The following is a 57,545-nucleotide window of genomic DNA, read 5'->3' as shown; positions in this document are numbered from 1 at the left end:
GGTCGGAGTATCGCCTCGCGTACTCCTCGGGCCAGGGCACAGCGCCTTTGCTGCTCGGCCTGGGCATGGTCGTTCTCCTTAGCGGTCCTGTGCGGGTGCAGCGGTGGGGACGATCACGGCGTCCAGTGCGATCAGTCCGTCGGCGGTGAGACGCAGCGGGTTGATCTCGACCTCGGCGGTGTCCGGGCTCGCCGCCAGGGCGGCGGCGAGTGCGGCGGCGACCCGTCCGAACTCGGCGCGGTCCAGTACCGGCCCGCCGCGCCAGCCGTCGAGCAGGGCGCGGGCGGCCAGGTCGTCGGGCATCCCGGCGGCCTCGGCGACGGACAGCGGGGCGAGCCGTATCGCCACGTCGGCGAGCGCCTCGGCGGCCGTGCCGCCCAGTCCCACGAGGACGACCGGCCCGAACACGGGGTCCCGCCGCACACCGAGCACCAGGTCGACGCCGGCCGGGGCCATGGCCTCCACCAGGTAGCGGCGGTCGGGGCCGATGGCGTCCAGTGCCGCGTCGAGTTCGTCGGGGGTGCGCACGCCGAGGTGGACTCCGCCGATCTCCGTCTTGTGCAGGATCGCGGCGTCGAGCACCTTGACCGCGACGGGCCCGCCCAGCAGGCGCAGGGCGTAGTGGGCGTCGGCTCGGGAGTCGCAGGCGACGCGGTCCGGGGTGCGGATGCCCAGCCCGCCGAGGAAGGTCTTGGCGGCGTCCTCGTCCAGCGGGCCGGACGGCACGGAGGCCGCCGTCGCCCGCACCGGCGCGTCGGCCCGCACGGCCCGCTGGCGCGCATGCGTCACCAGCGCCCGTACGGCACCGGCGGCCGAGGCCGGTCCGGTCAGCGCCGGAATCCCCGCCTTGTGCAGCCGCGCCCGCTGCTCGGCGACGTCCTCGGGCAGACCCCCGACGACCACGACGGCCGGGGAGTCCGCCCCGAGTCCGGCGGCCTGGGCGGCCGAGGCGAGGTCGACGCTGTCCGGCTCGGTCAGGGCGTAGACGGCGAGCAGGTCCACCGCCTCGTCCGCGGCCGTGGCGGCGAGGACGCGGGCGAAGGTCTCGGCGGGCCGGCCGGTGTCGACCGGATTGCGCTGGTAGGTGAGTGGCGGCAGGAGCTCGCTCAGCGTGCCCTGGGTGGTCGCGGTCAGCTCCGGCATCCGGATGCCGTCGGCCCCCGCGCGGTCCGCGAGCAGCAGTCCCGGCCCGGCCTGGGCGGTCACGATGCCGAGGCCCGGGTCCCGGTGGGGGCGCAGCTGGATGCGGGAGAGCGCGGTGAGCGCGTCCACCATCTCCCGTTCGTCGTCCACGACCACCGCTCCGGCCTGCCGCAGCACGGCCCGCGTCGTGCGCCAGGAGGTGGCGAGCGCCCCGGTGTGCGAGCGGGCGAAGTCACCGACGTCGCTGCGTCCGACGACCAGTGCGACGACCGGCTTGACGGCGGCCAGCAGGCGTACGGCGTTCACCAGCCGCGGCCCGTCCGGAACCGTCTCCACATGCAGCGCCACGGCCGTCGTACGACCGTCCCCCACGAGGTGTTCCAGGACGTCCGCGGCGGTGACGTCGAGGCCTGCCCCGATGCCGACGCCGAGGCTGATTCCGTTCCCGGCCGCGACCAGGTCGAAGGCGAGCGCGTGGTTGACGCCGCCGCTGGCCGCGACCACCGCGATGTCCCCGGCCGGAATCTGTCCCGCCGCGGGCACGAAGCTGGCCGTGAGTTCCAGGTGGGGGGCGAAGAAGCCGGAGGTGTTGGGGCCGAGAATCCGGATGCCCGTCTCCCGGGCGACGCGGCGAACCGCGTCCGCGTGCTCCTCGCCCGCAGGGCCCGCCTCGCCGAAACCGCCGGCGCAGACCAGCGCGGCTCGGCAGCCGGCGGCGGCCGCTTCGGCGAGCGCGTCCGCGCTGCCGGCCGCGGGCACGCACAGGACGGCCAGATCGAGCCGTCCGGCGGTATGGGCGACCGCTTCGGCGACCGAGGCGTACACGCCCTGGTCGGGCTCGGGGCGGCGCGCGTTGACCAGGGCACGGGCGCCGGGGAAGGCGGCCAGGGACCGGGCCATGGCGGCGCCCAGCTTTCCGCTCTGCCTCGAGGCGCCGATGACGACCACGCCCTCGGGCGCGAACATCGGCGTCAGGTTCGTGGTCGTGACTGCTTCCGCCTTGATGCTCATGCCTGCTCCCGTCCCACCAGATCGGCGCGCCCGGACAGCAGCAGCGTCTCGGCCCGGTCGTCGTCCATCCCGTCCTCCACGATCAGCACGGGAACGCCGTGCACCAGCCGGGCCTGCTCCGCGAGCAGCGACCGGGTGAACGGGCTTCCGCCCTGTACGGCGACCAGGTCCGGAGGTGCGTCACCGTTCAAGGCGTCGGCCAACTCCTCGTAGATGGGCGGTAGTTGAGCCTCACCCTCCGGTGCGGTGAGCCACAGGCACCCCGCGGAGCGCAACGCCGCGAGGTCGGCCGCGGTCAGCCGCCGTCCGGCGAACTCCCTGAACGGCGTGTCCAGGGGATCGAGACCCTCGTGTGCCGCCCGCCAGTCCCGTACGACCGCGTCGACGAACTCCGGGTCGCGGCGTGCGATGCGTTCCTTGCCGATGCTCCGGGAGATGAAGTGGAAGGCGAACTGCGTCGGCTCGAACGCGTCGTGATAGCGCCCGAAGTGCTCCCACCAGGACAGGCTCGGCCGGGCGGAGCCCTGGATCTTCTCCACCGAGGGCCGCCGCGCCGCCTCGTACGCCTCCAGGGCGCTCGGCACGTCGTCACGGTGGGCGAGGACGCTGTCGGCGAGTGCGACGGCGTCCTCCATGGCCATCTTGGTACCGGAGCCGACGGAGAAGTGCGCGGTGTGTGCCGCGTCGCCGAGGAGGACCACGTTGCCGCTGTGCCAGCGGTGGGTGCGCAGGGTGCGGAAGTTGCCCCAGCGCGAGTTGTTGACCAGCAGTTCGTGGCCGTCGATCTGTTCGGCGAAGAGCTTCTCCAGGTACTGCTTGCTCTTGTCGTCGCTCGGGCCGGGCGGCTGCGCGGTGTCGAACTCGTCGAGCCCGGCCCGGCGCCAGGTCTCCTCGTCCGTCTCCACGATGAAGGTGCTGACGCCGTCGCCGATCGGGTAGCCGTGCACGGCGAAGGTGCCGTGCGGGCCGTGCTCGTGGACGAAGGTCAGGCCGTCGAAGAGGTAGTCGGTGCCGAACCAGATGAACTTGGCGGTCGCGACCTCCACCTCCGGCACGAGCACGTCGGCGAGACGGTCACGGAAGCGGGAGTTCGCCCCGTCGGCGGCCACGATCAGGTCGTAGTCGGCCAGTTGCGCCGGATCCGCGGGGACCTCGTGGCTGAAGCGGAGCTCGACGCCGACCTCCTCGGCCCGCCGGCGCAGCAGTTGGAGGAGCGTCTTGCGGGTGATGGCGGCCATGCCGTTGCCGCCGCACCGGATCCGCTGTCCCTTCAGCCGCACCTCGATGTCGTCCCAGTGCCGGCCGTCCTCGGCGAGAGCCGTGCGCAGCACCGGATCCGCCGCGTGGATGGCGGCCAGGGTCGCGTCCGAGAACACCACGCCGAAGCCGAAGGTGTCCTCCGCGCGGTTCCGCTCGAAGACCGTCACTTGGACCGACGGATCGGCCTGCTTGATGAGCGCCGCGAAGAACAGCCCGCCGGGGCCGCCTCCCACGCAAGCGATCCGAGAAACCATGGTCCCTGCCTCCACGTCGAGTACAGGCCCAGCCTCAGCCCCGCGAACGTCCTGTGTCAATGGATACACGGGCGTCAATAATTTGTTGCGCATTGGCGAGGCCGTTTCTCGTGTGGACACACGGGTTCTCCCAGCTGCATGACCCATCTTCTCGACGGCCGTCCGTGTGACATAGTCGGTTTCGTGAAGCCTCGATCGATCGTCTTCGACCTGTTCGGCGACTACGTCCGCTACCGCGGCGGCACCGCCCGGCTGCGCACCCTCAGCACACTGATGGGCTGCTTCGGTGTCGGCGAGAGCACGGTGCGGGTGGTCCTCGCGCGCCTGCGCAAGGAGGGCTGGTTCGACGTGCGACGCGAGGGCAGGGAGACGCTCTACGCGCTCAACAAGCGCAGCTTCCAGCTCCTCGACGAGGGCCGCTCACGCATCTTCGACCGGGCCCCGTCCGACTGGGACCGGCACTGGTACATGGTCATCTACTCGGTCCCCGAAACCGAGCGCGGCATCCGCGACCGCATCCGCAAGGACCTGGCCTGGCTGGGCTTCGGCCCGCTGGCCCCGTCCACCTACGTCTCCCCGCACGACCGCCTCCAGCAGGTCCGGGAGAAGTTCGCGGACGAGCCGGCCGTACGCCTGGACACCCTGCGCTGCCAGTCCGGCGGGCTGCCCGTCGACCGCGAGATGGCGGCGCGCAGCTGGGACCTGGCCGCCCTCAACGAGGACTACCGCGAGCTGCTGCGCACCTACCGCAGCCGGATGCCGTCCTACCGGAACGGGCATCTGAGCCCCGAGGAGGCGCTGGTCGAGCGCATGCGGCTGACGTACGACTACCGCAAGTTCCCCTTCCGCGACCCGGACCTGCCGACCGAACTCCTCCCGGCGGGCTGGGTGGGCCACGAGGCGCACGAGATGTTCCTGGAGGCCCACGAGATCCTCGGCCCTTCGGCCGAGTCCTACTACGACGAGGTGGCCGGTCCGCGTCCCGTCGAGTAGGGCACCTACGACAGGTACCCCAGCTCGTGCGAGGCGGCGGCCACGGTGTCGTGCAGTTCGCCGGTCACCTCGGCGAGGTGCTCCGCGGTGGCGAGGCTTTCGGGCAGGACGACGGAGACGGCGAGCGGCAGGGGGTCGTTCGCCGCGAAGACGGGCGCGGCGACCGAGACGATGCCCGGGATGACGCCGCTGTGCGTCACGACGTGCCCCTCTTCGCGGACCTGTGCCCGGGTGGCCGCGAGGCGCTCGCTCGTCCACTCCGCTTCCTTGCCGCGGAGCTCTCCGCCCAGCACCTCGTCGGTGAGACTCTCGGGCAGGTGGGCCAGAAAGACCTGACCCACGGACGACGTGAGCAGGGGAAGGGTGGCGCCGACACGCACCGTCAGGGGCAGCGGGCGTGTGCCGTACGCCCAGCTCACCACGATCGGGCCGCGGTCCCCCCACACGGCCAGGTTCACCGAGTGGCCCGTGCGGTCGCGCAGCTGCATCGCGTGGCCGCTCGCCACCGCGACCTCGTTGGTGCGACGCAGCGACTCGGCGCCCATGCGGCGCATCGCGGCCCCGAAGTCGTAAAGCCCCGAGGCGGGATCCTGCGAGGTCAGCCCGATGCGGCCGAGGCTGACGAGGTAGCGGTGCACCTTGCTGGGCTGCATCCCGCTCGCCTGCGCGATCGCCGACAGGCTCAGCGCGCCGCCGCCGGTCTCCAGCGCCAGCAGGACCCGCATCGCCATCTCGACGGACTGGATGCCCTGACGCTCCCCGTTCTCCCTGGAGTCGGTCTCGGTCACAGCGCAGCCTTCTCCCCTGCCGGTGGATGAACGCGGTCAGCCTATCGAGGCGACCGTTGAAACAGATCTTACATTCACTATTGCGGAACGCGTTACGTTCTGGTGAACTGCGTCAGCGGTGGCAGTCGCTCCCCTCCCGGACGGCCACCGCCACACCGGCGGCCCGCCTCGCAGCCGCCCGGAGCCGCTCGACCCTTCGGCGCACACACCCGCGCATCTCATCCGCCCCGGCCACTCACACCGAGCCGGGCGCCGCCGCACCCCGACCGCGTACGCGACCTCGACCGCACACGAGGTCCGCGGTACGAGCTCACGTCGTCGATCACCCCAGGAGAACTCCGCAATGAAGCTGATAGGCCTCGAAGAGCACTTCGTGACCCCTGACCTGGTGGGCCATGGCACCTCGACCGCGTCCATCGCCCAGCCCGGCGCCTGGGCCGAAGCCTCCCGCCGGCTCCTCGACCTCACCGAGGAACGCCTCGACGGCATGGACGCCGCCGGTCTGGACATGCAGGTGCTGTCGCTCAACTCCCCAGGTCTTCAGGCGGAGAAGGACCCGGCCGCCGCCGTACGCCAGGCGATCACTGTCAACGACTTCCTCACCGGCGTCATCGCCGAGCACCCCGACCGTTTCTCCGGCTTCGCCGCGCTGCCCCTGCAGGATCCCCGGGCCGCGGCCGACGAGCTGGAGCGCGCGGTCACGCAGCTCGGAATGCGCGGCGCCCTGGTCAACGCGCACACCCACGGCAGGTACCTGGACGACCCCGCCCTGCGCGTCGTCTGGGAACGCGCCGAACACCTCGACGTGCCGCTCTACCTGCACCCCGCCAACGGCGTCGACACCGCGCACGTGCTCTCCGGCCACCCCGAACTCGTCGGACCGATGTGGAGCTGGGGAATCGACACCGCCACCCACGCCCTTCGACTCATCTTCGGCGGCGTCTTCGACGACTTCCCGAACGCCAAGCTGCTGCTCGGCCACATGGGAGAGGGCCTGCCGTACGTGATGTGGCGCATGGACTCCCGCTGGGAGTTCCACGCGCACCACGGCATCGAGCTCAAGCGCGAACGTCCCTCGGAGTACATCCGGCACAACCTCTACATCACGACCAGCGGCGTCTGCTCCCCCGCCCCGCTGCTCACCGCCCTGCTCTCGATGGGCGCCGACCACATCCTCTTCGGCACCGACTACCCCTTCGAGGACATGGAGACGGCCACCAAGTTCCTGCGGGACGCCCCGATCAGCGACGCCGACCGCCGCAAGATCGGCCACCAGAACGCCGAGAAACTGCTCGGCCTCACCACCGCACCCGCGTTCGCGGGCGTCTGAGCGGAAGGGAACGCACGTGTACGACGTCGCCGTCATCGGGTACGGCCCCGTGGGCATGGTCACCGCGGCGCTGCTCGGGCAGGCAGGCCATGACGTGGTCGTCCTTGAGCGCTACCCGACCCTCTACAACCTTCCGCGCGCCGCCATCTTCGACGACGAGACGATGCGCACCTTCGACCGCCTCGGCATCTCCCGCGATCTGCTGCCCACGCTGCACGTCCAACGCAACTACGAGTGGCGCAACGGCGCCGGCGAGCTGCTCATCGAGCACGACTTCGCCGCCGTCGGGGGCCAGGGCTGGGCGGAGTGGTACATGATGTACCAGCCCTACCTGGAGGACAGGCTCGACGGCCTGGTCCGCGGTCTGGGCAACGTCGAGATCCGGATGGACTCCCCGGTCACCGGCCTGCAGAGCACGCACGACGGCGTGGACATCCAGGTCGGGGGCAGCGAATCGGCCGTCTCGGCCCGGTACGTCGTGGCCTGCGACGGTGGCAACAGCTTCACCCGCGGCCGGCTCGGCGTCGGGCAGGACGACTACGGGTTCTCCGAGCCGTGGATGGTCTGCGACTTCCGCCTGACCGGTGCCGCGGACATCCCAAAGGCCCGTCAGGTCTGCGACCCCGCGCAGCCGATCTCGATCATCTCGCTGGGCCCTGAGCACCACCGGTTCAGCTTCATGCTCGACTCGGCCGACTCCTTCCCCGTCGAGCGGGAGCCCGACCGGGTGTGGGCCAGGGTCGCCGCCTACCTCGACCGCTCGCGGGCCGACCTCGTCCGCGTCGCCACGTACACGTTCCGCTCGCTCGTCGCGGAGCGCTGGCGCAGCGGCCGGATCCTGCTCGCCGGAGACGCGGCCCACCAGATGCCGCCCTTCCTCGGTCAGGGCATGTGCTCGGGCATCCGCGACGCCCAGAACCTCGCCTTCAAGCTCGACGCCGTACTGCGGGGCGCCGACGACGCGCTCCTCGACACTTACCAGAGCGAACGCGAGCCGCATGTGCGGGCCATCATCGCCAAGGGCATCGAGCTCGGCCGTGTCCAGACCATGCGCGACCCGGTGGCAGCCGCCGAGCGCGACGCCCGCCTGATCGCGCAGCGCGAGGCTGACGGGCGCCCCGAGAAGATGCGCTTCCCAGGGCTCGGCCCGGGCCTGCGCGACGCGTCCCCGCAGGCCGGACACCTGATGCCGCACGGCCGGGTGGAAGCGCACGGCACCGAGGGGCTCTTCGACGAGCTCCTCGGCCGCGGATTCGTCCTTCTCGTCGACGGCCGCGAGGGTGCGTCGCTCGACGCCTCGGCCGGCGAGCCGGCCGACAGGCTCGGCGTAGCCGTCCACCACCTCACCGACCGCCGCCTCACCACCGAGGGGATCACCGATGTCGGCGGCGTCTACGGACGCTGGTTCGACGAGACCGGCTCCGCCGCCGTTCTGTGGCGGCCCGACTTCTACATCCTCGGCACCGTGGGCGTCCTCTCCGACGTCCCGGCACTCCTCACCACACTTGCCTCGGCAGTCGAGCCGGTACAGGCTCCTGCCACAGCTGGAGAAGGGATCCGGCCATGACCGCACCGTCCGTCACCCGCCCGCAGGTCCGCAGAGTGTCCGCGAGCACGTTCATGCTGATCGCGGCCTGGGTCGTCGCGTCCCTGGAGGGCTACGACCTCGCCGTGTACGGCGTCAGCGTGCCCGCGATCCTGGGCGACCCCTCGCTCGGCATCGACAAGGCCGAGGCAGGCACCATCGGCTCGCTCGTCGGCATCGGCATGCTGATCGGCGCGGCCCTCGCCGGGGCCCTCGTCCACCGCACCGGCCCGCGCCGGCTCCTGCTCGTCGGCACCACCGTGTTCTCGCTCGGCATGGCGGTCTGCACGTTCGCCGGTGGCGTCCCGTCCTTCGGGGCCGGACGTCTGGTCGTCGGCCTCGGACTGGGCGTCGTACTGCCGACGATCAACGCGTACGTCGCCGACCTCAGCGAGCCCGGCCGCCGCAGCCGCAACGTCGCCCTGATCATGAGCGGGTACGCGGCAGGTGCCCTGTGCTCCCCTCTGCTCGGCACGGCTCTGCTGCCCGACGTCTCGTACCGCTGGCTGTACGTGATCGGCGTGGTCCCGGTGTTCCTGGCCATACCTCTGGTGATGCGGCTTCCGGAGAGCCCGTTCCACCTCAGCCGCACGGGCCGGGCGGCCGAGGCTAGGGCGGTGGAGGAGCAGCTCGGTCTCGCCCCGTCGGACTCCTCCCCGACGTCGGACCCGGGTCGCTGGCTCGGTATCGGACCGCTGCTGACGGGCGGGCTCGCGGTCTCGACCGTGCTGTTCTGGGCCATGTCCTTCTGCGGACTGCTGCTGGTCTTCGGCATCAGCACCTGGCTGCCCAGCATCATGCAGGCCGCGGGCTTCTCCCTCGGCTCGGCACTGCTGCAGACGGCGGCCATGTGGCTGGGGGTCGGCGTCGGTGCCATCGTGGGCGGCCGGGTCGCGGACGCGCTGGGCGCCAAGCGTGTGGTCGTCGTCGCCTTCCTGGTCGGCACGCTGAGCCTGCTCGCGATGAGCACCCGCCCGCCGACACCGGTCATGTTCGTGCTCATGTTCATCAGCGGGTTCGGGTTCATCGGTTCGCAGATCCTCGGCAACGCGTTCATCGTCACGCGCTACCCGGACGCCCTGCGCGGCAACGGCCTCGCCTGGGCCCTGTCGATCGGCCGCTTCGGCGCGATCGCCGGCCCGTCCCTGGGCGCGTTCGTCCTCAGCTCGGGCGCCGACGTCGAGTGGGCCTTCTACGCCTTCGCCGTACCGGCGCTGATCGGCGCGTTCGCGGCGGGCGCGGTACCCCGGGTGCGGGCGGCGACGGCATGACGCGGGTCGTCTACGAGTCCTGGGGCCAGCGGGTCGTCTTCGGCTCGGGCACCGCACGGGAGGACGTGGCGGCCGAGGTCGCAGGACTCGGCGCGCGCCGGGTCCTGGTGATCGCGGCCGAGGACGAACGTGCCCTGGCCGAGGACATCTGCAAGGACCTTCCCGTCGTGGCGACGTTCGGCGCCGTCAGGCCGCATGTGCCGGCCGAGGTGGCACAGGCCGTGCGGGCGGCAGCCCGCGAGCACGCGGCCGACCTGCTGTTGAGCGTCGGGGGCGGCTCCACCACGGGCACCGCCAAGGCGGCCGCGCTCACCACCGGCCTGCCGATCCTCGCCGTCCCCACGACATACGCCGGCTCCGAGGCGACCCCCGTCTGGGGCCTCACCGAGGAGGGCCACAAGCGCACCGGTGTCGATCCGAAGGTGCTGCCCCGCATCGTCGTCTACGACGCGACCCTCATGCTGTCGCTGCCGACCCGCCTGTCGGTGACGTCGGGGCTCAACGCGCTCGCCCACTGCGTCGACGCGTGGTGGGCCCCGCGGCACAACCCGATCAGCTCCGCCCTGGCCGTCGAGGGCGTCCGCTCGCTGGCATCGGCGCTGCCGCGGATCGTCGCCGACGGCCAGGACGTCGCGGCCCGCCGGGAGATCCTCTTCGGCACCTACCTCGGGGCGGTCGCCTTCGCTGGGGCCGGTTCCGGACTGCACCACAAGGTGTGCCATGTCCTCGGCGGCGCGTACGACCTCGAACACGCCGCCCTGCACTCGGTGGTCCTGCCGCACGTGGTCGGTCTCAACCTGCCCGCGGCACCCGAGGCGGCGCGGCACCTCGCGGCGGCGCTCGACGAACGCACCGACCCCTTCGGCGCGCTGCTCGCCCTCTACGCCCAGCTCGAACCTCCGCGCTCGCTCAGCGAGTTGGGACTGGCCGAGGAGGAACTCGACCGGGCCTGCGACCTCGTCATGGCGCAGATCCCGGACACCAACCCGCGGCGCGTGACCCCCGGCGAGATGCGCGAGCTGCTGGGGCGCGCGTGCCGCGGGGACACCCCGGTGCCGATCCCGCTCACCTCCCCTCGCACGGAAGAGCACCCCCGATGACCGACACGACTGAACAGGAACTGACCGACAAGGTCGTCGTGAGCTTCGACACCGCGAAGGACGAACGGTTCCGCGAGGTCATGCAGGCCCTCGTTCGGCACGCCCACGCGTTCGTGCGCGAGACCCGCCTCACCGAGGACGAGTGGGGCGCGGCGATCGAGTTCCTCACCGCGGCCGGTCACATCACGACCGACACCCGCCAGGAGTTCGTCCTCCTCTCGGACGTCCTCGGCATCTCCATGCTCACCGTCGCGGTGAACGAGCCTGGCCTCGACGAGTCGACGCAGGCCACCGTCCTCGGCCCGTTCTTCGTCCAGGACTCGCCGGACATCGAGCTCGGCGGGGACATCGCGGGCGGCGCGACCGGTGAGCCCGCGTGGGTCGACGGCCGGGTCACCGACACCGACGGCAACCCCGTCGCCGGGGCCCGCGTCGAGGTGTGGGAAGCCGACGACGACGGCATGTACGACGTCCAGTACGACGACGGCGGCCTCACGGGCCGCGCGCACTTCTTCACCGACCCCGAGGGCCGCTACCGGTTCTGGGGCCTCACTCCGACGCCGTACCCGATCCCGGACGACGGCCCCGTCGGCCAACTCCTCGACCACGCCGGCCGCTCGCCGATGCGCGCACCGCATCTGCATTTCATGGTGACGGCCCCCGGCTTCCGGCGTCTCATCACCCACATCTTCGTGGCGGGCGACCCTTGTCTGAACGCCGACTCCGTCTTCGGCGTGAAGGAGTCACTCATCCGCCCCTTCGACCGTCACGAGGCCGGAACTCCGACACCGGACAGCCGACAGCTGGAGGGACCGTGGACCTCGGCGACGTTCGACATCGTCCTCAGCAAGGAGTGAACGTCTTTAATTGCCTGTCGCACCGAGCCACCCAGCGCTAGTGTCCGGGTGCATCGAGTTGATCCACGAGGAGTTGCAGACATGGTCGGTCGCCCGAGCGCGCGTTGACGTTGTAGGCCGATCGGCCTGTCATCGCGTGCTGCCCTTGATGTCGCGGCACAGCGAGCCTTCCCCTGCCTGAACCGTCGGCGCACCCGTCGTGTGCCCGGTAGCGGGCCTCGTTGTCGGCAACCCTTGGGATCCCTGTGCCGTCCGCTTCCTCCGCCGTATCCGATTCCGGTCGACCCGTTCCGTCGAGCCTGTGGCGGGACAGCGACTTCCGCAGACTCTGGGTGGGGCAGACCGCCTCCCAACTCGGGGAACACACAGGCCTGGTTGTTCTTCCGCTCTTCGCCGTCCTGACGCTCAATGCCAGTGCCACCCAGCTGGGCGTCCTGCGCGCCGTGGGCCAGGCGCCGATCCTGTTGCTCGCGCTCTTCGTCGGCGCATGGGTGGACAGGTGGCGCACTCGCACAGTGATGGTGCTGACTGACGTCGGCCGGACCCTTGCCCTGGGTGCCGCCGCGGTGGCCGGCCTCTTCGGCCTGCTCGGCCTGCCCGCGCTCTTCGTGATCGCCTTCGCGATCGGGGCCCTGTCCGTGTTCTTCGACGTGGCATACCAGGCATCTCTTGTACGGCTGGTGCGACGCGATCAGCTGGTACGGGGCAACAGCGCGCTCGAGGGCAGCCGGTCCGCGGCTCAGATCGGCGGTCCGGCCCTCGGCGGTGCGCTGGTGTCCCTGTTGTCGGCGCCGATCGCTGCCGCCGCCGGCGCACTGTTCTTCGCGCTGTCGTTCCTGTCCATCCGAAGGATCCGTCGAGTCGAATCGGCCCCGGAGCGCCCGGAACGTCCCTCTTGGGTCTGGCGGCGGATCCACGAGGGCCTGCGTTTCGTCGCCCGCGATACCGCGCTGCGGACCGTGTGCCTGGCCTCAGCCGCCTTCCAGTTCTCCTTCGCGGCCGTGATGACCGTCTATCTGCTCTTCCTGCCGCGGGAACTGCACCTGTCCGGCACCGCCGTCGGGCTGGCACTCGCGGCGACAGGGCCGGGCGCGCTCCTGGGCTCCGTCCTGGCCGCCCGCCTGCCGAACCGGTTCGGGTACGGCCCGGTGCTCGTGGCCGGGGCCGCACTCGGCGACGGCGTGTTCTTGTGTGTACCCGCGCTGCACGGCTCCTCTGCAGTGACCGTTCCCGCGCTCCTCGCGGTCAGCTTCGTGTTCGGGGTCGGCGGCCAGTTGGTGAATGTGGCGGTCATGGCCGTCCGCCAGACCGTCACTCCGGACGGGATGCAAGGCCGCGCGGCCGCGACGATCACGTTTGTCGGCATGGGGCTGTCTCCGCTCGGCTCCCTGTTCGGCGGATTCCTCGCGGAGGAGTGGGGATTGCGCACCAGTCTCTTGGCGACGGCCGCCGGCATGTTGCTGTCTCCGGTGGTGATGGCTCTGTCCCCGCTCGCCCGCCTGGGACGGACGCTTCCGGCCGCGCCGGATGTCCCGCTGACAGCCGGCCGCTCGAAGGCACACGAATCCGGCAGCCGCCCTTCAGGGGACGTCGAGTGACCGCGGCGCACTGCACAGCGGGTGTCCACCAGGCGGTACGGTCGCAGACGCCCGCGCACTGGTCTGTGGAGTCACGCACGATGCAGGCGAGGGGGTGAACGCCGGCACGTGCGGTTCCTCGTGGACGCTGGGCAGAGGAGGCACGACATCCGCGATGTGCCGGACCGGCCCATGTCCTGGGTACTGCGGAACGAAGGCGCCCTGCATGGGCCGGGTGGCGCGGCTCCGAGCAGCACCGCCCGCTCGACATCGCCAGGGTCGCAGCTATACGCGTACGGGTGGGAGTGATCCTCTGGGCCCTGATCGTGAGGCCGCGCGGAGTGGCAGGGAACCGCGCGCGCCTTGCCTGCGCCGCATACCCGGCGCACGCTGGTCGTATGGCTGCTCACGACGGCCCCGGCCCCACGCTCATCACCTCCGTGCAGCGGGCCTTCCGCCTGCTGGAGGCGGTGGGCGCGCACGAGAACGGCGCGCCGGCGAAGCAGCTGGCACGGGAGACGGGGCTGCCTCTGGCCACCGCGTACCACCTGCTGCGGACCTTGGTCCACGACGGATACCTGCGGAAGCTGGACGACGGCGGGTTCATCCTGGGCGACAAGCTGCAGGCGCTCCACACCACCGGCCGGGCGCAGGCGCTGCTGAGCCGGGTCCGTCCGGCGCTGGCCGCGCTGCGGGACGAGCTCGCGACCGCCGCCTATCTCACCTTCTACGAGGACGGCGAGATCCGGGTCGCCGAGATCGTGGACAGCCCCCGGGCACCCCGAGTCGACCTCTGGGTGGGATTCGAGGACGCCGGCCACGCCACCGCGCTGGGCAAGTCGGTGCTGCGCGAGCTGGACGAGGACTCCCGCAAGGACTATCTCTCCCGGCACCGCCTCGCCGATCTCACGCCACGGACCATCACCGACGCCCCGGAACTGCTCCGGCGACTCGACTCCTCCCCGGTGGCGCCGGCCGTTACGGACATGGAGGAGTACGCCCTCGGCACGGTCTGTATCGCGGTGCCCGTGTACAGCGGGAACGTGCTCGGCTCGCTCGGCGTCTCGCTGCGGGCGGACCGGTTGTCCCGACTCGAGGAGATCCGGGCACGACTGCTCCCGACCGCAAGTCGCGTGACCACAGGCCTGTCGCTCACTATCTGAAAACCGTCTCCTTGTGGCACTGTGACTAATCCTCTTTCCTGAATCAAACGGACATTTCCGGAGCGCATGCTCCATTCACAGGTGAGGACTGCGGGCAGAACATGAGTCACACCCGAGCGCACGGTGGCGACCACGGACCGATACGGCGGCCCAGAAACCAAGCGGCCGCCTCGGGGACGGTGTCCTGGAATCGTGTCGCCGCTCAGTTGGTCTCCGGTACGCCCGTACTGCCCGTGCTGATCGTTTCCGCCATCGTGGTCGTCGACCTCCTCACCGGAGTCGGGCTGACCTGGCTGTCGCTGCTCGCGGCCGGGCCCGCGCTGGCCGCCACCACCAGCGGGCCGCGCGGGGTTCTGTGTGTCGGTCTCCTCGCCGGGGTGCTGGGCGCGGTGCTCGGCATCCATGACGGTGCACCGGGCCGCGAGCTGGCAGCCGTGCTGTCCGCCCTGGTGGCCGTCACCCTGGCGAGTGGCCTGGCCAGCGCGTTGCGCGGGCGTCGCGAGCGGGTGCTCGCGGCCGTCCGCTCGGTCGCCGAAGCCGCCCAGCACGCGCTGCTCCAGCCCGTACCGGCGACCGTCGGCCCCTTCCAGGTGGCCGTGCGCTACAGCGCTGCGGCCGCGGAGGCCCGTATCGGCGGGGACCTCTACGCCCTCGTGCCCACCCCGTACGGGGTTCGGCTGATCGTCGGCGATGTGCGCGGCAAGGGGCTGCCGGCTGTGGGGATCGCGGCTCTGGTGGTCGGGGTCTTCCGCGAGGCGGCCTACGAGGAGCCCGATCTCCTCGCCGTCGTCGCCAGGATCGAGCGGAGTCTGGCGCGCAATCTCAGCTGCGACGACTTCGTCACCGCCGTGGTCGCCGGACATCCCCGACCAGGCCATCTGGAGCTGGTCAACTGCGGACACGCTCCCCCGCTCCTGGTGCACGGCTCCGGAGTGGTACCGGTGGAACCCGCCCATCCGGCCCCGCCGCTCGGCCTGCGCGCCCTCTCGGGCGAGACCCCCAGCCTGCAGATACTGCCCTTCACCGACGGGGATCAGCTGCTGCTCTACACCGACGGGGTCACGGAGGCCCGCGACCACGGCCGCGAGTTCTACCCGCTCACGGAGCGGCTGACGCAGCACCTGTCCGACGAGCCGGCACATACCCTCACAGCGCTCCACAACGAACTGCTGGCCCATGTGGGAGGCCGGCTGCACGACGACGCGGCGCTGCTCCTGCTCCGCAAGCCCGCCGTGCCCGAAGCGGCCGTTCTCGAGAATGTGTCCTTGCCGGACGGCGAAGTCATCGAAGCCCGGCACCTTCGGAGCGGTCCGGGCCCGGTCGAGCAGCGGCATGACCGCACGGCGTAAGGTCCCGCACGACTCACCGGGTTCGGGCACCCCCAGGTGGAACCACGCAACTCAGGCCTGCGACTCCGGAGCCGGTCCGCTGGTCCCCCTGACCACCAGTTTCGGGTCCAGCACGGCCTCCCGCGGTGCCACATCCCCGCCTTCCAGCCGCTCCACGGCGAAGCGCACCGCGTGTTCCGCCATGAGGACCGCGTCCTGACGCACCGTGGTGAGGCCGATGGGCATCAGGTGGGACAGATGGCTGTCGTCGTAACCGACGACCGACATGTCACGGGGGACGTCGACCCCCGCCCGCGTCAGCGACATCAACAGCCCCCACGCGCACCGGTCGTTGCCCGCCAGGACCGCGGTCGGCAGGGGCTGCCCGCGGTCGCGCTCCGCCAGGAGCGACTGCCCCGTCTCGATGCCCGACAGCTCGGTGTGGTCACCGGGAACGACCCGCATCTCTGACTCCAGCCCATGACGGCGCATCGCGGCCCGGTAGGCACGCCGTCGGTCGGCCGACCCGGGGCCACGACCGCCGTCGATGTGCAGGATCCGACGGTGCCCCAGCTCGACCAGGTGATCCATGGCCTGTCGCACCCCCTTGCCCTCGGCCGAGTGCACGAAGTCGACGTGAGCGTGGGGCACCCGGCGACTGACCGACACGGTGACCGTGCGACGCCCGAGGTCGTCGAGGTAGGCGGCCTCCGCGTCGGAGCCGAGCAGGATCACCGCCTCGCAACGGTGGCCGAGAAGCGCCTCGATCGCCTTGGCCTCGTCCCGGCTCTGCGTGGCCGCGGAGAGCAGTACGTCGTAGCCGAGCCGTTCGGCCTCGGGGTAGATGCCCGCGATGAGGTCCGAGTGGAAGGTCTGGTGCACGGTGAACATCACGCCGAGCGTGCGGCTGCGGCCCCGGGCAAGCAGTCGGGCGGCGTTGTCGGGGTGGTAGCCGATCTCGTCGGCCACGCGCAGGACGCGTTCCCGGGTCTCCTGGCTGGCCCCCGGCTGGCCACGGAAAATGATCGACACGAGTGCCCTGGACACGCCCGCCTTCGCGGCGACGTCCGCCATCGTGGGCCGTTGCTTGGCCGACGCATCCACCTGTGAACCTCCCCCTTCGACGCGCCCCACCTTACGGTCGGCCGCGAAATCTCCCGGCAACAAGCTATTGACATGACATTTGGACAGGGCTCATCGTACTTGCCTAGAGCGCGCTAGTAGAGCGCGCGAGATCGAAATACATCCCCCGAGAACTTCCCGGTGTCTCCGGAGCGAAGGGAAACCAGCGTGATGCCGTTCGATGTGCTGACCATGGGCCGTGTGGGAGTGGATGTGTATCCGCTCCAGACAGGCGTGGGGCTGGCGGAGGTCACCTCGTTCGGCAAGTACCTGGGTGGCAGCCCGACGAACGTGGCCGTGGCCGCCGCCCGCTACGGCCGTTCGTCCGCCGTGATCACCAAGACCGGCCGGGACCCGTTCGGCGACTTCGTCCGCACGGCCCTGGACGGCTACGGCGTCGACAGCCGATTCGTCGGTACGTCGGACATCGCGCCGACCCCGGTGACGTTCTGCGAGATCTTCCCGCCGGACGACTTCCCGCTGTACTTCTACCGCTTGCCGAAGGCGCCCGACCTGGACATCGCTCCCGGTGAGCTGGACCTGGACGCCGTACGCGACGCCCGGATCTTCTGGGTGACCGGGACCGGGCTGAGTGAGGAGCCGAGCCGTTCGGCCACGCTGGCCGCGCTGGCGCACCGGGCGAAGGCCGGGCCGACGGTCTTCGACCTGGACTGGCGGGAGATGTTCTGGGCGGATCCGTCCCAGGCACACGCGCACTACACCGAGGCGTTGCGGCACACGACGGTCGCGGTCGGCAACCTCGACGAGTGCGAGATCGCCACCGGCGAGCGCGAGCCGTACGCCGCCGCGAAGGCACTGCTCGCCGCAGGGGTCGAGCTGGCGGTGGTGAAGCAGGGGCCCAAGGGTGTGCTCGCCATGGACCGGGACGGGTCGGTCGCCGAAATCCCGCCGGTTCCGGTGGAGGTGGTCAACGGGCTCGGCGCCGGTGACGCCTTCGGCGGCGCGCTCTGCCACGGCCTGCTGTCCGGCTGGGACACGCGCCGCACGGTGGCCTTCGCCAACGTCGCCGGCGCCATCGTCGCCGGCCGGCTGTCCTGCTCCGACGCCATGCCGACCGAGGCCGAGGTCGACACCAGGCTCCACGAGGCAACCCCCGCTCCCGCTCTCACTGATCGAAAGGCGTGACGCTGTGCTGTCCGACAACCTGAGCCGGATCGTGTCCGCCCGGGTGGGCGACCCCGGCGCCATCGCCGCGGCGGCCGCACGCCGGGTGAAAGCGACCTCGCTCCTCGGCGAGCACGGCAAGGCCATGATCATCGCCGCGGACCATCCCGCTCGCGGCGCCAACGGCGTCGGCGGAAACCCCACCGCCATGGCCGACCGCTTCGAGCTGCTGGACCGTCTGTGCGTCGCCCTGGAGCGCCCCGGCGTCACCGGAGTGCTCGCCACCGCCGACATCCTCGAAGACCTGCTCCTGCTCGGCGTCCTGGACGGCAAGAGCGTCTTCGGCTCCATGAACCGCGCCGGCCTCGCCGGCTCGGCCTTCGAGATCGACGACCGCTTCACCGGCTACGAGGCCGAGACGATCGCCGCGATGGGCTTCGACGGCGGCAAGATGCTCACCCGCATCGCCCTGCAGGACCCGGCCACGCCGTCCGTCCTGATGGAGACGGCACGCGCCGTCAACGAGCTCAACGACCGTCACCTCATCGCCCTCGTGGAGCCGTTCCTCTCCACCTGGCAGGACGGCAGGATCCGCAACGACCTCTCCCCCGACGCCGTCATCAAGTCGATCAGCATCGCCTCGGGGCTGGGCCGTCGTACCGCCTACACCTGGCTGAAGCTGCCGGTCGTGGCCGAGATGGAGCGGGTCCTGGCCTCTTCCACGATGCCGGCGCTCCTGCTGGGCGGCGAGGTCACCGATCCTGAGGCGGCCTTCGCCTCCTGGGGCAAGGCGCTCAAGCTCCCCACCGCGCAGGGCCTGGTCGTCGGCCGCTCTCTCCTCTACCCCGCGGGCGGCGACGTCGCCGGCGCGGTGGACAAGGCGGTGAGCCTGCTGTGACCGGGACGAGCAAGTACCACCTGCCCAGGGGGACTTCGGCCGACGGGCCCTACGACCTCCTGGTCACGCCGGAGTCGGCGGGCTGGGGACACTCCGGCCTCAGAATCCTGACCCTGAAGCCGGGCGAGGCACACGCCCTGTCCACCCAGGACTCCGAGTTCCTGGTCCTGCCGCTGGCGGGCTCCTGCACCGTCACCACGGACGGCAAGACCTTCGAACTCGCGGGCCGTACAAGCGTGTTCGCCTCCGCCACCGACTTCGCGTACCTGCCGCGCGCGTCGGAGGCCCTGATCAGCAGCGCAGACGGTGGGAGGTTCGCGCTGCCCTCCGCCCGTACCGAGCAGGGAGGTCACTCAGCTCGGTACGGGCGCAGGGAGGACGTCCCGGTCGAGCTGCGCGGTGCGGGCGCGTGTTCGAGACAGGTGAACAACTACTGCCTGCCGGGGACGTTCGAGGCCGAGCAGCTGCTGGTGTGCGAGGTGCTCACGCCGGGTGGCAACTGGTCGTCGTATCCGCCGCACAAGCACGACGAGGCCCGCCCGGGCGTCGAATCGGAGCTGGAGGAGATCTACTACTTCGAGGTCGCGGGCGAGAACGGCTTCGCCTACCAGCGGGTCTACGGCACCGAGGAACGGCCCATCGACGTGCTCGCCGAGGTCCGCTCCGGGGACACGGTGCTGATCCCGCACGGCTGGCACGGCCCCTCGATCGCCGCGCCCGGCTACGACCTCTACTACCTCAACGTCATGGCAGGCCCCGGCCAGGACCGCGCCTGGCTGATCTGCGACGACCCCGCGCACGGCTGGGTGCGGGCCACCTGGGAGTCCCAGGACATCGACGACCGGCTTCCCTTCGAAGGACTCGACGCGCAATGAACACCGTCCGACTCACCACCGCCCAGGCCCTCGTCCGCTTCCTCGCCAACCAGTACAGCGAGCGCGACGGCCAGGAGCAGCGCCTGATCCCCGGCGTCTGGGGCATCTTCGGGCACGGCAACGTGGCCGGGATCGGGCAGGCACTGCTCCAGGCCGCGGTCACCCACGAGGCCGACCTGCCCTACTACCTGGCGCGCAACGAGCAGGGCATGGTCCACGCCTCGGTGGCCTACGCGAAGATGCGCGACCGGCTGGCGACCTTCGCCTGCACGGCGTCGACCGGGCCCGGCTCGACGAACATGATCACGGGTGCGGCGCTCGCCACCACCAACCGCCTGCCCGTCCTGCTGCTGCCCAGCGACATGTTCGCCACCCGCGCCGCCGACCCCGTCCTCCAGCAACTGGAGGACACCCGCGGCGGGGACGTCACCGTCAACGACACCTTCCGCGCCGTATCCAAGTACTTCGACCGCATCACCCGTCCCGAACAGCTGATCCCGGCCGCGCTCGCCGCCATGCGGGTACTCACCGACCCGGTCGAGACCGGCGCCGTCACCCTCGCGCTCCCGCAGGACGTGCAGGCGGAAGGCTTCGACTGGCCGGTCGCCTTCTTCCGGCGCCGGGTGTGGCATGTGGGCCGCCCGGTACCGGAGCCGGCCGCGATCGAGCGGGCCGCGATGCTGCTGCGGAACGCGAAGAAACCGCTGATCGTCGCCGGCGGCGGCGCCGTCTACTCCGGCGCCGAGACCGAGCTGCGGGCCTTCGCCGAAGCCACCGGCATCCCGGTCGCCGACACCCACGCCGGCAAGGGCGCCGTGCCCTGGGACCACCCGTACGCGGTCGGCGGCATCGGCTCGACGGGCTCGTACGCGGCCAACGAGCTGGCTCGCGAGGCCGATGTCGTGCTGGGAATCGGCACCCGCTACTCCGACTTCACCACCGCCAGCCACACCGTCTTCGGCAACCCCGACGTCACGTTCATCAACCTCAACGTCGCCCGCCTGGACGCCGTCAAGCACTCCGCCGAGCCACTGGTCGCCGACGCGCGATCAGGCATCCAGGCCCTCGCCGGGGCGCTGACGGACTGGGAGGTGGAACCGTCGTACCGACAGCGGACCCGCCAACTGATCGCCCGCACCAGGGAGATCGAAGACCAGTGCTTCAACGTCGGCCATGGCCCCCTGCCCGCCCAGACCGAGATCATCGGCGCACTCAACGACGTCCTCGACGACCGCGCCGTCGTGATCAACGCGGCCGGCTCCATGCCGGGTGATCTGCAACAGCTGTGGCGGGCCAGGGATCCCAAGGCCTACCACGTGGAGTACGCCTACTCCTGCATGGGCTACGAGGTCGCCGCCGGCGTAGGCGCGAAGATGGCCGACCCGTCGCGCGAGGTCGTCGTCCTCGTCGGTGACGGCTCCTACCTGATGATGGCTCAGGAAATCGTGACCATGATCGCCGAGGGCCTGAAAGTCATCATCGTCCTCGTCCAGAACCACGGCTTCGCCTCCATCGGCGCCCTGTCGGAGTCGCTCGGCTCACAGCGGTTCGGCACCAAGTACCGCTACCGCGACGGTGATTCGGGACAGCTCGACGGCGACGTACTCCCCGTCGACCTCGCTGCGAACGCCTCCTCGCTCGGTGCGGACGTCCTGCACGCCTCATCCGTCGAGGAGTTCCGTACGGCGATGGAAAAGGCGAAGGCCGCCCACCGCACCACCGTCGTGCATGTCGAGACCGACCTGTACGGGCCCCACCCGCCCGGACACGGCTGGTGGGACGTCCCGGTCAGTGAGACCTCCGCCCTGGACTCCACCCGCACCGCGTACGAGACGTACGCCGCTCACAAGCTCGCCCAGCGGCACTACCTGTAAGGAAACCTCCACGTGAACACCATCCCCCACTGGATCAACGGCTCCCCCGCCACCGGCACGGTCCAGCAGACCGCGCCCGTGTTCAACCCGGCCACCGGGCAGGAGCAGGCTCGGGTCGTCCTCGGCTCGGCCGCCGATGTGGACGCCGCGGTCCTCGCCGCCTCCCACGCCTTCGAAACCTGGTCGGAGTCGTCGCTGTCGCAGCGCACTCAGGTGATGTTCGCCTTCCGTCAACTCCTCGTCGAGCACGAGGAAGCACTGGGCCGGATCATCTCCGCCGAACACGGCAAGACCGTCGACGACGCCCGCGGCGAGATCACCCGCGGCCGAGAGGTCGTCGAGTTCGCCTGCGGCCTCGGCGACGTACTGAAGGGCTCCTTCTCCGACCAGGTCTCGCGCGGCGTCGACGTGCACAACTTCCGCCAGCCACTCGGCGTCGTCGCGGGCATCACGCCCTTCAACTTCCCCGCGATGGTCCCGCTGTGGATGCACCCGATGGCCATCGCCACCGGCAACACGTTCCTGTTGAAGCCCAGCGAGCGGGACCCGTCCGCCGCCAACTTCGTCGCCGAGCTCTACAAGAAGGCGGGCCTCCCGGACGGCGTCTTCAACGTCGTGCACGGCGGCAAGGACGCCGTCGACGCCATCCTCACCCACCCCGGCATCGAGGCAGTCTCCTTCGTCGGGTCGACCCCCATCGCCAAGTACGTGCACGAGCAGGCCACCGCGCACGGCAAGCGCGTCCAGGCCCTCGGCGGCGCCAAGAACCACGCCGTCGTCCTGCCGGACGCCGACCTCGAGTTCGCCGCCAACCACATCACCGCCGGCGCCTACGGCTCGGCCGGCGAACGCTGCATGGCCGTGTCGGTGGCCGTCGCGGTCGGCGCCGCGGCAGACGCTCTGGTCGAGGTGCTGGAGCGCAAAGCCCGGGAGGTGAAGGTCGGCCCCGGCGACGCCCCCGGCGTGGAGATGGGCCCGCTGGTCACCAAGGCCGCGCAGGAACGCGTCGAGAACGCCGTCGGCACCGCCGCCGCCCAGGGCGCCACCGTCGTCGTCGACGGCCGTGGGCTGAAGGTCGACGGACACGCGGACGGCTTCTTCACCGGCCCGTCCCTGCTCGACCACGTCACGACCGAGATGGACGCCTACAAGGAGGAGCTGTTCGGACCGGTCCTGGCGATCGTCCGCGCCGCATCCCTCGACCAGGCCATCGACCTCATCAACGCCAACCCCTACGGCAACGGCACCGCCCTGTTCACCGCCTCCGGCGAAGCGGCCCGCCGCTTCCAGCGCCAGGTCAAGGTCGGCATGATCGGCGTCAACGTGCCGGTGCCCGTGCCGATGTCGTACTACTCCTTCGGCGGCTGGAAGGACTCCCTCATCGGCGACTCCCCCGTCCACGGCCCCGAGGGCATTCGCTTCTACACCCGCCCCAAGGTCGTCACCACCCGCTGGCCCCAGCCCGCGCAGCAGGTCAACGCCGGCTTCAACTTCCCCACCTCCAGCTGAAGGCCCCCACCCCTCCCCCGCAAAGGACACGCCATGGCAACGGCGCCATCCCCGCTCCGCATCACCGCAGGCAACCTGTGCCTGGGCTCGGCCCCCGACTCCTGGGGCATCTGGTTCCCCGAGGACGAGCACCAGGTGTCGTACACCCGCTTCCTCGACGAGCTGGCCGCGGCCGGATACACGTGGCTGGAGCTCGGTCCCTACGGCTATCTCCCCACGGACCCGCAGCGGCTGAAGGAGGAACTGGACGCCCGCGGCCTGAAGGTGTCCGGCGGCACCGCGTTCGGTGCGCTGCACCGCCCGGAGGCCTGGGACGAGATGCTCGCCCATGTCCGCCAGGTCGCGGCGCTGACCGCCGCCGCGGGCGCCCACCACCTTGTCCTCATCCCGCCGATGTACCGGGACGAGAAGACCGGCCAGTTCACCGAGTCGCCGGAGCTGACCGCCGGGCAGTGGGCGGGCTTCGGCCGGAACGCCGACCGGCTGGGCAGGCTGCTGCTGGACGAGTACGACGTACGGCTCGTCGTCCACCCGCACGCCGACAGCCACATCCAGACCCAGCCGGAGATCGAGCGGCTGCTGAACGAGTCGGACTCCCGCTACACCAACCTCTGTCTGGACACCGGACATGTGGCCTACGGCGGCGGCGACAACCTCGACCTGATCCGCCGCTTCGGTGAGCGGGTGGGCTACGTGCACATCAAGCAGATGGACCCGGCCGTGCTCGCCCAGGTCGCCGCCGAGGACCTGTCCTTCGGTGAGGCCGTCAAGCGGGGGGTGTGCGTCTCGCCTCCCGCGGGCGTGCCGGACCCGGCCGAGGTCGTGGCCGAACTCGCCGAGCTCGACGCCGAGTTGTTCGTGATCGTCGAGCAGGACCTGTACCCGTGCGCTCCCGAGGTGCCGCTGCCCATCGCGGTCAGCACCCGTGAACACCTGGCCCGCTGCGGGCTGACGGGTACCCGGCGCCCGACGCTCGACCGGTAGGAGGTGCCCATGGACGTCAGGGACGACACCACACAGGCCACCCGGGCCGCGGACGACACTCCGCCGACGGTCTCCCGGCGGCTGCGGCTCATCACCGTCATCGCCACCTTCGGCGGACTCCTCTTCGGCTACGACACCGGCGTCATCAACGGCGCCCTGCCCTACATGACCGACGACCTCGGTCTGACGCCCTTCACCGAGGGCATGGTCACCAGCTCGCTGCTGCTCGGCGCCGCGCTCGGCGCGGTCACCGGCGGGCGCCTGTCGGACGCGCGCGGACGGCGTCGTACGATCCTGGTCCTCGCCGTGGTGTTCTTCGTCGGGGCGCTCGGCTGCACGCTCGCGCCGAACACGGCGGTCATGGTCGTGGCCCGGTTCGTGCTCGGCCTCGCGGTCGGCGGCGCCTCGGTGACCGTGCCGGTCTACCTCGCCGAGGTCTCCCCCGCCGAGCGGCGCGGCGCACTCGTCACCCGCAACGAACTCATGATCGTCAGCGGTCAGTTGCTCGCCTTCACCTCCAACGCGATCATCGCCCGGGTCGGCGGAGAGTCCGGCGGTGTGTGGCGCTGGATGCTCGTCCTCGCCACCGTTCCGGCCGTGGTGCTGTGGTTCGGCATGCTGGTGATGCCGGAGAGCCCGCGCTGGCTGGCCTCGCAGACCCGCTTCGGCGAGGCCCTCGACGTGCTCAAGCAGGTGCGGTCCCGGCAGCGGGCCGAGGCCGAGCTCGCCGAGGTGTCCGCCCTCGCCGTCAAGGAGGAGCGGGAGAAGCTCGGCGGCTGGCAGGACATGCGGGCCACACCCTGGGTGCGCAGGCTGATGTTCGTCGGCTTCGGCATCGCGATCGTGCAGCAGATCACCGGCGTCAACACGATCATGTACTACGGCACCCAGATCCTCACCGACGCCGGCTTCGCCGCCGACAGCGCCCTGACCGCCAACATCGCCAACGGCGTGATCTCGGTGCTGGCGACCTTCGTCGGCATCTGGCTGCTGGGCCGGGTCAATCGCCGTCCGATGCTGATGGCGGGTCAGATGGGTACGACGGCCGCACTGTTGCTGATCGGCGTGTTCTCCCTGGTGCTGCCCTCCGGCGACGGCCGCGCCTACGCGGTGCTCGCCATGACCGTCACCTTCCTCGCCTTCCAGCAGGGCGCGATCTCGCCGGTGACCTGGCTGATGCTCTCGGAGATCTTCCCGATGCGGATGCGCGGCTTCGGGATGGGCGTGGCGGCGGTGGTGCTGTGGCTGACCAACTTCGCGATCGGACTGGTCTTCCCGTCCCTGGTCGACGGGATCGGGATCTCCAACACGTTCTTCCTCTTCGTGGCGGCGGGCGTCCTCGCCCTCACCTTCGTCAAGCGCTACGTCCCCGAAACCAGGGGACGGTCCCTGGAAACCCTCGAAGCCGAACTCCGTACGCGCTTCTCCTGACTCCCCTGTTCTCCGGGCCAACAGCGGCCCGAAGACCGCAGAAAGGACCACCACGCATGACTGTGCGCGTAGGCGTCATCGGCGCCGGCTGGATCGGCAAGGAACACATCCGGCGCCTCACCGACACCGTGACCGGCGCCCGCGTCACCGCGGTCACCGACATCGACGCCGCCCGCGCCGCGGAGGCAGCGGCGCCGGTCGGCGCCCGGGTGCTGCCCGACGGCGCGGCCCTGATCGCGGCGGACGACGTCGACGCCGTCCTCGTCACGTCCTGGGGCCCGACCCACGCCGAGCACGTGCTGAGCGCGATAGCCGCCGGGAAACCGGTGTTCTGCGAGAAGCCGCTGGCCACGACGGCCGAGGACTGCCTGAAGATCATCGAGGCCGAGACGGCACACGGCCGCCGCCTGGTCCAGGTCGGCTTCATGCGCCGCTACGACGCCGGATACCGGCAGATGAAGCAGGTCATCGACTCCGGCCGCATCGGCGAACCGCTGATCGTGCACTGCGCCCACCGCAACCCGACCGTCCCCACGGCGTACACCTCCGCCATGGCCGCCCTGGACACGGCGGTGCACGAGGTGGACGTGCTGCGCTGGCTGCTCGACGACGAGATCATCTCCACCCAGGTGGTCACTCCGCGCCCCACGAGCAAGCGGTTCGCCCACCTCAAGGACCCGCAGATCATGCTCTTCGAGACCGCCAAGGGCGTCCGCATCGACCTGGAGGTCTTCGTCAACTGCCAGTACGGCTACGACATCCAGTGCGAGGCGGTCGGCGAGGAAGGGCTGGTCCGACTGCCCGACCCGGCCGCGGTCGGCCTGCGCACCGCGGGACAGCACAGCACGGAGGTGCTCACGGACTGGGTGGGCCGCTTCGCGGACGCCTTCGACACGGAGTTCCGCGAGTGGATCGCGGGTCTCGCCGCCGGCCATGAGCCCACCGGCCCCTCCGCGTGGGACGGCTACGCCGCCACCGTCATCACCAGCGCGACCGTCGAGGCCCTGGAGTCGGGCCGCGTCGTCGCCACCGACCTCAAGCCCCGCCCCGCCTTCTACGGAGGTGCCGCGTGAAGATCGCCCTCGACCCGTACATGTTCCGCGCCCTGCCGATCGACGACATGGTGCGTACCGTGGCCGACCTCGGCTACGAGTACATCGAGTTGTCGCCCCGCGACGACTTCATGCCGTTCTTCCTGCACCCGCGGGCGGACGACGAGCGGATCGCCGAACTGAAGAACTCGCTGCGCGCGCACGGGGTGAAGCTGTGCTCCGTGCTTCCGCTGTACAAGTGGTCGTCGCCCGACGAGACCGAGCGGCTGGCCGCCGTGCGGTACTGGAAGCGGATGATCGAGATCACCGCGGACCTCGAATGCCCGCTGATGAACTCGGAGTTCAACGGCCGCCCCGAGCGCGCCGCCGAGAGCGAGGCCGCGTTCTGGCGCTCGACGGAGGAGCTCCTGCCGATCTTCGAGCGGGAGGGTATCGCCCTCAACCTGGAGGCCCACCCGGACGACTTCTGCGAGGAGAACACCCCCGCGGTCGACCTCGTCCGTGCGATCAACAAGCCGTGGGTGAACTACCTCTACTGCGCCCCGCACAGCTTCCACCTCTCGGGCGCCTCGCAGGTCGGCGCGGACATCGCGGCGATGATGCGCTACGCCGGCGACAAGCTCCAGCACGTGCACATCGCCGACTCCTTCAACCACAAGGGCTCCTCGGGCCTGCGTTACATCCTCAACCCACCTGGCACCACGGCCCGTATCCACCAGCACCTCGACATCGGCCAGGGCGAGGTCGACTGGGACGCCTTCTTCGGCACCCTGCGCGAGTTGAACTTCGACGGCGTCGCCACCGCCTGCGTCTTCGCCTGGGAGGAACGGGCCCACGAGTCCTCCGCGTTCATGCTCGACCGCATCACCAAGGAACTGGTCGCCTGAACGAGACCTGTGTGTCTCCAGGACCGCGGTAGGGGCGAGCCACCCGTAGCTGTACGGCTCCACCGCGGCTCCACGCAACAACCTGCGAACTGTGTCGATACGTCCTGACAAAGTTATTGACATCACCGATGGCTCGATCCATAGTACGAGCCACTAGAGCGCGCTAGTAAAGCGCTCTAGCCCGGGACACACCCTTCGTCACGGTTACGGGCCCACCAGCTCAGGCTTCCGTCGCGGGACCTCCCCGCCACCAGCCCGCGTCCGCCATCCACTCGGCCGCAGGGACCGGCCCACCCGCACCCGAAGCCGCTCCACACCATCCAGCACAACCCATCCTGACCAGCACAGTGAGGTGCGAGGGACATGCACAGACACCAACGAGCCGCCACCCTGACCGCCGTAGTTCTCACCGGCGCACTGCTCGCCACCGGGTGCTCCAGCAGCTCCGGCGGGAAGAAGGCCGAGGAAGGCGGAGACGCCGCCTCCGCGGGCAAGGCCACCACTCCCCGCATGACCGTGGCAGTGATCACCCACGCCGCCCCCGGCGACACCTTCTGGGACCTCATCCGTAAGGGTGCCCAGGCCGCCGCCGCCAAGGACAACATCAAGCTCGTCTACTCCAGTGACCCCAACGCCGGAAACCAGGCCAACCTGGTGCAGAACGCGATCGACCAGAAGGTCGACGGCATCGCGCTCACCGCCGCCAAGCCCGACGCGATGAAGGACGTGGTCGCCAAGGCCAGGGCGGCCGGCATCCCGGTCGTCGGCTTCAACTCCGGGGTGGACGACTGGAAGAGGCTCGGCATGCTCGAGTACTTCGGCCAGGACGAGAACATCGCGGGCCAGGCCTTCGGCGAACGCCTCAACGAGCTCGGCGCCAAGCACGCCCTGTGCGTCATCCAGGAGCAGGGACAGGTCGCGCTGGAGGCCCGCTGCGCCGGACTGAAGAAGGGCTTCAGCGGCAAGACCGACACCCTCTACGTCAACGGCACCGACATGCCGTCCGTGAAGTCGACGATCACCGCCAAGCTCAAGCAGGACTCCTCCATCGACCAGGTGGTCACCCTCGGCGCCCCGATCGCGCTCACTGCCGTGCAGTCCCTGTCCGACGCCGGAACCAAGGCCAAGATCGCGACCTTCGACCTGAACAAGCAACTGGTCAAGGCTGTCCAGGACGGCACGATCGAGTTCGCCGTCGACCAGCAGCCCTACCTCCAGGGCTACCTCGCCGTCGACGCCATGTGGCTCTACAAGAACAACGGCAATGTCAGCGGCGGCGGCACCGCGCCCGTCCTGACCGGCCCGGCCTTCATCACCAAGGACAACGCCGACAGCGTCGCCGAGTTCGCCGCGAAGGGCACCCGGTGATGAGCGTGACCCCGCACGCCGAGCCGGCGGTGACCACACCGCCGGCCCCCGGCCCGGAGCAGACCAACGGCCGGACCTCTCAACGGCCCCTCGCGCTGCGGCTGTTGGCCCGGCCCGAGGTCGGTGTCCTGCTCGGTGCCGTCGCGGTGTACGTGTTCTTCCTGATCGCGGCGCCGCCGGTGCGTGACGGCGGCTCGATGGCCAACGTCCTGTACCAGTCGTCGACGATCGGGATCATGGCGCTGCCGGTCGCGCTGCTGATGATCGGCGGCGAGTTCGACCTCTCGGCCGGCGTCGCCGTGATCACCTCGGCGCTCACCGCGGCCATGCTCAGCTTCCAGCTGACCACGAACGTGTGGGTCGGTGTGATCGCCGCGTTGATCGTGTCGCTGGCGGTCGGCTTCTTCAACGGCTGGGTGATGGTCAGGACGGGGCTCCCCAGCTTCCTGGTCACCCTCGGCACCTTCCTGATCCTCCAGGGCGCCAACCTCGCGGTCACGAAGCTGATCACCGGCAACGTGGCCAGCGACGACATCAGCGACATGGACGGCTTCGACCAGGCCCGGGAGCTCTTCGCCTCGTCCTTCGCGGTGGGCGGAGTCCAGGTCAAGATCACCATCGTGTGGTGGCTGGTCTTCGCGGCACTGGCGACCTGGGTGCTGCTGCGCACCAAGTACGGCAACTGGATCTTCGCGGTCGGCGGCAACAAGGAGTCCGCGCGGGCCGTCGGTGTGCCCGTGACCTTCACCAAGATCTCCCTGTTCATGCTGGTCGGCTTCGGCGCCTGGTTCGTCGGCATGCACCAGCTCTTCTCCTTCAACACCGTCCAGTCCGGCGAGGGGGTGGGCCAGGAGCTCATCTACATCGCCGCGGCGGTCATCGGCGGCTGTCTGCTGACCGGCGGCTACGGCTCGGCGATCGGCCCCGTCTTCGGCGCCTTCATGTTCGGCATGGTCCAGCAGGGCATCGTCTACGCAGGCTGGAACCCCGACTGGTTCAAGGCCTTCCTCGGCGTGATGCTCCTCGGCGCCACCCTCATCAATCTGTGGGTCAGCCGCGCGGCGACCCGGAGGTGACCAGCTTCATGACAACCACCCACGACATCGCATCCGAAGACGCCCCTGTCGTCGAGTTGAAGGCCACGGGCAAGTCGTACGGCAACATCCGTGCCCTGCACGGCGTCGACCTCCAGGTGCACCCCGGCAAGGTCACCTGCGTGCTCGGCGACAACGGCGCCGGCAAGTCCACCCTCATCAAGATCATCTCCGGGCTGCACCAGCACACCGAGGGCGACTTCCTCGTCGACGGCACCCCCGTGCGCTTCTCCACCCCGCGCGAGGCCCTCGACAAGGGCATCGCCACCGTCTACCAGGACCTCGCCGTCGTCCCCCTGATGCCGGTCTGGCGCAACTTCTTCCTCGGCTCCGAGATGACCCGCGGCCCCTGGCCCGTCCGCCGCCTCGACATCGAGAGGATGAAGAAGACCGCCGACGAGGAACTGCGCAACATGGGCATCGTCCTCGACGACCTCGAACAGCCCATCGGCACCCTCTCCGGCGGCCAGCGCCAGTGCGTCGCCATCGCCCGCGCCGTCTACTTCGGCGCCCGCGTCCTCATCCTGGACGAGCCCACCGCCGCTCTTGGCGTCAAGCAGTCCGGCGTGGTGCTCAAATACATCGCCGCCGCCCGCGACCGCGGCCTCGGCGTCATCTTCATCACCCACAACCCGCACCACGCCTACATGGTCGGCGACCACTTCAGCGTCCTGCGCCTGGGCACCATGGAACTGTCCGCCGACCGCAGCCAGGTCAGCCTGGACGAGCTCACCAACCACATGGCCGGCGGCACCGAACTCGCCGCCCTCAAGCACGAACTGGCCCAGGTCCGCGGCGTCGACGTCGAGGAACTCCCCGAGGAGAAGGACCTCACCGCACCCGTCGCGACCACCGCGCCAGAAGGCGTGTGAAGTCGTGACAGCCGGCTATGTCGGTGTCATGGCGGACAGCTCCGGCAGCTCACTGGCTCGCGCCGCACGCCGCACAGACCACCGTGCACTACCTCAGCGAGGCACACCCTCAGGCCACCACCTCAGACGCCACCCGACCGGTGTCCCGGCCCCAAAAGCCCCGCCTGGCCCGCGAAGTCTCCCCGGCAGGTGAGAGCCCTGGCGGAAGAGACCCGGCCGCGGCCTCCCGTGGCGACGGGGAGTCCGCGGCCGGGTCGTTCACCGCACCTGCCCCGTCCCCACGGGCGGTGCGCGCCGGGCCCGCACGCCGCTCGCTGCGGGGGGCATGGGGAGGTTCTTCACGGCGTCAGCCTGCTGTTTCCGGTAACTCACCAGGCTCGTCGGGGAGTTGATCCGGCTGGGTCCGTACCGCTCTCGATCAGCGATTGCGCTGGTCGGTGAGTCTGCGGCGGCCATCTCGGGCGTGCCCAGTACGACCGTTAAGGCGGCAAGCCGGGGAATCACCGCACCCGGTGGCCCGCCCGGTACACGGCGCTGATGTCGGTGACCGCCGAGATGTCGTCGACCGGAGAGCTGCCGAGCGCGAGGATGTCGGCGTCCGCATGGGGAAGCAACACGCCCTTACGTCCGCCCCGGCCCACCGCTTTGGCCGCCTCGGAGGTCGCGCAGCGCAGTACGTCACGGTTCGCCATCCCCAGCTCGGCGAGCTGGGTCAGCGCGTGGGGGTAGACGCCGTGCGGTTTACCGGGAGAGATGCCTGCGTCGGTGCCGGGAACGACCCGGGCGCCCGAGGCGATGACCTTCGCCACAACGTCCGCCAGGGCGCCGAAGTGGGCTGCCGCGGCCGGGGCCGACGGTGTCTTGCCGGGCATGATGCCCACCGTGACGCTGATGAACGTCCCTCGCCGTACGACCTCGTCCACCAGATCCTGGCGCAGACCGACGCCTTCGGCGGTGAGAAAGGAGAAGTGCTCGATGCTGTCGAATCCGGCATCGATCACGTTCGCGATCGTCGGGACGGCATGGGCGTGAGCGGCCACGGTGAGCCCGAGCCGGTGCGCCTCGTCGGCGATCAGCCGCAGGTCTGACCGGTCGTACTGCTGGTGCAGGGAGTTGGAGCCGGGCGTCATCATGCCACCACTGGCCATCACCTTCACCACGTCACAGCCGCGCTCAGCGCGTTCGCGTACCGCGGCGCACAGCTGCTCGGCCCCCTCGGCCTCGCCGCCGAGGAAGTGGCAGTGGCCGCCGTGGGTGGTGACCGGCGGGCCTGCGGCGACGATGTCAGGGCGCTCCGTGGGCGGCACCTGCTCGCGCAGCGCGAGGGTGAGGTAGTCGCGGTCTCCGAGGTCCCGGACGGTGGTGACACCGGTCGCCAGCGTGGTCGCCGCTGAGACGCGTGCGGTCTCCAGTACGGCCTCGCGGTCGTCGGACGCCACATGTTCCACAGCGTCCTTGGTGCCGTCCCAGCACAGATGCACGTGCGCGTCGATCAGCCCGGGAAGCAGCCACCCGTCCGGCCCGAAGTCCGTCACCGCCGCGTGCTCCGGTGGTGCCGCTCCCGTGAAGTCCACGTCGCGGATCACGCCGTCCTCGACCAGCACCATGCCCGATTGCCTGACGTTCACGCCGTCGAAAACATGCCCTGCCCGGAGCGCCAGCAGCTCGCTGCGCATAACAGTCATCTCCAAGAAACCGCAAAGTGGGGGGGTGGGGGGAACCATCTCAGTCATCGCAGGGCACACCGAGGGTGGATGAGCCGTACCGGTCGGTGGGACGACTCGGAACACTCGTCGTACGCCAATGGCGTGCTCACGAGGCCAACTCTCGCCGCTGACCAGGCGTTTGGGGAACGAGAGATCACCGATGGCGGGCATAGACGAGATCAATACCGTCGCGGAAGCCCTGCCTCGAGGGCTCCGATCAGCTGTGCGGTGTGTCGTGGTGTACGGCCTCTGCCCTCCCCGCGGCAACCCGGCGGCCGGCCTCGACCGCGGTCTTCCTCAGCCAGATGTGTGCGGGGTCACGGTCGTGCATGGGGTGCCACCACAGGGACTCCACCAGCCGTCCCCCACTGAACGGCAACTCGAGGACGGCCGTGCCGCTGGCGGCGGAAAACAGGCGGGCGGCACGTTCGGGTACCACGCCCACCCGGTCGGTGCCGGCGATCAGGTACGGCATGGTGAGGAAGTTCTCGATGGCGATCTCGACCCGCGGTTCCAGTCCCTGGGCGTGCAGTCCGTGCAGGGGCGAGAAGCCCGCGGCCGGGAAGTGATAGGGCAGCACCCAGGGGCGTGCGACGAGCTCTTCCGGGGTCGGCGACGCCGACGTGACGGTGTCGGAGGAGACCACGCACACCCAGCGGTCCTCGTACAGGTCGATGGCCGGGACGTTCGCCAACAGGCCCTGCGCCAGCACCATGCCGTCAACCGTGCGCAGATGCTCGGGAGCACGGTGGACGATGTGCGGGGTGTTGTGCTGGAACCGCAGCCGTACCTCCGGCGCCGCGTCGCGCACGAGGGCGGCCAGCGTCCGGCCGAAGGTGGCCAGATGCATGTCCGTCACCACCAGGGTGAACTCGCGTCGCGCGAAGGCGGGGTCGAAGGCGGGGCGGGTCTCGAAGACCCGGTCCGCCGAGCCGAGCGCCAGCGCCGTGTGCGCGGCCAGGCGCTCGGCCAGCGGGGTCAACTCGTAGGTGTTCCCCACTCGGGTCAGCAGTTCGTCGCCGAAGTGGCGGCGCAGCCGGGCCAGCGCGGCACTCACCGTGGGCTGACTCAGTCCCAGCCGCTGGGCCGCCCTCGTCACACTGCGCTCCTGCAACAGCGCGTCCAACGGCACCAGCAGGTTCAGATCCAGACCGGCTGACCGTCTGATCAGGACCCTCCCTCGAGAACAGCCACACCCGGCTGGGACGTTCCGATGCGGGAGTTCCACTCCAGCAGCCGGGCGAGCTCCTCATCCCGGGGGCCCGCCGCAGGCGCTTGACCGGTGCGGGACGGTGTGTGGATGCCGCGGGAGATGTTTCCGCTGACGGTGGTGTTGTGTTCCACGCGCGGGCGGCGAAGCGTCTCGTAGACGGACAGCGCGGTGTCCGTGTCGGGTGCGTCGCGCAGTGCTTTGGCGAGGATGACGGCGTCCTCCATCGCCATCGAGGCCCCTTGCCCGGTCGCCGGTGAGGCCGCGTGGGCGGCGTCGCCGACGAGCAGCATCCGTCCCGAGCGCCACGGCGCCCCGGTCGGTATCTCGGTGGCGTTGGTGACCAGGATGTCGTCGGGGGTGGCCGCGACGATGCCGGCGGCCGCGGTGGCATCGTCGCGCAGCAGCGGCATCAGCAGGTCGCGCCACCGGCCAGGCGTGCCGTGCGCGATCACATCGGCGGCCAGGCGTTCTCCGGCCACGCGCGCGAACCAGTAGGTCTGCCCGCCGGGCGACACGGCGTAGCCGAAGGCGGCAGCGCTGCCGCGCACCATGGTGATGCGCTCGGCGTCGGCCTCCTCGGCTCGGGAGGTGTTGGTGGTGTAGCCGTAGAATACGTACTCGCCCGCGTAGCACGGTTGTGTGGCTGGAGCGATCGTCCGGCGGACGGTGGAGTTCAGGCCGTCGGCGCCGATGAGCAGGTCGCCGGTCGCGGTGCTGCCGTCGGTGAAGTGTGCGGTGACGCGGTCGGGGCCGTCCTGGACGGACGCCACCGAAGCGCCGTGCCGAATGGTGATGCCCCGGTGGGCGGCCTCGGTCTGCAGGGCGGCGTTGAGTTCTCCGCGACGCAGGCACCGGTACCGCAGGACCGGGTTGTCGGCCTCGCCGAGCGATCTCTGCGCGAGCTCGGTGCCCGTGCCGTCGAGGACACGCATCGAGGTCAGCGGGAAACCGGTCGCGGTGACCGCGGCGGAGGCGTCGATCTGGGCGAGGGCCCGCATACCGTTGCTCGCCAGCGTGAGGAAGGCGCCGATGTCCTCGGCCGAGTCGGGGTGCGCCTCGTACACGGAGACGTCGAAGCCTGCCTTGTGCAGGGCGAGGGCCGTCGTCGTACCGGCGACCCCGCCGCCGATGACAAGTATCCGGGTCACTATGTATCCGGCTCCTCCGTGTATGGCTTGGGTGAGCTGCGCGTGTATGCGGGGAACGTGCGGGTGAACCGACGGGGTTCCCGTGCGCGTGATGTGTCCGGCTCGGGACGTGCACCCCAACTGTGGCCGCTCGGCGACCTGTTCGCGAGGGGCTTCATCTCGGGACTTCCCCGAGGAAGGTACGCGACTCAGCATACGATGAGACGCCGAGGGCACTCCCACGCGGTGCGGAACGGCACCGCGTTGACGGGGCCATCGCGGGTGTCGTGATCGGCATCGAGAGCGAACGTGCCGACGGCGCCGCAGTCCTGCCACCGAACTGTCGCATGGCGCCGCGGTCTCGACGGGACTCTGGACGGTGATCCCAACATGGCCGCTCTCGACAATCAGTATGTTGACATAGGTGTCTCCTCATATATAACTTGGCGGGCGTGTCCGGAGTCAGCGAGGCTCGCCCGAGCCAGAGCATCGGCCACGTGGCCGAAGGCCTCGTGGCGTGCCTGCCTGCGCTGAACCGGTCCATCGAACGGGGCATCGCAGGCCAACTGCCCTACCCCAAGCTCCCCGAGCGCCAGCTGGCGCTGCTTCAGTACGTCGCCGAGCACGACGGCGCCACCGTCCACGAGGCGGCCGGCGCGCTGCGGATGATGCCGAACAACGTCAGCGCCCTGGTCACCCGCCTCACCGACGCGGGCCTGCTGGAACGACACCAGGACGACACCGACAAACGCGTCGCACACCTCTGCGTCACTGCCAAGGCCCGTCAACGCATCGGCGAGGTCGAGAACATCGCGGCGGGACAGCTCGCGTCCGCGCTGCGTACCCTCACCGACGGCGACCTCGAGGCCCTCGGCTCGGCACTCGGCGCCCTTGAGGCACTCTCCCGGCGGCTGCGCGACCACGTCGCCTGACCGGTCCGACTCCCCGTACGACCGGTGCCCTTGCCGCTGCTGCGGCCGTGCCGGGTCGTGCCGCCCCTCCCATGTCCACGCGCCCCCATCTGCGCGCCACACGTCCCGAGGACACCTCACTTATGCCTGTCACCGCTGTCTCCACAGCGCCCTCTCCCGTATCCACTCCCCACCCCCGCGGTCTCCGCGCCAACCCGTGGCTGACGCTGGTCGCCGTCGCGTTCGGCCTGTTCATGGTCGGCCTCGACGGCTCCGTCGTCTCGATCGCCAACGCCGAGATCGCCCGCGACCTGAACGCCACCACCGCCGAACTGCAGTGGGTCACCAACTCCTACCTGCTCGCCCTCGCCGCCGCCCTCATCCTCGGCGGCAAGCTCGGCGACCGCTTCGGGCGCCGCACCCTCTACCTCATCGGCGTCGTCGGATTCACGGCCGCGTCCGTCGCGATCGGCCTCGCCGGCTCGATCGAGGGCGTCATCGCCTTCCGCGCCCTGCAGGGCCTCTTCGGCGCGATGCTCATGCCCAACACCCTCGCGCTGCTGCGCGCCGTGTTCCCGCCGAAGAAGTTCGGCATGGCGGTCGGCATCTGGGCGATGATCTCGTCCGTCTCCACCGCGCTAGGCCCGATCGTCGGCGGACTGCTCGTCGAGCACGTCAACTGGGAGTCGGTCTTCTACATCAACGCCCCCATCGGCGTCATCGCCCTCGCGTTCGGCCTCATGGTTCTGCCGCCGTCCAGGAACGAGGCAGCCGCGAGCGAGAAGTTCGACGTGCCCGGCGTCGTACTGCTCGCGGGTGGACTGCTCGCCGTCGTCTTCGGCGTCGTCAAGGGCGAGACGTGGGGCTGGACTTCGGCCGGCACGCTCGGCGTGATCGCCGGGGGCCTGGTCGTCCTGGTCCTCTTCGGCTGGTACGAGACCCGCGTCGAGCACCCTCTCCTGCCCATGCGCCTGTTCCGCAACCCGGCCCTGACCATCGGTACGGTCGTCACCGCGCTGAACTTCTTCATCCTGCTCGGCGTGATCTTCTTCGTGATGCTGTATCTGCAGAACGTACGCGGCTTCACGCCCGTCGAGGCCGGAGTGCGCACCCTGCCGCTCAGCCTCGTCTCCATGGTGGCCTCGCCGCTCGGCGCGAAGCTCACCGAGAAGTTCGGCCCGCGCCTGACCATGCCGCTGGGGATGGTGCTGCAGGCCGGCGCCGCGTTCGCGATGCTCTCCTGGAGCGCCGACTCCTCGTACGCCACCATGTGGCCGCCGTTCGCCGCGCTCGGCCTCGGCGTCGGCGTGGTGATGTCCGCGTCCTCCGACGCGATCGTCGGCAACGCCCCCGTCAAGGACGGAGGCGTCGCGGGCGGCCTGCAAGCAACCTCGCTGCAGATCGGCGGCGCGCTCGGCACCTCGGTGCTCGTCTCGATCATCAGCAGCCGCGTCGGCTCCACGCTCAACGACTCGCTGACCGACGCGGGTGTGCCCGGCTCGGTCGCCGCTCGTCTCGATGAGGCCAAGGACGCGGTCGCGATGGGCGTCGCCCCGGTCACCGACGCGATGCCCGCACAGCTCAGGGCAGCCGTCACCGAGGGCAGCCAGACCGCCTTCATGAACGGCGTCCACACCGCCGTCCTCGTCACTGGCATCCTCGCCCTCGTCGGCGCCGCCCTCGCGGCGCTCGGCCTCCGCGGCCGCCGCGACGAGCAGGTGTCGAGCCCGGTTCTTTCCCAGGCAGCGCCCGTCGACACCGCGGCCCAGCCAGGCACGACGGCCGTCCCGACGGCGACCGCGAGCGTCACCGCCGAGATCCCGTCCCCGGGCGGCACACCGGTCAGCGGCCGTGTCCGTGGTGCCGAGTCGGCGCCCGTGCCGCGGGCCGCCGTCACGCTGATCTCGCTGGGCGGGCGGCAGTTGGGCCGCGTGGTGGCCCAACAGGACGGCTCGTACACGGTGGAAGCGCCGAGCCCGGGCAGTTACGTGCTCATCGCCTCCGCCGAGGGCTACCAGCCGCAGGCGTCCACGGTCGTGGTCGGCGACGAGCCGGTCTCGTACGACATCCTGCTCTCCGGCACCAGTGAACTGCTCGGCACCGTCACGTCGGCCGACTACAAGGAGCCGGTCGTCGGCGCCATGGTGGTCGCGGCCGATGTACGCGGCGATGTGCTCGCCGCCGGACTGACCGACACGGACGGCACCTTCAGCTTCGCCGAAGTGGTGCCCGGCCAGCTGACCCTCGCGGTGACCGCGGCCGGCTACCGGCCCGTCGCACTGCCCGTCGAGGTCACCGTGCAGGGCGTCACCAGGACCGAGATCGAGCTGTCCTCCGGCTCGCAGGTGCAGGGCGTGGTCACGGCCGCGGGCCGGCCGCTGAACGACGCGCGGGTCACGCTCGTCGACGCGGCCGGCAACGTCGTGGCCACCGCGACCACCGGCGAGGACGGCGGTTACGCCTTCACCGATCTGGACGGCGGCGAGTACACGGTCCTCGCGACCGGTTACCCGCCGAAGGCCACCCACCTGACCGTGCACGGGTTCGGTGTGGACGGCCACGACATCGAGCTCTCCCACCCGGGCGAGTGACGGCCGCCGGGCCGGGCGCGCGGAGAGCGAAGGCGCGCCCGGCCCGGCGGCGAAGAACCCTGGACCCGTTTTCCCCCCAGGCCTCCGTACGGTTCTGCAGAGGCAGGCCCGGCTCGGCGTCGACGCCGAGCCGGGCGAGGGAAGCGCCAGGCTCATCAGGTTCATCCCACGGCGCCCTTTGGGCACATGTCGGCCCGGGGGGTGTCGTCGACCGGCGAGCTGCCGAGTACCAGGAGATCTGCGCCCGCGCCGGGGCACAGCACACGCTGGTCGGCATCTACGAACGGTGCACCTCGGCTGACTGGCCTAGGACAGCGTGATGCCGAGTCGCTCCGCCAGTTCGTGGACGCCGACGCCGTACGTCTCCCGGATCCGTACCCCGTCGGGACCGACGTCGAAGACGCCGTGGTCCGTGTAGACGCGGCTGACGCAGCCGACGCCGGTGAGCGGGTAGGTGCACTGCGGCACGAGCTTCGGCTCACCGGAGCGGGTGAAGAGCGTCATCATCACGTAGACGTCCTTGGCGCCGATGGCGAGGTCCATGGCGCCGCCGACGGCAGGGATGTCGTCGGGCTTTCCGGTGGTCCAGTTGGCGAGGTCGCCGTCGAAGGCGACCTGGTAGGCCCCGAGGACGCAGACATCGAGGTGCCCGCCGCGCATCATCGCGAAGGAGTCGGCGTGGTGGAAGTACGCCGCTCCCGGCAGCTCGGTCACCGGGACCTTGCCGGCGTTGGTCAGGTCGGGGTCGACCGCGTCGCCCTCGGCCTTGGGGCCCATGTTGAGCATGCCGTTCTCGGTGTGCAGCACCACCCCGGAGTCGGCCGGCAGATGGTCCGCGATCTTGGTGGGCTGCCCGATACCGAGGTTGACGAAGGCGCCGGCCGGGATGTCACGTGCGATGACGGCGGCCAGTTCGTCCATCGAGAGCCGGTGGTCCGCGCTCCTCGGCGCCCCGGCGTACGCCTGGCCGCTGGACGTGGTGGTTGACGTGGTGGTCATCGGGCCCCCTGCACGGTGTAGTGACGGGCCGTCACCTGGGCGATCCGGTCGACGTAGATGGACGGGGTGACGATGGCCTCGGGGTCGAGCTTTCCGGGCTCGACGACCTCGTCGACCTGGACGATGGTCGTCGTCGCGGCCGTGGCCATGACCGGGCCGAAGTTGCGGGCGGTCTTGCGGTAGACGAGGTTGCCCATCGCGTCCGCGACGTGCGCGCCGATCAGCGCGTAGTCGCCCTTGATGGGGTACTCCAGCAGGTACTTGCGACCGTCGATCTCACGCTCCTCCTTGCCCTCGGCCAGCGGCGTGCCGACCGCGGTCGGACAGTAGAACGCGCCGATGCCGGCACCGGCCGCGCGCATCCGCTCGGCGAGGTTGCCCTGCGGCACCACCTCCAGCTCGATCTTCCCCTCGCGGTAGAGGCCGTCGAAGACCCAGGAGTCGGCCTGGCGCGGAAAGGAGCAGAGCACCTTGCGCACCCGGCCGGCGGCCAGCAGCGCGGCCAGCCCGACGTCACCGTTGCCGGCGTTGTTGGACACGATCGTGAGGTCCTTCGCACCCTGCCGGATGAGCGCGTCGATCAGATCGAACGGCATGCCGGCCAGGCCGAAGCCGCCGACGAGGACGGTGGAGCCGTCCTCGATCCCGGCGACCGCCGCGTCGGCACTCTCGACTATCTCCGCCCGGCTCACTGGGCCGACTCCGTGGCGTCGCAGTTCTCGAGTACGACGGCCAGCCCCTGACCGACCCCGATGCAGATCGCGGCGACGCCGTAGCGCTGCTTCGTCTCGCGCAGCACCTTGGCCAGCGTGGCGAGGACGCGACCGCCCGAGGCGCCCAGCGGGTGCCCGATCGCGATGGCGCCGCCCTTCTGGTTGACGATGGCGGGGTCGATCTTCCAGGCGTCGAGGCAGGCGAGCGACTGCACGGCGAAGGCCTCGTTGAGCTCGACCGCGCCCACCTGGTCCCAGCCGATCCCGGCCCGGGCCAGCGCACGGTTCGCGGCCTCGACCGGGGCGTAGCCGAAGGCCTGTGGCTCCAGCGCCATCACACCGCGGCCGGCGATGCGGGCGATCGGGTCGGCCCCGATCGAGGCCGCGGCCTTCTCGCTGCCCAGCAGCACCGCGGAGGCACCGTCGTTGAGCGGGCTGGCGTTGCCCGCCGTGATGGTGCCCCCCTGCTCCGCCGTACGGAAGACCGGCTTGAGCCCGGCCAGCACCTCCGGCGTGGACCCGGCTCGGATGCCCTCGTCGCGGGTCAGGCCCACGCCTTCGACCGGCACCACCAGGTCGTCGTAGAAGCCCGACTCCCACGCTGCGTGGGCGAGTTGGTGTGAGCGGGCGGCGAACTCGTCCTGCCGCTCGCGGGAGATGTTGAAGCGCTCCTGGAGCTGTTCGTTGGCCTCGCCGAGGCTGACCGTCCACTCCTTGGGCATCCGGGGGTTGACCAGCCGCCAGCCGAGCGTGGTCGAGACCGCGGTGACGTCACCGGCCGGGAACGGCTTCGCCGACTTGGGCAGCACCCACGGCGCACGCGTCATGGACTCCACGCCGCCGGTCAACACGACCTCGGCGTCTCCGGACTCGATCGTGCGACTGGCCGTCATCGCCGCGTCGAGGCTCGAGCCGCAGAGCCGGTTGACCGTGGTGCCGGGCACGCTCACCGGAAGCCCGGCGAGCAGCGCCGCCATACGGCCGACGTTGCGGTTCTCCTCGCCGGCGCCGTTGGCGTTGCCCCACACCACGTCGCCGATCGCGGCGTGGTCGAGGCCCGGCACCTTGGCGAGCGTAGAGGTGATCGCGGCGGCGGCGAGATCGTCGGGGCGGACGCCGGCCAGCGCGCCGTTGAAGCGGCCGAACGGAGTCCGCGTCGCGGCGTAGATGAAAGCACTCATGGCAGCGACGCTAGTCCCGGGGCACGATATTCTGAAGTACGCATATCCGAGCCAATTGATACGGACAACCTATGGATCTGCGTCACCTGCGGTACTTCGTCGCGGTGGCCGAGGAGCGCCACTTCGGCCGCGCCGCCGAGCGGCTCAACATGGCCCAGCCGCCGCTCTCCACGCAGATCCGCCAGCTCGAGGCGGAACTCGGCGTCGAACTGCTCCACCGCACCACCCGCCGTGTCGACCTCACCGAGGCCGGCCGGGCCTACCTCGAGCGGGCGCGCGCGATCCTCGACGACGTCGACGAGGCCGCTCAGCACGCACGGCTCGTCGCCGCCGGCTCGGTGGGCCACCTCGCCATCGGGTGCGTGGGCTCGGCGACGTACAGCCTCCTTCCCGCGCTGTCGCGGCGGCTTACGGAGGAGCTTCCCGGCGTCGACTTCTCCTTCCGCGGGGAGATGCTCGCACCCGACCAGGTCGAGGCGCTGCGCACCGGCGCGATCGACGTCGCGCTGCTGCGCCCTCCGGCCGCCGACCTCTCCCTCACCATGCACACCCTGCGCCGGGACCGGCTCGTCGTCGCCGTACCGGTCGACCACCCCCTCGCTCGCCGGAAACGGCTACGCATCGCGGACCTCGCCGGTGCCGACCTGATCGTGCACTCCGCCGACCGCCGGTCGGTGATGTACGACGTCGTGCTGGGCCTTCTGCGCGACGCCGGCGTCGAGCCGCACATCCGCCACGAGGTCGGCGAGACCTCGACGCTGGTCACGCTCGTGGCCGGCGGCCTCGGCGTCGCCGTCGTGCCCCAGCCCGTGACCGCGTTGGCGCTCGACGGCGTCGTCTACCTACCGCTGGCCGGGGCCGACGCCCGCGTGGAGCTGGCCGTGGCCCACCGCCCCGACCGCTCCGAGCCACACCTGGAGCGCACCGTGGGGATCATCCAGGCAATGTTCTGAGACGTCCGCCGACACGGGGCAAGGCCCCGCTGGGCGGGACAACCCTGCCCGGCGACGTCGGGTGGGCCAGTGGGCCGGTGGGCGCCGGCCTGCGAAGCTGCCGCCCCAACGGCCGGCCCTCACCCCTGGGCTCGGCCTTCACCGAAACTCATCCCCGCCAGGAAGACGACATCGAGTGCTCAGAGCTGTCGACTCCGGCAGCGCCGCACATGTGATCCCGATGGTGGTGTCGTCACCGTGGCCGGTGCGCGCCGCGGTCTCGTCGGGCCGCGCGAAGAGTCCGGCCCGGATCGACACCTGCAGGGTCGGCCGACCGCGGAAGCGCGCCGACTGATGTTCGGCCGCCAATGACCAAGGCGCAGGTCAAACAGCTCGCTTACATCGGCCGGCGCATCCTGCACGCCGTCGCCCCCGTCCACTGCGACGGTGACCGCGGACAAGGCCCCCCATGTGACAGGCGCAGGTCGGCGGCGACGCTCAGCAAAGCCGCCGTACCGACCAGGAGGCAGGCCTACGCCACGATCTTCGCGACGGAGTCGCGAGCCTGCTGCGCGATGCGGTCGTCAGTGGTGTCGTCCGCCCCGCCCACGCCGATGGCGCCGATGACCTCTCCGTCGGCCGTCACGATCGGCACGCCGCCGGCGACCGGCAGAAGGTTGGAGTCGACCAGATGGGGCGGCGCCACCTGCATCTGGGGGGACGCGGCGAAGACCGCGAACTTGGCTGTCGGGACACCGCTCACGGCCGAGGTGTAGGCCTTGCGTCGCGCGGTCTCCACGCCCAGGAGTCCCACGCCGTCGTCACTGAGGAGAACCTTGGTGACACCACTTCGGTTGACCACGACAGCGCACACCTTGTGCCCCTCGGCCCTTCCTGCTTCCAGAGCGGCGAGTGCGGCGCCGTGCGCGATCTCGTAGCTGAGCGGCTCTCGCATGGAGCGGTTCCTTCCCTTGACGACCGAAGAGTCATCAATCGGCCGCCTTCCGCGGATTTCTTGGGCAGCCTCGGTCCAGGCGTTCGCCGACCCCGGAGGCGCCAGAAGCCCGCTCAGTATGTCGCCGCCCGACGCGAATGTGAAGTGGGGATCGCATTCACATCGGCGGCCACGGCTCACTGCGCAGGCGCGCCAAGCAGGTACAGGCGGGCGACATTCACCAGCTCGTCCGTGAGCTGACGCCACGTCAGGGGGCGGTCGGACTCGAACAGTTCGCCGTACAGCACGCGGTTCTGACAGGTCCCGTAGATCAAGCGATAGACGACATCCAGGCGCACCTCCGGCTCCGGCGCGTCGATCATCGGCACGATCGGCTCCAGGAACTGCCGGAAGACACGGTCGGCGTCGATGGCGGCCTCGGACCCGACCCGAGCCACTGCGGGATCGGTGGCGCCCGCGGCCAAGAAGACGCGCATCAGGCGCTCGTGCGCTTGATACGTCTCGGTGAGTCCGGCGACCGCCGAGGCGACCAGTGCGGCCGGATCCGTGCGCAGCGGAGTGAAGCGGCGAATGATGTCGGCGCGAAACTGGTCGATCATGTCGTGCTGCAAGGCCGCGATCAGACGGTCCTTGTCGCCGAACCGCCGATAGACGCTGCCCACCGAGACGCCGGCCCGGGAAGCGACGGCCGCGACGGTGAGCGCCTCGGTGCCACCCTCTTCGAGCAGGGCCGTGCCTGCCTCCAGGATCCGCTGCTGGGTCAGCCGGCTGCGCGCCTGCTGCGCCGGTGGCAGATCGAGCGACGATTCGGTACTCACCGCCCCAGCGTATACGCCGCCAACACCCCCTCCGGCAGCCCCCGCACGGGGCGGCACCGGACGGCGATCAGCGGTGCGCTTGACCGGCATCCTGCCCCGACCAGGCCTTCAGCCGGTCAGCCCTTCCCCGGCTCACGAGCACCTGAACGTGACCCTTGACGCACTCGCAGGTTAAATGCGAATGTGAATTAACAATCCTATTCGAGGTCGCACACGACGCTGCCCTCGCAGGTGATCCCCCACAGCCCTGCATGCGCGCCACCGCTGTGCGCCCGAGCCGCACGGGAGACAGAACGATGACCACCACTTCAGAGGTCGACACCGGCACGGCCTACGGCCGCCCGAAGCCCTCGTACAACACCCGCCTGCGCGAGGTCGGGCCCGGCACCCCCATGGGCGAGGCGCTGCGTCGCTACTGGCACCCGATCGCCAGCTCGGAAACGCTGACCGCCGGTGCCCTGCCGCAGAAGACCCGTGTACTGGGCGAGGATCTGGTCGTGTTCCGGGACGGGCAGGGCAACCCCGGTGTCGTGATCGAGCGCTGCACCCACCGCGGCGCCAGCCTCTTCTACGGCCGCGTCGAGGACGACGGCATCCGCTGCTGCTATCACGGCTGGAAGTTCGACGTCCAGGGCCGCTGCATCGAGCAGGCATGCGAACCGGGCCTGGGGCGCAGGCGCGACGCTGCCCGTCAGCCGTGGTACCCCGTCGAGGAGCGCTACGGCCTGGTCTTCGTCTACATGGGCCCGCCCGAGCTCAAGCCCGAACTCCCCCGCTACGACGTGCTGGAGAACCCCGCGGAGGACGAGAGGTACTTCGCCAGCTGGCCGGTCCCCCACGCCGCGGTCCTCGGCATGCCGACGGACTTCAGCTGGCTCAACATCTACGAGAACTCCGCCGACCCGGTGCACGTGACCTGGCTCCACTCCACGCACAGCGGGTACCAGATGATGGGCACCGGCACCTTCGGCTACCCCGAAAACTTCTTCGACGCGTCCCTCATCGCCGACCGTGTGACGTACGAGCGCACCGACCACGGACTGAAGTACACCCAGCGATTCGAGGTCGAGGGCGAGGCCGGCGAGGTCACCGAGTGCAGCTTCGCGGTCGAGCAGCACCTTCCCAATGTCTTCGGTCTCCCGGACTTCGTGAAGATGACCTTCGACGAGCGGCCGGACCAGTTGCTGTGGGTCGTGCCCTCCGACGACACCAGCCACCGGCTCTTCTTCTCGATCCGCACGAACGATCCCGAGCGCATGGTCCGCTTCGTCATCGGCATCACGCAGAACGGCAAGCAGAACCACGAGCTGACCGACGAGGAGCGCCAGAAGTTCCCCGGTGACGCGGAGGCCCAGGGCTCGCAGGGAGCGATCACCCTCGACTCCGAGGAGACCCTGGCCACCGGAGACCGCGGCGTCGTCATGCTGCGTCGCATGCTTCTCGCCATGGTCGACGACGTCGAGGCCGGGCGTGACCCGATCAACATCGTCCGCGACGCGTCGGAGGTCCACCGCACCCAGTCCGGCCTGTTCACCCTCGGCAAGCGCCCGGCGGGCGACGACGCCGCGGCCGCCGCCGCCGCAGTCTGAGCAAGAACGATGAGCAACGAGTGGCTCGACACCATCGTGGTCGCCCGGCACGACGCTACTGCCCGGATCGTGGTGCTCGATCTGGTCAGTCCCGCCGGCGCCGAGCTCCCGGAGTTCGCCGCCGGCGCCCACGTCGACGTACTGGTGGACGGTGCCGCCGGGCTGGTCCGTCAGTACTCCCTGTGCGGGCCGCCGCACGACCGCGCCCGCTACCGGCTGGCGGTGCTGGCCGAGGAGGCGTCGCGCGGCGGCTCGCTGGGAATGCACCGGCTCCGTGCGGGCGACAGACTGCGGATCTCGCGTCCGCGGAACCGGTTCGGGGTCTCGGACCAGGCGCGTCGCCATCTGCTGATGGCCGGCGGAATCGGCGTCACTCCCCTGTTGGCCATGGCACACGAGCTCGAAGCCAGGGGCGCGGAGTACACGTTGCACCACTTCGCTCGAAGCCGGCCGGATTCGGCGTTCCTCGACGAGTTGGAGCAGAACCCCCGCGTTCGGCTCCACTTCGACGACGGCCCGGACGACCAGCGCTTCATCTCCGCCACCGACCTCGGTCCGCCCGACCCGGACACGGCGATCTACGTCTGTGGCCCCGGGGGCTTCATGGACTTCGTGATCTCCCTGGCACTCGGAGCGGGATGGCCCGCCGAAGCGATCCACAAGGAGCGCTTCGCACCCGTGGAAGACGCCGCCGCGCACACGGCCGGCACGACGTTCAGGGTGCGGCTGGCCAAGACCGGCGGCGAGTACGAGGTCAAGGACGGCGAGAGCGTCCTCGACGTCCTGCTCGCGGGCGGCGTCGACGCCCCCTACTCCTGCCAGCAGGGAATCTGCGGCGAGTGCATCGTGCGCGTACTCGCCGGAGAGCCCGACCACCGCGACGACATCCTGACCGACCGTGAGCGCGCCGACGGCATGTTCACCACGTGCTCATCGCGAGCACACTCACCGATTCTGGAGCTCGACCTATGACGACCGCATCCACCCCGACCACCACGACCGTCCAGGCGATCGAGCAGGCAGAGGCCGCATGGCTCGCGGCTCTCACCGAGGGCGAGGAAGCGATGACCGCCCTCATGCTGGAGGACAGCCGGGCCGTCCATGGCCCGGTCGGAAAGATCGACGACGGCAAGACGTTCGCCCATTTCACCTGGACCCGCCGCCGGCACGTTTTCGCGAAGGCCGAGGAGCTCAGCATCACGGTGCACGGCACGACCGCGATCACCACGTGCCTCCAGGAGATGCACATCGTCTTCGACGAGAACCTCCCGCCGTTCCCGGTGCAGGAGGCGGTGACGCGGGTCTGGGAGGAGACCGCGGAGGGCTGGCGCCTGGCGCACCTGCACCAGGCCAAGCGCATGCCGCCGGGCTGAGGCCCAGGAAGACCGACCGCCCTGTCCCTCATGCGCTGTTCGATGAACGGACATGAGGGTTCAGGGCATGCCTCCGTGGGCGGAGAGTTCGACATGCAGGGTTCGTGCGGCGATCGCCGCTGTTGTGGAGATGAGGCAACACATGTCAGCCACTGAGACCGAGGCACCCACGTCCGGCGCGGTCCGGACCAGCGACCTCCTCATCGCGGGCGAGCACGTCGCGGCCAGGGACGGCCGCTACTACGAGACGACCGAAGCCCTGACCGGTGAACCGATCGCGCGGGTCGCGGCAGCTTCCGTCGACGACGTCAACCTCGCGGTGGACGCCGCGGCGGCCGCCTTTCCGGAATGGTCAGGCCTTCCGCCGGCCGCGCGACGGTCGGTTCTGGAACGTGCGGCCGTCCTGCTCGGCGAGCGCACCGACGAGATCGTCGCCACGATGAGCCGCGAGATGGGCGCCACTCTCCCCTGGTGCGGCTTCAACGTGCACGTAGCGAAGGGCATGCTCATCGAGGCGGCAGCCCAGGCCTACTCGGCCGTCGGCGAGGTCATCCCGTCGGACGTGCCCGGCCTCACCGCCCTCGGCGTACGTCAGCCGGTCGGCGTCGTCGTCGGCATCGCACCGTGGAACGCGCCGCTGATCCTCGGCGTACGCGCCATCGTGTGGCCGCTGGTGTGGGGCAACACCGTGGTCCTGAAGTCCTCCGAGCAGACGCCGCTCACCCACGCCGCCATCGTCCAGGTACTGCACGACGCCGGTGTGCCCGCCGGAGCGGTCAACCTCATCAGCAACGCGCCCGAGGACGGTCCGGGCGTCGTCGAGGCGCTGATCGCCCACCCCGCCGTGACGCGCGTGAACTTCACGGGATCCAGCAGGGTCGGCCGAATCATCGGCGAACTCGGCGGTCGCCACCTCACCCGTGTGGTCCTCGAACTCGGCGGCAAAGCACCGTTCCTGGTGCTTCCCGACGCTGATCTGGAAGAGGCCGCTGCGGCGGCCGGCTTCGGTGCCTTCATGAACCAGGGCGAGATCTGCATGTCGACCGAGCGCGTCATCGTCGACACAACCGTCGCCGACGAACTCTCCTCCCGCCTGGCCGAGCGTGCCGCCAAGCTGGTCGTCGGTCCCCCGAGCGACCCCGCCTCACAGATCGGTCCGCTGGTCCACGCCACCGCCCGCGACCACGTCGTCGCGTTGATCGAGGACGCCCGCGCCAAGGGCGCGCAGGTCCTGGCGGGCGGCACGGCCGACGGCCTGTTCGTGCAGCCCACCGTGCTGCGCGGGGTCACGCCGGACATGCGTATCTACACCGAGGAGACCTTCGGACCGGTGGTCTCGATCATCGAGGTGGATTCGACCGACGAAGCCGTCGCGGTCGCCAACGACACCGAGTACGGACTCTCCGCCGCGGTCTTCGGCAAGGACGCGGCCGCCGCGCTCGACGTGGCCCGCCGGATCAGGTCCGGCATCTGCCACATCAACGGCGCCACCGTGCACGACGAGCCCCAGATGCCCTTCGGCGGTGTCGGCGCCAGCGGCTGGGGCCGGTTCGGCTCCCGCGCCGCGCTGGAGGAGTTCACCGAGCTGCGCTGGATCACCATCCAGTCCGGCTCCCGGCACTACCCGATCTGAGGATGCGACAAGGTCGTACGGCGCACGCGACACGGCGTGCGCCGCGCCCCCGGCCCTCGCTCCCATGGCTGTGGTGCCTTGCCGCGGCCTTCAGCCCGCCGGTGGCCGCGGCATGGCTGGCGGACGCCCGGGAGACAGAGGCCTCCCAGCAGCTCGACCGAGAGCTGGAGGAGTTCTTCCGGTCCGCCTGACGCGTCCCCTCTACCAGGGATCTCCACCCCTCCAAGGAGTCAACAATGCCGCAGGCCGACACCGACCGCCACGAGATCCGGCAGCTCATCGAGAACTGGGCGCTGTGGCGCGATGCCGGGGACTGGAGCCGCTTCGCCACGGTCTGGCATCCGCGCGACGGCTGGATGACCGCCACCTGGTTCCAGGGAAGCGCCACCGACTTCATCAAGGCCAGCCTTGAAGGCTTCGACAAGGGAGTCAGCATCCTGCACTTCCTGGGTGGCCACACCGCGGACATCGTCGGCGACCGAGCCATCGCTCAGACGAAGATGACCATCAACCAGCGCGCGAGCATCGACGCCGTCGAGGTCGATGTCGTCTGCACCGGCCGCTTCTACGACTTCCTCTCCCGCGACGAGGGCCGCTGGACCATCGTGCGCAGGCAGCCGATCTACGAGAAGGACCGGCTCGACGTCGTCGACCCCGCTGCCTCACTGACATTGGATCCCGAGCTCCTGCGTCGGTTTCCGACCGGATATCGGCACTTGGCCTACCTTCAGACCAAGGCGGGCTTCACGGTGAAGAACGGGCTTCCCGGCCTCACCGGCACCGCAGTCGAGCAGCTCTACTCCGAAGGCACACAATGGCTGACCGGGGCCTGATGCGGGCCGTCACCCGCATGCGGTCGACCCAGCCGAAGACCTACCCGAGGAACAAACGATGAGGTTCACACACGAGACCCTTCCCCAGCGGGTGGTGTTCGCGGCCGGGGAGTCGCCCCTCGCCGTGGCGGCGGAGGTCGAGGCACTCGGCGGTTCCAGGGTCATGCTGATCGCGTCGGACCGCGAAAAGGAGCTGGCCGACCCGATCGCCAAGGAGATCCCGGTCGTACTGCGTCACGACGAGGTCGTGATGCACGTGCCGATCGAGGTCGCGCGACGAGCTCGTCAGGCGGCGGCCGCCGCCGACGCGGACATCCTGGTCAGCGTCGGCGGCGGCTCGACCACCGGTCTGGCCAAGGCGGTGGCGATGACCACCGGGCTGCCGATCGTCGCGGTACCCACCACGTACGCCGGCTCGGAGGCGACCAACGTCTGGGGCCTGACCGAAGGCGACACCAAGACCACCGGTGTGGACAACGAGGTACTGCCCGCGTCGGTCGTGTACGACGCCGGTCTGCTGACCACGCTGCCCGGCGCGATGACCGTGGCCAGCGGCCTGAACGCGATGGCGCACTGCGTGGACTCGATGTGGGGGCCTCGCGCCGACCCGCTCGACCGGGCGCTGGCCCAGGAGGGCATCCGCGCACTGGCGACCGGCCTGCCTGCGGTGGCCGACGACTCGACGAGCGTCGAGGGCATCGAACAGATGCTGTACGGCGCCTACCTCGCCGCTGTCTCGTTCGCCTCGGCCGGCTCGGGCATGCATCACAAGATCTGCCACGTCCTCGGCGGCATGTTCAACCTCCCGCACGCACAGACCCACGCGGTCGTGCTGCCCTACGTGCTGGCCTTCAACGCCCCGCACGCCCCGGAGGCGGAGGCCCGTATCGCCGAGGCCCTCGGCGCGGTCTTCAACACCCGGGCGGCGGGCGCCGGCCTGGCCGCATTGCGCCAGGTGCTGGACGCGCCGAAGGCGCTGCGCGACTACGGCATGCCCGAGGACGGCATCGCCAAGGCCGTGGGGCCGATCATGAAGGCGGTCCCGGCCAACAATCCCACCCCCGTCACGGACGAGAACCTGACCGCGCTGCTGAAGGCGGCGTGGGCCGGCGACCCGATCGACTGAAGGAGGCCGTCATGGGTACCCACGTCAACCCCGGCTCGGCCCAGGCCGGTGACCACGGCACGATCCACCGCGAGGTGTCGCTGGAGCAGCAGACAGTCGAGCAGCGGCTCGTCGACAGCGTCGTGGCCTCCTTCGGTGCCTGCCAGGACCCGCGGCTGCAGGAGCTCATGGTCTCCCTGGTCAAGCACCTGCACTCCTTCATCCGCGAGGTCCGGCTGACCGAGGAGGAGTGGGGGACGGCGATCGACTTCCTCACCAAGGCCGGCCACATCACCGACGACGTCCGGCAGGAGTTCATCCTGCTGTCCGACACCCTCGGCGCGAGCATGCAGACGATCAACATCAACAACCAGGCCTACGAGGGCGCCACCGAGGCGACCGTCTTCGGACCGTTCTTCGTCGAGGACTCCCCCGCGATCGAACTCGGCGATGACCTCGCCTTCGGTGCCCCCGGCGAGCCCTGCTGGGTCGAGGGCACCGTCACCGACACCGACGGCACCCCGCTGGCCGGTGCGCGGATCGAGGTCTGGGAGGCCGACGAGGACGGGCTCTACGACGTCCAGTACGACGCCGGCAAGCGCGCCGGCCGGGCGCACCTCTTCTCCGCGGCCGACGGCAGCTACCGCTTCTGGGGCCTCACCCCGACGCCGTACCCCATTCCGAACGACGGACCCGTCGGCAAGATGCTCGACGCGGTCGGCCGCTCACCGCTGCGCGCCAGCCACCTGCACTTCATGGTGTCCCACGAGGGGGCGCGCACGCTGGTGACCCACATCTTCCCCGAGGGCGACCCGATCGGCCGCAAGGACACCGTCTTCGGCGTGAAGGACTCACTGATCAAGCGGTTCGAGCGGCAGCCCGCCGGCACGCCGACGCCCGACGGCCGCGTCATCGACGGCACGTGGAGCCGGGTGCGCTTCGACATCGTCCTCGCCCCCGTGGACGTATGAAGCGCCTGCCGCCCCGACCGAGGAGGCGGCTCCTGCCGCGCGGGGCCGCGCAGCGGCGCGATGGCTGCGAGTCCGCTTGTCGACCGTCACGGTGCGCCGGACACCGTTGACCGTCAAGGAGACAGGCGTGCCGGGCGGGGCGTCCGCGGCGGCTACTCCGACAGCGGTGGTCGTGGCGATCGAAGTGCGCCGGGTGGGCACCGATTCGGACTCGGTGGGGGCACGGATGTGTCAACGGCTGTGCCGCTCCGCGAAGGCTCAGGCAGGCCTCGAGCTCGACGCCCTGATCCTCCGGGCCCGGCGAAGGCGATGGCGGCCGCGTCGATGGTGGTCTTGCGCACGGAGTGGGCGGACGGCGGCTGTGCGGGGCGCGGGCCCGCGAGAACACCGGCTCACAGCAGCGGAAACCACGCCCATCTCTGCCGCCGGAGACCGGAGTTCGTGCTCGCCCACTCCGAGCGGAAGAGGGCGTATGCCCTTCCAGGAGCCAGCCACGCGTCTCGCCGCACGGCCGTCCGCCCGGCCCAGTGGTCAGGCCGGCAGCAACTCCGCGAAGTCGCGCAGAGGTCGCGCCCCGTCCCAGTCGACTGATGCCCGCCAGACGGAGGTGAAGATCCCTCGCGTGATCTCGTTGTCCTCGACGAGCTCGATCATCCCCGGAGCATCTTCACCGGTGTCCAGGAAGAAGACCTCACCCCCTGGGGCACGATCGTGGAAATGCACTGACGCTCCCCTCGCCTCACGACGTTCGACCTCCTCCCGGACGTTCGGCACGGCCTTGGCGACGTGATGGAAGCCGTAACCACGGTGTTCGTAGGCGTCCTTGTAGATGGAAGGCTCGTCGTCGAGGGTCTGGATGAGCTCGACCATCAGGTGCCCCGAGAAGGCGAGGGCGAGGGCGAACTCGGCCTTCCCCGGCTCACCACGGTAGGTGGAGCCCTCGCCGCCTATCCTCCCGTTCACGAACCAGGGCCCGACGCCGAGTTCGTCGGTCCACCAGCGCATCCCGGCAGTGAGGTCGGGGACCGTGTACGCGACCTGGATGATGGCGTCGGTCGGCTGGCCGAAGGGAAACTCCATGGTGGTTGTCCTCGCGTGGGTCCTGTGGCGCGGTTGGTGATCGACAGCGGCCGTCGCCACTACGTCGGCGGGCGGGTGAAACCGGTGGCGCCGCCGTCCACCGGGAGGGCCGCACCTGTGATGTAGCCGGCTTCGGACGAGGCAAGGAAGAGCACGGCGTCGGCGAGCTCGTCCGGTTCTCCTTCTCTGAGCATGGGAGTGCTGAGCCTGACCCGCTCCCGGAAGGCGTCGGCTCCGCCGGGCGGAAGGCCCGTCGTGCGTTCGGCGATGTCGGTGTTCATGCCGCCCGGAATGACGATGTTGACCCGGATTCCTTCGCCGATGACTTCGGCGGCGAGGATGCGTGTCAGGTGCTCGAGTGCGGCCTTGCTGCTTCCGTAGGCGGCGATTCCGGCGCTGGCCCTTCGACCGGCTGCCGAGCCGCAGAAGACGACGGCCCCGCCGGGTGCGAGCAAGGGCCTGAGGCCCTGCATGAGGAAGAACGAGCCCTTGACGTTGGTGTCGAACACCATGTCCCAGGTGGCTTCGTCCATGTCGGCGAGGCGTTTGATGCCCGCCTGCCCGGCATTGAGGAAGGCGGCGTCAAGGTGGTCGACTCGCGCGGCGACCTCCGTGACCGCGTCCTTGATGCCGGCCACGGAGGAGAGGTCGGCCTGGACGGTGATCGTGCCGTCGCCGATCAGGTCGCTCGCGGTCTTCAGCTGGTCCGGGTCGCGCGCGATGATGACCACGCGTGCACCCTCGCGCGCGAACGCCTGTGCGGCTGCCAGGCCCAGTCCTCTGCTGCCGCCGGTGACGAGGCAGGTCTTCCCGAGGAAGCGCCGACGCCGGTCCTCGACGGCCAGGTCGCGACTTCCGGCGTCAGTCGTGTCGTTCATGGTTCTCCTTCGTGGGGGATCAGGAGTGGCAGCTCATCCGTCGATCTCGATGCCGCCGAACGGAGCTCCGCCATTCAGGACGCGCTCCTCCGGAGGAATGGGCCCAAGGCTCACGCGCACGTCGATGCAGGTCGGTCGGCGGGCCGCGAGTGCGGCCTCGATCGCCGGGCGGAGCTGGTCGAGTTCTGTGACGTCGACGCCGTCCGCGCCGAGAGCTCGTGCCACGCCGCTGTAGGAGCCGTTCTGCAGGCGGTTGTTGGTGACGCGGTCCTGTCCGAAGAGGAACTGCTGGGTGTGCAGGGTGGCGCCCCAGGCCTGGTTGTTGAGGACGATCACGACGACCGGGAGTCCCGCCCGGACGAGGGCGTCGAACTCGGCGAGGCTGTAGCCGACGGCGCCGTCGCCGGTGACGAGGATCGTCGCCTTGTCGGGGGCCGCGTACTGCGCTCCCAGAGCCACGCCGAAGTTGCTCCCCATCGAGCTGAGGTAGCCGTGCCCGAGGTAGTGGGCCAGCGGCGCGAGTGCGATCGTCTCGGAGAGCCACAGCTCGGTCAGGGCGCCGTCGACGACCACGGTGGCGTCGTCGGGGACGCTCTCGGCGATCGTACGGACCGCGAGGTACGGGTGGATCGCGTCGTCCGTGTGCTCCTCGGTTTCGGCGGCGAGTGCGGACCGCCGGGTGGCCGAGACGTCCCGCAGCGTCCCCAGCCAGTCGTCGCGCCCGGAGGGCACGGGGCTGTCGCCCAGGCGCTCGTTCAGCACGCCGATCGTGCCGACCGGGTCGGCCTGGATGCCGAGTTCGACATCCTGCAGCCGGCCGAGTTCACGGCCGTCGGGGTCGATCTGGAAAATGCGCGAACTCTTCGGGAGCAGTCGGCCCGTGCCGAACTGGGTGGTCATTCCGAAGCGCAGCCCGAGCAGCAGGACCAGGTCGGGCCGCTCGTCGTCGGGGACGGTGGCCAGGGTCTGGACGAGACCGACGTGTTGCTCGGAGCCGACGATCGCCCCGAGTCCCTCCCAGTCGGAGAAGAGGGGCACTCCCGTACGGGCCGCGAACTCGTGCAACTGCGCCCGTGCCTCGGCGGTGACGAAGGACTTGCCGACCAGCGCGATCGGCCGCTGAGCGGCGCCGAGCGCATCGATGATCCGATCGACGCCACCTGCGGGGGCGATGCCGGTGGCGTCGATCTCGAGGCGGTAGTCCTCGACCTCGTCGACGTCGACCTGCTGGCGAAGGACGTCCCAGGGAATGTCGAGGAGCACCGGGCCCTTGGGCTCCGACTGTGCGATGCGGACCGCCTGGGCGACCAGACGGGGGATCAGCTCGGCACGGGTGACGCGGTGCGCGAACTTGGTGACCGGGGCCGCCATGGCGACCTGGTCGAATCCGGCCTGCTGGTCGTTGATCTGATCCGTCTCAAGAGGACCGGAGCCTGCGATGTACAGGACGGGGGTCCGGTCCAGATGGGCGTTGGCGATGGAGGTCAGGACGTTGGTGAAGCCGCCACCGGCCGTGACGACGGCGACCCCCAGGTCCCCGGTGACCCGCGCATAGCCCTCGGCCGCGTGGCCGGCGTTCATCTCGTGGCGCACGTCCACGATCCGAAGCTTGGCGTCCAGGGCATCCTGGAAGATGCCGTCGACGTGTGCTCCGTTCAGACCGAAGGCGACATTGACTCCGGCTCGCTGCAGTGTTCGCACGACGAGCCCACTACCGGTTGCGGGTGCCATTCGGTGATCCGCCCTTCTGGACGTACGCAGGGTTACTACAAAAATTGCTGGGGACAGGGCCGTATCGCGGGCCTTCCGTACCGGAGTCTCGGGCGTGGCCTGGATGACGACAACGGCTGTGTTCGTTGGATGGTCAATGCCTTGTTCGGCGTCGAAAGATCAAGACAACGTCGAGCGGACCGTTCGCGGCAGTTGCGCGAGGTAAGTGACTGGCTGCGGGCAAGACTTCAGCAAACCGAGCATTGTTAGAACGGTGGCATCCATCCAACGAACATGAAAGGTAGGGTGACCGAGGCCGCCAACGATGGAGGAGAGCCATGCCTCGCGCGCACGAGCCAGGACGCTCAGTCAGCTCTCGACTGTGGGATCTGCTGTTCTCCTTCGACCCCAACCACACCGAGCTGAGCCTCGCCGACCTGGTACGGCGTACCGGCATGCCGCAGGCCACCGCCAGGCGCCTCACGCTCGACCTTCTGGAGGCCGGCGCGCTGGAGCGCACCAGCGACAACCGGTTCGCGATCGGCCTGCCCCTGTGGCGCCTCGGAACCCTCGCACCGCGCGCCGAGACGCTGCGCAGCGCCGCGCAGCCGTTCGTGGAGGACCTGTACACGGCACTTCACCAGCATGTGCAGCTGGCCGTCCTCCAGGGCGACCAGGCCGTGATCATCGAGCGGCTGTCGGCGGTCAACGCCGTCGGTCTGACATCGCAGGTCGGCGGCCTTCTGCCCTTGCATTGCTCAGGTGTCGGCAAGGTGCTTCTGAGCCACAGCAGTCCCGCCTTCATCGATGAGGTGCTGGCGGGAAGGCTGCAGCGCTTCACTCCCAAGACGATCGTGGACCCCGCCGAACTCCGTCGCGAACTGGCGTCCTGTCGCTCGACCGGAACGGTGGTCGTCAAGGAAGAGCTGAGCGAAGGGGCCGAGTCGGTCGCGACGCGCATCCTCGATGGCCGCGGCACAGTCGTCGCGGCTCTGTCCGTTGTGGTGGCTGCGGGCTCGATCAAACTGCAAGCGGCCGTACCCTCGCTGGTCACGAGCGGACTGGGATTGTCCAGGAGTCTCGGCTGGAGGCCGGGCATTCCCATTCGCACCTCATAGCCCTTCGTGGGGCGAGGACCGGCACGTCATGCCGGCGGTTGCCGCCGGGAGAGCTGCATGTGGCCGAGGCGCCATCCCTCGTCGGTGGAGAACCACACCCGTGTGGCCACGGCCTGCACCAGGAACGGTGGCAGGTCAGGCAGGCGCCGGATGCGCATCTTCTGAAAACACGTCACGATGGCCCGTCCCCCTCGCTCCCGACACGTAACCTCGCTGGTCTCAGCCTCGACGGTGGATCCCATGGACGCGTTGTAGCTGAGGAAGTGCTCGCGTCCATGGACATTCCCGACCGGGCCGTGAACGGTCACGCAGTCGGGGAGCATGAGTTCACGCTGCTCCTCGTCGCCCTTCGTGATCGCGACGAGCCACGCCGCCTCCGCCTGAGCAACCGTGGCCGGCATGCGGACGTCGTTCGTACTGCTCGCCCCTGGGTGCGCAGTGGTCATCGTTCGTCTCCTGTCAGAGTGCGTCTGGTGATCGTTGTGTGTTGTGCGCCGTCTTGTTGTGCGCCGTCACGCCGCAACTGCTGTTGCCGAGGAGGAGTGGCGGCGGGCGTCCGGTTGTGCCGGCCGGCCTGCTACCCGTGTCCGGCGCCGATCCGTTCGTCGGGCGGTCAGTCGATCAGGGTGTGCGGGTCGTCGTCGAGATGAGTCTTGCCCATGCCACCGCGCGCTCCCACGAGAGTGAGTGCCGCAGCCACGAGAGCAGCCACACCACCGAGCACGTATGCGAGGGAGTAACTGCTGCTGAGGGCGTCGAAGGCGACGTCCTTGAGTGGGTTGAAGGGCATGACCTGACCGTCCGGCAGCGTGATGCTGGCCGGCACCGAGTTGGCGCCGAGCGGGCCCGACTCCACGGCGTGAACTGCCGCCTCCAGCTGCGGTCTCTGGTCCGCGGGGGCATTGGCCGCGGAGGCCTGGAAGGCCTCGTAGGCGTTCCTCAGTTCAGGATCGCCGGCCAGCTTGCCGGCGATGTCGTCGGCGGCTCGGCCCAGCGCGACAGCACCGGCGATCGCGGGGCCGAGGGCGAACCCGAGGTCCCGGAACGTGCTCGTGACACCGCTCGCCATACCGGCGAGGTGGTTGGGCAACGTGTTGACCGCGACCGCGCTGATGGAGGCGAAGGCGAGTGCCGAGCCGACGCCGGCGAGGATCAGAGGCCCGACGATGGCGCCCAGGGCCCGATCGCTCGTCGGAACGCCGGCGAACCACAGTCCGCTCGCGCCGATGAGGATCATGCTGGCGAAGAGAACCCACCGGGGGTTGTAGCGCTCGAGCAGCTTGGAGGTGAGGGGCAGCAGTACGAAGCCGATGCCTCCGAAGAAGAGGTAGGCGACGGAGCTCTTCAGTGGGCTGAAT

At 70.1% G+C, this 57,545-nt stretch carries 50 protein-coding genes (2 of these 50 only partly in view); 32 read left to right on the top strand and 18 right to left on the bottom strand.

The annotated features are described in order from the left end of the window. The 3 genes in view from OG252_RS49320 to OG252_RS49310 are tightly spaced (at most 11 nt apart) and all read right to left on the bottom strand, a layout consistent with a single transcriptional unit that may run on beyond the window. A protein-coding gene (locus OG252_RS49320; protein WP_329344693.1) for a (2,3-dihydroxybenzoyl)adenylate synthase crosses the window boundary here: on the bottom strand, nt 1-67 show its 5' end (the start). It extends 1,607 nt beyond the left edge of the window; the window shows 67 of its 1,674 coding nt (coding positions 1-67); the start codon lies at nt 65-67; its stop codon lies beyond the left edge, outside the window. Between the two features lie 11 nt (nt 68-78). Beyond that, nucleotides 79-2,154, bottom strand: coding sequence for an acetate--CoA ligase family protein (locus OG252_RS49315; RefSeq protein ID WP_329344691.1), 2,076 nt, complete (start codon nt 2,152-2,154; stop codon nt 79-81). Continuing rightward, nucleotides 2,151-3,647: an FAD-dependent monooxygenase gene (locus OG252_RS49310; RefSeq protein ID WP_329344689.1), complete on the bottom strand. Its 1,497-nt coding sequence runs from the start codon at nt 3,645-3,647 to the stop codon at nt 2,151-2,153. The genes OG252_RS49315 and OG252_RS49310 overlap by 4 nt, the downstream gene beginning before the upstream one ends. A 204-nt stretch (nt 3,648-3,851) precedes the next feature. Between OG252_RS49310 and OG252_RS49305 the strand changes: the two genes are divergently transcribed. Further along, on the top strand, nt 3,852-4,661 hold the full coding sequence (locus OG252_RS49305) for a PaaX family transcriptional regulator (RefSeq protein WP_266446711.1): 810 nt from the start codon (nt 3,852-3,854) through the stop codon (nt 4,659-4,661). Between the two features lie 5 nt (nt 4,662-4,666). On the opposite strand, the gene OG252_RS49300 is transcribed toward OG252_RS49305, so the two are convergent. After that, nucleotides 4,667-5,449 carry an IclR family transcriptional regulator gene (locus tag OG252_RS49300; protein WP_266446708.1) on the bottom strand — a complete coding sequence of 261 codons (783 nt, stop codon included), beginning with the start codon at nt 5,447-5,449 and terminating at the stop codon, nt 4,667-4,669. Nucleotides 5,450-5,792: 343 nt separating this feature from the next. Here OG252_RS49300 and OG252_RS49295 point away from each other — a divergent pair, with 343 nt between their 5' ends. The 8 genes from OG252_RS49295 to OG252_RS49260 all read left to right on the top strand — a co-directional run bounded on the left by OG252_RS49295 (nt 5,793) and on the right by OG252_RS49260 (nt 15,681). Further along, nucleotides 5,793-6,779, top strand: a complete 987-nt coding sequence (locus tag OG252_RS49295) for an amidohydrolase family protein (protein ID WP_329344687.1) — start codon at nt 5,793-5,795, stop codon at nt 6,777-6,779. 16 nt (nt 6,780-6,795) lie between these two features. Further along, entirely contained in the window at nt 6,796-8,346 is a 1,551-nt protein-coding gene (locus OG252_RS49290) for a bifunctional 3-(3-hydroxy-phenyl)propionate/3-hydroxycinnamic acid hydroxylase (protein WP_329344685.1), read from the top strand. Next, nucleotides 8,343-9,635: an MFS transporter gene (locus OG252_RS49285; protein WP_329344683.1), complete on the top strand. Its 1,293-nt coding sequence runs from the start codon at nt 8,343-8,345 to the stop codon at nt 9,633-9,635. Before OG252_RS49290 ends, OG252_RS49285 begins: the two co-directional genes overlap by 4 nt. Further along, nucleotides 9,632-10,735 carry a maleylacetate reductase gene (locus OG252_RS49280; protein ID WP_329344681.1) on the top strand — a complete coding sequence of 368 codons (1,104 nt, stop codon included), beginning with the start codon at nt 9,632-9,634 and terminating at the stop codon, nt 10,733-10,735. The genes OG252_RS49285 and OG252_RS49280 overlap by 4 nt, the downstream gene beginning before the upstream one ends. Next, complete coding sequence (locus OG252_RS49275; RefSeq protein ID WP_329344679.1) at nt 10,732-11,592, top strand: dioxygenase family protein; 861 nt, start codon at nt 10,732-10,734, stop codon at nt 11,590-11,592. The genes OG252_RS49280 and OG252_RS49275 overlap by 4 nt, the downstream gene beginning before the upstream one ends. 245 nt (nt 11,593-11,837) lie before the next feature. Next, on the top strand, nt 11,838-13,190 hold the full coding sequence (locus tag OG252_RS49270) for an MFS transporter (protein ID WP_329344677.1): 1,353 nt from the start codon (nt 11,838-11,840) through the stop codon (nt 13,188-13,190). A 377-nt stretch (nt 13,191-13,567) separates the two neighbouring features. Continuing rightward, a complete protein-coding gene (locus tag OG252_RS49265; RefSeq protein ID WP_266446692.1) occupies nt 13,568-14,332 on the top strand; it encodes an IclR family transcriptional regulator in 765 nt (254 codons plus the stop codon). 101 nt (nt 14,333-14,433) lie between these two features. Further along, nucleotides 14,434-15,681 carry a PP2C family protein-serine/threonine phosphatase gene (locus tag OG252_RS49260; RefSeq protein ID WP_329344675.1) on the top strand — a complete coding sequence of 416 codons (1,248 nt, stop codon included), beginning with the start codon at nt 14,434-14,436 and terminating at the stop codon, nt 15,679-15,681. Between the two features lie 51 nt (nt 15,682-15,732). On the opposite strand, the gene OG252_RS49255 is transcribed toward OG252_RS49260, so the two are convergent. After that, nucleotides 15,733-16,734, bottom strand: coding sequence for a LacI family DNA-binding transcriptional regulator (locus OG252_RS49255; RefSeq protein ID WP_266448993.1), 1,002 nt, complete (start codon nt 16,732-16,734; stop codon nt 15,733-15,735). A 219-nt stretch (nt 16,735-16,953) separates the two neighbouring features. On the opposite strand from OG252_RS49255, the gene iolC reads away from it, so the two are divergent. From iolC to OG252_RS49195, 12 genes are all read left to right on the top strand, one after another. Further along, on the top strand, nt 16,954-17,928 hold the full coding sequence (gene iolC, locus OG252_RS49250) for a 5-dehydro-2-deoxygluconokinase (protein ID WP_329345422.1): 975 nt from the start codon (nt 16,954-16,956) through the stop codon (nt 17,926-17,928). A 4-nt stretch (nt 17,929-17,932) separates the two neighbouring features. Continuing rightward, nucleotides 17,933-18,805 (top strand): Cgl0159 family (beta/alpha)8-fold protein, encoded by an 873-nt coding sequence (locus OG252_RS49245; protein WP_329344672.1) that lies wholly within the window; start codon nt 17,933-17,935, stop codon nt 18,803-18,805. Next, complete coding sequence (gene iolB / locus OG252_RS49240; RefSeq protein WP_329344670.1) at nt 18,802-19,680, top strand: 5-deoxy-glucuronate isomerase; 879 nt, start codon at nt 18,802-18,804, stop codon at nt 19,678-19,680. The genes OG252_RS49245 and iolB overlap by 4 nt, the downstream gene beginning before the upstream one ends. Then, nucleotides 19,677-21,554, top strand: coding sequence for a 3D-(3,5/4)-trihydroxycyclohexane-1,2-dione acylhydrolase (decyclizing) (gene iolD / locus OG252_RS49235; protein ID WP_329344668.1), 1,878 nt, complete (start codon nt 19,677-19,679; stop codon nt 21,552-21,554). The genes iolB and iolD overlap by 4 nt, the downstream gene beginning before the upstream one ends. A gap of 12 nt (nt 21,555-21,566) precedes the next feature. Beyond that, entirely contained in the window at nt 21,567-23,063 is a 1,497-nt protein-coding gene (locus OG252_RS49230; RefSeq protein ID WP_329344666.1) for a CoA-acylating methylmalonate-semialdehyde dehydrogenase, read from the top strand. A 33-nt stretch (nt 23,064-23,096) separates the two neighbouring features. After that, nucleotides 23,097-24,047, top strand: a complete 951-nt coding sequence (locus OG252_RS49225; protein WP_266446675.1) for a TIM barrel protein — start codon at nt 23,097-23,099, stop codon at nt 24,045-24,047. A 9-nt stretch (nt 24,048-24,056) separates the two neighbouring features. After that, entirely contained in the window at nt 24,057-25,478 is a 1,422-nt protein-coding gene (locus tag OG252_RS49220) for a sugar porter family MFS transporter (RefSeq protein ID WP_266446669.1), read from the top strand. 56 nt (nt 25,479-25,534) lie between these two features. Then, nucleotides 25,535-26,551: a Gfo/Idh/MocA family protein gene (locus OG252_RS49215; protein ID WP_329344663.1), complete on the top strand. Its 1,017-nt coding sequence runs from the start codon at nt 25,535-25,537 to the stop codon at nt 26,549-26,551. Continuing rightward, nucleotides 26,548-27,417: a sugar phosphate isomerase/epimerase family protein gene (locus OG252_RS49210; protein WP_329344661.1), complete on the top strand. Its 870-nt coding sequence runs from the start codon at nt 26,548-26,550 to the stop codon at nt 27,415-27,417. Before OG252_RS49215 ends, OG252_RS49210 begins: the two co-directional genes overlap by 4 nt. A 363-nt stretch (nt 27,418-27,780) precedes the next feature. Next, the gene (locus OG252_RS49205) at nt 27,781-28,785 is read left to right on the top strand and encodes a sugar ABC transporter substrate-binding protein (protein WP_266446661.1); all 1,005 of its coding nucleotides are present in this window, start codon (nt 27,781-27,783) and stop codon (nt 28,783-28,785) included. Continuing rightward, on the top strand, nt 28,785-29,861 hold the full coding sequence (locus tag OG252_RS49200; RefSeq protein ID WP_329344658.1) for an ABC transporter permease: 1,077 nt from the start codon (nt 28,785-28,787) through the stop codon (nt 29,859-29,861). The genes OG252_RS49205 and OG252_RS49200 overlap by 1 nt, the downstream gene beginning before the upstream one ends. 8 nt (nt 29,862-29,869) lie before the next feature. Continuing rightward, on the top strand, nt 29,870-30,751 hold the full coding sequence (locus OG252_RS49195) for an ATP-binding cassette domain-containing protein (RefSeq protein WP_329344657.1): 882 nt from the start codon (nt 29,870-29,872) through the stop codon (nt 30,749-30,751). A 500-nt stretch (nt 30,752-31,251) separates the two neighbouring features. On the opposite strand, the gene OG252_RS49190 is transcribed toward OG252_RS49195, so the two are convergent. The 3 genes from OG252_RS49190 to OG252_RS49180 form a co-directional block, all read right to left on the bottom strand. Beyond that, on the bottom strand, nt 31,252-32,427 hold the full coding sequence (locus tag OG252_RS49190; protein ID WP_329344656.1) for an amidohydrolase family protein: 1,176 nt from the start codon (nt 32,425-32,427) through the stop codon (nt 31,252-31,254). Between the two features lie 247 nt (nt 32,428-32,674). Beyond that, nucleotides 32,675-33,589, bottom strand: coding sequence for a LysR family transcriptional regulator (locus tag OG252_RS49185; RefSeq protein ID WP_329344655.1), 915 nt, complete (start codon nt 33,587-33,589; stop codon nt 32,675-32,677). A gap of 35 nt (nt 33,590-33,624) precedes the next feature. Next, on the bottom strand, nt 33,625-34,818 hold the full coding sequence (locus OG252_RS49180) for an FAD-dependent oxidoreductase (protein WP_329344654.1): 1,194 nt from the start codon (nt 34,816-34,818) through the stop codon (nt 33,625-33,627). A gap of 431 nt (nt 34,819-35,249) precedes the next feature. On the opposite strand from OG252_RS49180, the gene OG252_RS49175 reads away from it, so the two are divergent. Beyond that, nucleotides 35,250-35,729: a MarR family winged helix-turn-helix transcriptional regulator gene (locus tag OG252_RS49175; RefSeq protein WP_266446631.1), complete on the top strand. Its 480-nt coding sequence runs from the start codon at nt 35,250-35,252 to the stop codon at nt 35,727-35,729. A gap of 122 nt (nt 35,730-35,851) precedes the next feature. Beyond that, nucleotides 35,852-38,299: an MFS transporter gene (locus OG252_RS52525; protein WP_443068469.1), complete on the top strand. Its 2,448-nt coding sequence runs from the start codon at nt 35,852-35,854 to the stop codon at nt 38,297-38,299. Between the two features lie 306 nt (nt 38,300-38,605). On the opposite strand, the gene OG252_RS49160 is transcribed toward OG252_RS52525, so the two are convergent. The 3 genes from OG252_RS49160 to OG252_RS49150 are packed head-to-tail and all read right to left on the bottom strand — an operon-like array spanning nt 38,606 to nt 41,192. Continuing rightward, entirely contained in the window at nt 38,606-39,298 is a 693-nt protein-coding gene (locus OG252_RS49160; RefSeq protein WP_266446628.1) for a 3-oxoacid CoA-transferase subunit B, read from the bottom strand. Beyond that, a complete protein-coding gene (locus OG252_RS49155; protein ID WP_329344653.1) occupies nt 39,295-39,990 on the bottom strand; it encodes a 3-oxoacid CoA-transferase subunit A in 696 nt (231 codons plus the stop codon). The genes OG252_RS49160 and OG252_RS49155 overlap by 4 nt, the downstream gene beginning before the upstream one ends. After that, nucleotides 39,987-41,192 (bottom strand): thiolase family protein, encoded by a 1,206-nt coding sequence (locus tag OG252_RS49150; RefSeq protein ID WP_266446622.1) that lies wholly within the window; start codon nt 41,190-41,192, stop codon nt 39,987-39,989. The genes OG252_RS49155 and OG252_RS49150 overlap by 4 nt, the downstream gene beginning before the upstream one ends. 71 nt (nt 41,193-41,263) lie before the next feature. Here OG252_RS49150 and OG252_RS49145 point away from each other — a divergent pair, with 71 nt between their 5' ends. Beyond that, complete coding sequence (locus tag OG252_RS49145; RefSeq protein WP_329344652.1) at nt 41,264-42,145, top strand: LysR substrate-binding domain-containing protein; 882 nt, start codon at nt 41,264-41,266, stop codon at nt 42,143-42,145. A 511-nt stretch (nt 42,146-42,656) separates the two neighbouring features. Here OG252_RS49145 and OG252_RS49140 read toward each other — a convergent pair. After that, complete coding sequence (locus tag OG252_RS49140) at nt 42,657-43,079, bottom strand: GlcG/HbpS family heme-binding protein (RefSeq protein WP_266446616.1); 423 nt, start codon at nt 43,077-43,079, stop codon at nt 42,657-42,659. Nucleotides 43,080-43,255: 176 nt separating this feature from the next. After that, nucleotides 43,256-43,897: a TetR/AcrR family transcriptional regulator gene (locus tag OG252_RS49135; protein WP_266446613.1), complete on the bottom strand. Its 642-nt coding sequence runs from the start codon at nt 43,895-43,897 to the stop codon at nt 43,256-43,258. Between the two features lie 296 nt (nt 43,898-44,193). Between OG252_RS49135 and OG252_RS49130 the strand changes: the two genes are divergently transcribed. The 7 genes from OG252_RS49130 (at nt 44,194) to OG252_RS49100 (ending at nt 51,401) form a co-directional block, all read left to right on the top strand. Then, nucleotides 44,194-45,486, top strand: coding sequence for a Rieske 2Fe-2S domain-containing protein (locus OG252_RS49130; protein ID WP_329344651.1), 1,293 nt, complete (start codon nt 44,194-44,196; stop codon nt 45,484-45,486). Nucleotides 45,487-45,495: 9 nt separating this feature from the next. Beyond that, a complete protein-coding gene (locus OG252_RS49125; RefSeq protein WP_266446609.1) occupies nt 45,496-46,458 on the top strand; it encodes a PDR/VanB family oxidoreductase in 963 nt (320 codons plus the stop codon). Further along, nucleotides 46,455-46,859, top strand: coding sequence for a nuclear transport factor 2 family protein (locus tag OG252_RS49120; RefSeq protein WP_266446607.1), 405 nt, complete (start codon nt 46,455-46,457; stop codon nt 46,857-46,859). The genes OG252_RS49125 and OG252_RS49120 overlap by 4 nt, the downstream gene beginning before the upstream one ends. Nucleotides 46,860-47,001: 142 nt before the next feature. Beyond that, complete coding sequence (locus OG252_RS49115) at nt 47,002-48,492, top strand: aldehyde dehydrogenase (RefSeq protein ID WP_329344650.1); 1,491 nt, start codon at nt 47,002-47,004, stop codon at nt 48,490-48,492. Nucleotides 48,493-48,728: 236 nt separating this feature from the next. Then, complete coding sequence (locus tag OG252_RS49110; protein ID WP_329344649.1) at nt 48,729-49,325, top strand: nuclear transport factor 2 family protein; 597 nt, start codon at nt 48,729-48,731, stop codon at nt 49,323-49,325. A gap of 58 nt (nt 49,326-49,383) precedes the next feature. Continuing rightward, the gene (locus OG252_RS49105) at nt 49,384-50,451 is read left to right on the top strand and encodes a maleylacetate reductase (protein WP_329344648.1); all 1,068 of its coding nucleotides are present in this window, start codon (nt 49,384-49,386) and stop codon (nt 50,449-50,451) included. Nucleotides 50,452-50,462: 11 nt separating this feature from the next. Further along, nucleotides 50,463-51,401: a dioxygenase family protein gene (locus tag OG252_RS49100; protein ID WP_329344647.1), complete on the top strand. Its 939-nt coding sequence runs from the start codon at nt 50,463-50,465 to the stop codon at nt 51,399-51,401. Nucleotides 51,402-51,932: 531 nt separating this feature from the next. On the opposite strand, the gene OG252_RS49090 is transcribed toward OG252_RS49100, so the two are convergent. From OG252_RS49090 to OG252_RS49080, 3 genes are read right to left on the bottom strand one after another with little or no spacing between them, the layout of a single operon-like run. Then, on the bottom strand, nt 51,933-52,481 hold the full coding sequence (locus OG252_RS49090; protein WP_266446591.1) for a VOC family protein: 549 nt from the start codon (nt 52,479-52,481) through the stop codon (nt 51,933-51,935). A 59-nt stretch (nt 52,482-52,540) separates the two neighbouring features. Then, nucleotides 52,541-53,359 (bottom strand): SDR family NAD(P)-dependent oxidoreductase, encoded by an 819-nt coding sequence (locus OG252_RS49085; protein WP_266446588.1) that lies wholly within the window; start codon nt 53,357-53,359, stop codon nt 52,541-52,543. Nucleotides 53,360-53,392: 33 nt separating this feature from the next. Beyond that, nucleotides 53,393-55,090 carry a thiamine pyrophosphate-binding protein gene (locus tag OG252_RS49080; protein WP_329344646.1) on the bottom strand — a complete coding sequence of 566 codons (1,698 nt, stop codon included), beginning with the start codon at nt 55,088-55,090 and terminating at the stop codon, nt 53,393-53,395. 317 nt (nt 55,091-55,407) lie between these two features. Between OG252_RS49080 and OG252_RS49075 the strand changes: the two genes are divergently transcribed. Further along, nucleotides 55,408-56,187 (top strand): IclR family transcriptional regulator, encoded by a 780-nt coding sequence (locus OG252_RS49075; RefSeq protein WP_266446583.1) that lies wholly within the window; start codon nt 55,408-55,410, stop codon nt 56,185-56,187. 26 nt (nt 56,188-56,213) lie between these two features. On the opposite strand, the gene OG252_RS49070 is transcribed toward OG252_RS49075, so the two are convergent. Then, complete coding sequence (locus OG252_RS49070; RefSeq protein WP_329344645.1) at nt 56,214-56,633, bottom strand: nuclear transport factor 2 family protein; 420 nt, start codon at nt 56,631-56,633, stop codon at nt 56,214-56,216. A 167-nt stretch (nt 56,634-56,800) separates the two neighbouring features. Next, nucleotides 56,801-57,545, bottom strand: partial view of an MFS transporter gene (locus tag OG252_RS49065; RefSeq protein WP_329344644.1) — the 3' end only. Its footprint extends 965 nt past the window's final position; only the last 745 of its 1,710 coding nucleotides appear in the window; the start codon falls outside the window, past its right edge; the stop codon is at nt 56,801-56,803.

This window comes from Streptomyces sp. NBC_01352 (assembly GCF_036237295.1).
GTDB lineage: Bacteria > Actinomycetota > Actinomycetes > Streptomycetales > Streptomycetaceae > Streptomyces > Streptomyces plumbiresistens.
This window is presented reverse-complemented; position numbering and strand designations above follow the sequence as displayed.

Excerpts from the sequence above, each read along its gene's own strand:
- OG252_RS49315 (WP_329344691.1), bottom strand. The coding sequence starts at position 2,154 with ATGAGCATCAAGGCGGAAGCAGTCACGACCACGAACCTGACGCCGATG.
- OG252_RS49295 (WP_329344687.1), top strand. The coding sequence starts at position 5,793 with ATGAAGCTGATAGGCCTCGAAGAGCACTTCGTGACCCCTGACCTGGTG.
- OG252_RS49285 (WP_329344683.1), top strand. The coding sequence starts at position 8,343 with ATGACCGCACCGTCCGTCACCCGCCCGCAGGTCCGCAGAGTGTCCGCG.
- OG252_RS49280 (WP_329344681.1), top strand. The coding sequence starts at position 9,632 with ATGACGCGGGTCGTCTACGAGTCCTGGGGCCAGCGGGTCGTCTTCGGC.
- OG252_RS49275 (WP_329344679.1), top strand. The coding sequence starts at position 10,732 with ATGACCGACACGACTGAACAGGAACTGACCGACAAGGTCGTCGTGAGC.
- OG252_RS49265 (WP_266446692.1), top strand. The coding sequence starts at position 13,568 with ATGGCTGCTCACGACGGCCCCGGCCCCACGCTCATCACCTCCGTGCAG.
- OG252_RS49260 (WP_329344675.1), top strand. The coding sequence starts at position 14,434 with ATGAGTCACACCCGAGCGCACGGTGGCGACCACGGACCGATACGGCGG.
- OG252_RS49255 (WP_266448993.1), bottom strand. The coding sequence starts at position 16,734 with ATGGCGGACGTCGCCGCGAAGGCGGGCGTGTCCAGGGCACTCGTGTCG.
- iolC (WP_329345422.1), top strand. The coding sequence starts at position 16,954 with ATGCCGTTCGATGTGCTGACCATGGGCCGTGTGGGAGTGGATGTGTAT.
- iolD (WP_329344668.1), top strand. The coding sequence starts at position 19,677 with ATGAACACCGTCCGACTCACCACCGCCCAGGCCCTCGTCCGCTTCCTC.
- OG252_RS49225 (WP_266446675.1), top strand. The coding sequence starts at position 23,097 with ATGGCAACGGCGCCATCCCCGCTCCGCATCACCGCAGGCAACCTGTGC.
- OG252_RS49220 (WP_266446669.1), top strand. The coding sequence starts at position 24,057 with ATGGACGTCAGGGACGACACCACACAGGCCACCCGGGCCGCGGACGAC.
- OG252_RS49215 (WP_329344663.1), top strand. The coding sequence starts at position 25,535 with ATGACTGTGCGCGTAGGCGTCATCGGCGCCGGCTGGATCGGCAAGGAA.
- OG252_RS49205 (WP_266446661.1), top strand. The coding sequence starts at position 27,781 with ATGCACAGACACCAACGAGCCGCCACCCTGACCGCCGTAGTTCTCACC.
- OG252_RS49200 (WP_329344658.1), top strand. The coding sequence starts at position 28,785 with ATGAGCGTGACCCCGCACGCCGAGCCGGCGGTGACCACACCGCCGGCC.
- OG252_RS49195 (WP_329344657.1), top strand. The coding sequence starts at position 29,870 with ATGACAACCACCCACGACATCGCATCCGAAGACGCCCCTGTCGTCGAG.
- OG252_RS49190 (WP_329344656.1), bottom strand. The coding sequence starts at position 32,427 with ATGCGCAGCGAGCTGCTGGCGCTCCGGGCAGGGCATGTTTTCGACGGC.
- OG252_RS52525 (WP_443068469.1), top strand. The coding sequence starts at position 35,852 with ATGCCTGTCACCGCTGTCTCCACAGCGCCCTCTCCCGTATCCACTCCC.
- OG252_RS49160 (WP_266446628.1), bottom strand. The coding sequence starts at position 39,298 with ATGACCACCACGTCAACCACCACGTCCAGCGGCCAGGCGTACGCCGGG.
- OG252_RS49150 (WP_266446622.1), bottom strand. The coding sequence starts at position 41,192 with ATGAGTGCTTTCATCTACGCCGCGACGCGGACTCCGTTCGGCCGCTTC.
- OG252_RS49145 (WP_329344652.1), top strand. The coding sequence starts at position 41,264 with ATGGATCTGCGTCACCTGCGGTACTTCGTCGCGGTGGCCGAGGAGCGC.
- OG252_RS49140 (WP_266446616.1), bottom strand. The coding sequence starts at position 43,079 with ATGCGAGAGCCGCTCAGCTACGAGATCGCGCACGGCGCCGCACTCGCC.
- OG252_RS49130 (WP_329344651.1), top strand. The coding sequence starts at position 44,194 with ATGACCACCACTTCAGAGGTCGACACCGGCACGGCCTACGGCCGCCCG.
- OG252_RS49125 (WP_266446609.1), top strand. The coding sequence starts at position 45,496 with ATGAGCAACGAGTGGCTCGACACCATCGTGGTCGCCCGGCACGACGCT.
- OG252_RS49120 (WP_266446607.1), top strand. The coding sequence starts at position 46,455 with ATGACGACCGCATCCACCCCGACCACCACGACCGTCCAGGCGATCGAG.
- OG252_RS49115 (WP_329344650.1), top strand. The coding sequence starts at position 47,002 with ATGTCAGCCACTGAGACCGAGGCACCCACGTCCGGCGCGGTCCGGACC.
- OG252_RS49110 (WP_329344649.1), top strand. The coding sequence starts at position 48,729 with ATGCCGCAGGCCGACACCGACCGCCACGAGATCCGGCAGCTCATCGAG.
- OG252_RS49105 (WP_329344648.1), top strand. The coding sequence starts at position 49,384 with ATGAGGTTCACACACGAGACCCTTCCCCAGCGGGTGGTGTTCGCGGCC.
- OG252_RS49100 (WP_329344647.1), top strand. The coding sequence starts at position 50,463 with ATGGGTACCCACGTCAACCCCGGCTCGGCCCAGGCCGGTGACCACGGC.
- OG252_RS49090 (WP_266446591.1), bottom strand. The coding sequence starts at position 52,481 with ATGGAGTTTCCCTTCGGCCAGCCGACCGACGCCATCATCCAGGTCGCG.
- OG252_RS49085 (WP_266446588.1), bottom strand. The coding sequence starts at position 53,359 with ATGAACGACACGACTGACGCCGGAAGTCGCGACCTGGCCGTCGAGGAC.
- OG252_RS49080 (WP_329344646.1), bottom strand. The coding sequence starts at position 55,090 with ATGGCACCCGCAACCGGTAGTGGGCTCGTCGTGCGAACACTGCAGCGA.
- OG252_RS49075 (WP_266446583.1), top strand. The coding sequence starts at position 55,408 with ATGCCTCGCGCGCACGAGCCAGGACGCTCAGTCAGCTCTCGACTGTGG.
- OG252_RS49070 (WP_329344645.1), bottom strand. The coding sequence starts at position 56,633 with ATGACCACTGCGCACCCAGGGGCGAGCAGTACGAACGACGTCCGCATG.